Below are 53,795 nucleotides of genomic sequence, written 5' to 3' on the forward strand. Positions count from 1 at the left end.
TGATCCGACCGACGCGTCGCTGTCGCGTGGCAGGCGCGTCATGGGGGCGTTTGCGGTGCATTTCGACCGAATCCGCGCACGACACTGTGAACTTCGTAGGAGATTTGACTGTCGCGTCACCGCCCGTTCCGCAGGGGCAGCAAAGCCGCTTGGCATCGGCCCGCCACTCCTGTAGCCATATACCCACATAGGGCGCCATAGCGCCACATAGTGGACATATTCTGGAGAGGGGGCCGATATGGCGACAGGATGGAACGCACGGATGCGCAGGATGATCGGGCGGGGTGCCGCCGGCCTGGCGCTGGCGCTATTGATCGCCCTGCCCGCCCCCACTTTTGCCCAGCCGACCGGCGCGCAGAATTTCGATGCGGGCTGGCGCTTCCATCAGGGCGATGTCGCGACCGCGGAACAGCCCGGCTTTGCCGATGCAGACTGGCAGCCGGTCGACCTGCCGCATGACTGGGCGATCGCCGGGCCGTTCGACGAACATGCGCCCGCGACCGGATCGGGCGGCTTCCTGCCCACCGGCGTCGCCTGGTATCGCAAGCATTTCACCCTGCCGCCTGCCAGCGCCGGCCAGCGCGTCTTCGTCGAATTCGACGGCGTGATGGAGCGGTCGGGCGTATGGATCAACGGCCAGCATGTCGGTCATCGGCCAAGCGGCTATGCCAGCTTCCGCTACGAGATCACCCAGCATCTCAAACCCGCCGGGCAGGAGAATATACTGGCGGTGCGTGCCGACACCTCCGCCCAGCCCGCGTCGCGCTGGTATGCGGGCGGCGGCATCTATCGCCATGTCCGCATCCTCACGCTGGGCGATGTCCATGCCGAAACATGGGGCAGCACCGTGCGGGTCGCAAAGCTGGACGCGAAGAGCGCGGACCTGACCATCGGCAGCAGCGTGATGAACCAGGGCAGTGCCCCGGTCGAGGCGCGGCTGGAGGCGGTGATCGAGGGGCCGGACGGCCGCAGCATCGCGACCTTCACCGGCCAGAGCATCAGCCTGCCCGCCGGCCGCGCGACGCAAATGGATGTCAGCGGCACGATCGCCGATCCACGCCGCTGGGACATTGGCGATCCGGCGATGCACCAGGCGCTGCTGCGTGTCCGCGCGACCGACGGACGCCTGCTCTATGAGGAGCGCGTCCCCTTCGGCATTCGCGATGCCCGGTTCGAGGCGGCGAGCGGCTTCTGGCTGAATGGCCGCAACATCAAGCTGAAGGGCGTGGCGATCCATGCCGATGGCGGGCCGTTCGGCATGGCGGTGCCACTCGCCGTCTATGAACGGCGGCTCAAGGGGCTGATGGCGCTGGGCGTCAATGCGGTGCGCACCGCCCATCACCCCTTCTCGCCCGAATTTCTCGACCTGTGCGACCGGCTTGGCCTGATCGTCATGAACGAGGGCTTCGACATGTGGACGGTGGCGAAGAATCCGCAGGATTATCATCTCTATTTCACCGACTGGTCGTCGATCGACGCGCGCGATTTCGTGCGGCGCGATCGTAATCATCCCAGCATCGTCATCTGGTCGATCGGCAACGAGATTCACGACACGCCCTATCCGCTGGTGGCGCAGTCGATCATCACCCGCCTGCAGGACATCTTCCATGCCGAGGATCCGACCCGGCCGGTGACGATGGCGTTGTTCCGCCCCAACACCACCCATGATTATGACAATGGCACCGCCGACCTGCTGGACGTGGTGGGCCAGAATTATCGCGAGAATGAACTGGCCAAGGCGCATGCCGACAAGCCCAGCCGCAAGATCATCGGCACGGAGAACAGCAAGAACCGGTCCAGCTGGCTCGTGGTGCGCGACGACCCGGCCTATGCCGGCATGTTCCTGTGGACCGGTGTCGATTATCTGGGCGAGGCGGACCGGGCCGGCTGGCCGGCGATCAGCAACCCGTCCGGCCTGGTCGACCGGGTCGACGGGGTGAAGCCGATCGGCTGGGAACGGGCGAGCTGGTGGTCGGAAAAACCGGTCGTGAAGCTGGCCCGGCGCGTGACCGAGGTGATCGACATCAGCGAAATGCCAACCATGGTCGGCATCGCCCTGCCCCAGCCCAAGGGGCCGGGCGCGCTGGCCGACTGGTCGCCCGACAATCGCGCCGCGCACAAGGAAAAGGTCGAGGTCTACAGCAACAGCGACGCGGTCGAGCTGTTCCTCAACGGCAAGTCACTGGGGCGCAAGCCGCGCAACGCGGACGACAGCGCGATCACATGGGATGTCGACTATGCGCCGGGCGAACTGCGCGCGGTTGGCTATCGCGGCGGCGCAAAGGTGGCGGAGGATATTCTGCGCAGCGCCGGCGCACCCGCCGCAATTCGGCTGGTGCCGGAGGCCAAGGCAGTCGGCGGCGGCTTCGACAATGTCGTCGCGGTGCGGGTCGAGGTGGTGGACGCCAGAGGCGTGCTGGTGCCCGGCGCGACGCCGCTGCTCAGCGCGACAGTGTCGGGGCCGGGCCGCGTCGTCGCCTTCGACAATGGCAGCGTCACCGATCACACCGCCTTTGCCTCGCCGCAGCGGGCGGCGGTGGGCGGCAAGGCGGTCGCCTTCCTGCGCGGCACCGGCAAGCCGGGCGCAATCACGCTACAGGTCAGCGCGCCGGGGCTGAAACCCGGCCGTATCAGCCTGCAGGGCGAACAGGATTAGGCCGATCGTCGCCCGGTCGCGTCGATGCAGGGAACCGCGCCGCTGGACAGCGACAGGGCGCGGACCTTGTAGCGCAGCGCCAGTTCATTGTGCGCAGCAATCACGCACACCGCGTCGCCGCGCGCACGGGCTTCGTCGGCTTTGCGCGTCTCGTCGCGCGACCGGCGAAACAGATAGGCAGCATCCGTGATCACGTCCATCGAACCGACTCCGCTTGATTGCCATGCAACCTATCAGCCGCCGGAAGCGCCGTCCTAGACATGGATCAATTTTCGCGGTCGTCGGCGCCCGTTCATCCCCCGAAGCGGAAGCGCAGGCGCGCGCCGTACATTTGCGGTTCGCCCAGCGTCGCCGTCTCGAAATTGACGCTGGGCGATCCCAGCCCGGCGATGAAGCTGTAATATTTCTCTTTGGTCACATTGGTCATGAACAGGCTGAGGTCGATGGGCGCGCCGGCGATATTGGTCCAGCTGGCGTTGAGGTTCAGCAGATCGAGCGGCGCCAGCGTGCTGAGCGCGGCGATCGACGGATCGGGATTGGTGCGGTCGGTATAGTTGACCAGCATCGAGGAACGATGGGTGAAGGTCGCGCCGAAGGAGATGCGGCCGATCTTCTCCTCGTCCAGCGGCAGGGTGTAGGTGCCGCTGACCGTGACCTTGTGGCGCGGCGACAGCACTTCGGGATCGCCCGGCTGGAACGGCGCGGCCAGGATATAATTGGGGTCGTTGAAGCTGGAGAAATCGGGCACCGATTTGATCTTGGTGCGCAGATAGCTGTAGCCGCCGGTCAGCACCAGTCCCTGGAACGGGGTGAGCGAGGCATCGGCCTCCAGCCCCCATATCTCCGACTTGCCGGCATTGACCGGCGCGGCTGTGGACGCCTGCCCCGACAGCGGCCGCGCATTGAAGCCGACCTGCAATTGCTGGTTGGAAAAATCATTGTAGAAGCCGGCCAGGTTGAAGGTGCCGCGCAGCGCGCCGCCAAAGCTGGTCTTGAGGCCCAGCTCATAGCTGTCCACCTTCTCCGGCTCGACGATGTTGAGCGGCGCGGTGATATTGGGGACGATCGTGCCCGCGCGATAGCCGCGCGCATATTTGGCGTAGAGCAATATGTCCTGGGTCGGGTTGTAATCCAGGTCGACCAGCCAGGTCGGCTTTTCCGATGATTGATAATAATGCGACACGCAATTGGTCGCCGCCGCCTGCGGATTGGTGCAGCGATAGGGTGCGACCGGATTGAAGGCGCCATATTGCGGCGGATAGGCGACGATATAGGTGCGCTGGTCGCTGACATTGCGCGAATGGTCCCAGGTGTAGCGGAAGCCGCCGGTCAGTTTCAATTGCTCGGTCAGTGCATAGGTCGCCTGCGCATAAAGGCCGACATTGTGGAAATTGGTGCGCCCCGCCGTATAATTGACGGTGCCGGCATGGATCGGCTTGGCGATATCCGGGATGGTCGGATCGAGATTGGACAGGAAGCCCATCGGATCACTGCATTGCAGCGTGGCGGAATCGGTGCAGGACGCGAGGAAGGGCGACTGGCTGCCGCTCATGCCCAGCGGTTCGCTGACCTCCAGATAGGCCCCTGCCTGCCAGTTGAGCCGGCCATCGCCCGAGCGCCCCTGCAATTGCAGTTCCTCGGTAAAGGTCGACTGGTTGGCGGTATAGCCGCCCGGAATCGACGTCACCGTGGTGAAGGGCAGATGATAGCTGCCCAGCGCGGCGAGGAAGGGATTGATCGCGGCGAAATCGACGACGAAATCGGTGCCGAACAGCGGCGCGTTCATGCGCTGCTTCAACTGCGCATAGCTGACGATATTCTTGACCGTCAGCGTGTCGCTCGCCTGCCAGCTGGTGGTGTTGATCAGCTGCCATTGCTCGGTCCTGGAATAGGGATCCTCCAGTGACTGCATGACGTCATAGAAACCGCTACCCTGGCGCAGCAACTGGCCATAGGCGAGCTGACCCAGCCCCTCCGGCGTGGCCGCGACCAGCTTCTGGATCGGGCCATTATTGCTGGAATCGCTGTAGGAGAGGATGGTGTAGTTTTCGAGATCGGGGGTCAGATCGACGACCAGGCTGGCGCGCAGCGCGATATAATCGACATCGCCGAACCAGTCGGGGCCGATGCCGCTGCCGTTGCGCATATAGCCGTCGCGCTTTTGCCGATCGACGCCGATGCGCATCCGCGCCCGGTCGCCGAGCGGCGCGTTGACCACCGCCTGACCGCGCCACATGTCATAATTGCCGACCGATCCTTCGACATAGCCGGAAAATTCGTCGGTCGGTTTCTGCGGCACCAGCAGGATCGCGCCGCCGGTGGTGTTGCGGCCGAACAGGGTGCCCTGTGGCCCCTTCAATATCTGGACGTTCTGAAGGTCGAAAAAAGCGCCCGGCCCGGCGCCATCGCCCGAGGGCAGGCCGTTGGAGGCGCCGCGCGGCGCGACCACATCAGCGAAATAGATGCCGACCGATGGCGCGGTGCCGATATCCTGGGCAAAGCCTCGGATGGCGAAACTGCTATTTTCGCTGCCGAAATTGCCGTTGGCGGACAGTGAGGGGGTATAGGCGGCCAGATCCTGAGCATTGACGACATTGCGGTTGGCCAGTTCTTCCTGGTTGAACACGGTGATCGAGATCGGCACGTCCTGCAGCCGTTCCTCGGTCCGGCGGGCAGTGACGATGATGTCCTGGGTCACGCTGGCCCTGTCCTGCGCCTTATCCTGCGCCTGGGCCTCGATCGGCAGGGCGGGCAGAGTCGCGCAGGCGCAGAAAAGCAACGTCCGGAAACGGCGTGTCATGGCATCCTCCCATCCAGACCGCGCGGCCCTTATATGCTGGGTCGACCGTCACGGCGTCGAGCGCCGCACAGACGGCGCCCATCCCTTCATCATCGTCGCACCTGTTGCCCCGGACACAATGATGGCAGGCGCACAGACTTTTGATCGACGAAGATGTGATACAGATTATTTCATAAATCCGGAGGAAGGGGCCTGTCAATCGGCGCCGATCGCGCCGCGCAACAGTCCGGAAATGCAACGGGACTGGACCCTGATCACCCCTGAAGTTAAGAATGGTCCGCATTATCCTTAAGGAACGGACCGGTCTCTCTTGCTTGGCGGCGTGCATTTCGATCTCAACAGCCTGGTGATACTGGGCCTGTTGCTGCGCACGAAAAGCGTCACCCGCACGGCGCAGCAACTGGGCGTCAGCCAACCGTCGGTCAGCCGGTCGCTGGCGCAGTTGCGCAGCCTGCTGGGCGATCCGCTGCTGGTGCGGACCGCCGGCGGCATGGAACTGACCCGGCGGGCGGAGGAACTGGCGCCCTCGCTCCAGGACTGGCTGGCGACGACCGCCGGCCTGCTGGAACCGCCCTGTTTCGATCCGGCGACGCTCGATCGCCGATTCCGCGTCGCATCGACCGATTTCGGCGTCGCCGCCGTGGTCGCGCCGACCCTGCCGCATATCGGCCGCGCGGCGCCGCTGGCGGCGATCGACATCGTGCCTTTGACCGGCGACATGGTGGCGCGGCTGACCGCAGGCGAGATCGACCTCATCATCAGCGGGCTCGATCCCGATCCGGCCCAGACCTATGAGCGGTTCCTGTTCACCGAGACGTTCAGCTGCGTCGTCGATCGCCATCACAAGCTGGCGGCGCATCCGACCGACCGGCCCCTGTCGGTCGAGGACTTCCTGTCCTGCCCGCATATCAGCTTCGTCGTCAGCGACAGCGGCTTCGACCGGATCGAACTGCGCCTGGGCGCACTGGCGTCGCGCCGGCGGGTGATCGCCCGCCTGCCCTATTTCCAGGCGGCGCCGCACATGATCCGGGGATCGGACGCGCTGATGACGCTGCCGACCCGCGCGGCCGAGGCGATCGCCCGGACCCATGACCTGGCCTGCCTGCCCGCGCCGAACCTGGTCGGCACCTTCGGCTATCGGCTGCTGTGGAACGAGCGGTCGCATCGCGACCCGGCCATCGCCTGGCTGTGCGACATGTTCGCCGACCATTGCGGCAGCGACGCAGCCCTGCCCCATAGCAAGGCCGCATAAGCCTTATCCGATATCGATATTTGGCGCCGCCCCGCGCTTCTGGCAACGGCCACTTGCAATTGACAATCGATCGCAAATGAACCCGCCATGATATTCGTTCCACCGATCGGGCCCGGCCCGCACCACTGATTTCCGGCACCCGTCCGGCCGGGTGGCTGGCGGGTGCCCGTCTATCCAGAACAGGGGATTTCCATGCCATCCATCCATCTGCTGCGGGCGACCGCGGCCCTTGTCGCGCTGACCAGCGCACAGCAGGCGCTGGCCGCCGAGGCCGACCAGGATTCCAACCAGATCGTCGTCACCGCCGCCGGCCGTGAACAGGAGGTGCGCGACGCGCCCGCCTCGATCAGCGTCATCACCCGCGAGACGCTGGACGCCATGCCCTATCGCGAAGTGACCGATGCGCTGATGGAAATCCCCGGCGTCACCGTCACGCCGGGCGAAGGCAATAGCCGCGACATCTCGATCCGCGGCATGGCGCCGCAATATACGCTGATCCTGGTCGACGGTAAGCGGCTGTCGTCGCGTGAATCCCGCACCAATGGCGGCAATGTCAGCGAAGGTGGCCTGCTGCCGCCGCTCGAAGCGATCGAACGGATCGAGGTGGTGCGTGGCCCCATGTCCTCGCTCTACGGATCGGACGCGATGGGCGGCGTCGTCAACATCATCACCCGCCGGATCAGCGACCATTGGCGCGGCAGCGCACGCGTCAACGGCACGATGCAGCTGGCGGACAATTTCGGCAATTATACCGACGGCAATTTCTATCTGTCCGGCCCGGTCACTGACGGCATCGGCCTGCAATTGCAGGGATCGATGAACCGGCGCGAGGGCGACACGGAAATCGGCGGCACGCCCGAGCGGCATGATGACAGCCTGGCCGGCAAGCTGGGCTTCAACCTCAGCGCCAACCACCAGATCCTGCTGGAGGGCGGCTATTATCGGCAGAAGGTGATCGAGGTTGCCGGCGAGACGACCGAGACGTCGGCGACCGCGCCGCTCGGCACCGAAACCACCCAGACCCAGAAGCGCAAGGTCGCATCGATCAGCCATAGCGGCCAGTGGGGCTTCGCCAGTTCCGAATCCTATCTGCAATATGAGGATGCCGAACATGTCGAGGCGCAGAAGCGGATCAAGAACACCGTCGGCCAGAGCCTGTGGGTGATCCCGCTGCCGTCCAACACACTGACTGTGGGCGGCTTCTATCGCTATGAGGATCTGTCGGACCTGACCGGCAACCTCTTGTCGGGATCGACCACCACCGGCACCACCCGCACCAGCTGGGCGCTGTTCGCCGAAAATGAGCTGAAGCTGCTCGACGGGCTGGCGCTGACCGGCGGCATCCGCATGGACCATGACGAACAATATGGTGTCCACTGGACCCCGCGCGTCTATGCGGTGTGGAACATCACCCCGTCCCTGACGCTGAAGGGCGGCTATTCGCAGGGCTTCCGCGCGCCGAGCCTGCGCCAGACGATTCCCGACTGGGGCCAGACCAGCCGTGGCGGCACCATCTATGGCAATCCCGACCTGGAAGCCGAAACCTCCCGCACGATCGAGGCTGCCCTGCTCTTCTCGCGGAATGGCTTCAACGCCAGCGTCACTGCCTATGACACCCGCTTCAACGACAAGATCACCCGTGTGACCTGCGAAGTGGCGGGGGCCTGGTGCGTCGATGAACCGCTCAGCTCGATCGGCCGTCCGCCCACGACCTATGTCAATGTCGACAAAGCGCGGGTGCGCGGCGTCGAAGTCTCGGTCGACGTGCCGCTGACCCACACGCTGCGGCTCAACGCCACCGGCACGCTGACGGATTCGGAACAGCTGAGCGGCGCCAATATCGGCGCGGCACTTAACGACACGCCCAAGCAGCAGGCCAGCGCCTCGCTCAACTGGCGCCCGGACAAGCGCTTCTCCGCCTTCGTGCGCGCCGTCTATCGCGGCGAGGAAGCCGTGACCGAGGCGCAGATCAGCGGCAATAATATCGTGTCGCCCGACTATACGGTGGTGGACATGGGCGCATCCTACAAGATCACGCCCGCCTTCACCGTCCATGCCGGGGTGCAGAACCTGCTCGACAAGCGGCTCAACTATGACATGGCGGGCTATCTGATCGATCCGGCCCGTGTCTGGATGGGCGTGGGCGTGCGCTTCTGATCCGACGTGCGATCGCCGGCCCGGCGAAGGCAGGGCCGGCGATCAGACCGCGACGCTGAAGCGCGTTTCGGCCGGGCGCAGATAGGTGTCGAAACAGGCGGCGATCGACCGGGCATAGGGCGCCGCGCCGGGTTGCAGCAGCAACTCGTCCCCCTCCCGCCGGAGCAGGCCGATCCGCTCAAACCGGTCGAGCAGCCCCGGTTCGGCAAGGTCGCCACAGGCCGCCCGGCCATCGCACAGCAGCCGTTCGATCAACGCGCCCCGCCGCTGATCGTCGGCACTGCGCCGCACCCCACGGGCCGCGGGCAGCCGATGGTCCGACAGCGCTTCACGATAGGCGCCGGCATTCTTCTCATTCTGGACGATCAGGTCGGGAAACTGGCTGATCGCGCTCGCGCCCATGCCGATCAGCGCATCGCTGTTATCCTCGGTAAAGCCCTGGAAATTGCGGCGCAGCCTTCCGGCAGCGGCGGCCACCGCCAGCGGATCGTCGGGCAGCGCGAAATGATCAAAGCCGATCGCCTGATATCCGGCCGCCGTCAGCATCGCATGGCCAAGCTTCGCCATCGCAAAGCGCTGTTCGACGCCCGGCAATTCGGTCGTATCGATCCGCCGCTGGCGCGGCAGCAGGCGCGGCATATGGGCATAGCCGAACAGCGCAATGCGCGAGGGGGACAGGCGAATGCTGTCCTCCAGGGTCTGCGCCAGATCCGCCTCGCTCTGTCCCGGCAAGCCATACATCAGGTCGAACCCCACCTGGATGCGCGCACGGGCCAGCGCGCCCACCGCCATCGCCACAGTCTCGGCCGGCTGCACCCGGCCGATCCGCTGCTGCACATGGGTGGCAAAGGTCTGCACCCCCAGATTGACGCGCGTCACCCCGACCTTGGCCATGGCGTCGATCCAGGCCCGGTCGATCCGGCGCGGGTCCAGTTCCACCGCCATCGCCGCCGCGCTGGCGTCGAAGCAGAGCAACAACTGATGATTGAGCCGGACCCAGTCGATCAGCGGCAGAGAATTGGGACTGCCGCCGCCAAAGGCGACATGGGTGACGCGGCCCCGTCCACCGAGCCGCGCCGAGACCAGCGCCATTTCCCGCTCCAGCGCATCGACATAGGCGGACAGGCGCCGGGGCCGCGTTGCCGCACCGGTGTTGCACCCGCAATACCAGCAAATGTCATGGCAATAGGGGATATGGACATAGAGCGACAGGCGCGCGTCCGCCGGCATTGCGTCCAGCCGCTGCGCCATGTCGGCCGCGCCCACATCCTCGCCGAACTGGGCGGCAGTGGGATAGCTGGTGTAGCGCGGCACCGGCGCGGCGAGCAGGTCGGGATGATAGCGGAACATGGCGTCCCGCCTGCCATGGCGCCCGATGCCGAACATTGCGCAGGATCAAATCGCCGATTGCGCCGCATCAAGGAAGGCCGCCCCGATCGGGAGCAGAGCGCCATCACTGACCCACGATCAGGGATGGAGAAAAGACATGCACTTGAAAAAGATGATGATTGTCGCCGCGATGGGCGCCATGGGCACGGCGCTGGCCGCTGCCCCGGCCCAGGCCAAGCAGGGCGACGTGCTGGTGCGCGTGCGCGGCATCATGGTCGCCCCCACCGAAAAGAGCGGCAGCATCCTGCCCGGCTTCCCCGGCGAGAAGGTGTCGGTGAACAACGGCATCGCGCCCGAAGTCGACGTCACCTACATGGCGACCGACCATATCGGCTTCGAACTGATCGCCGCGACCACCAAGCATAGCGCCAGTGGCCGCAGCGGCACCACCGGCGGGATCGGCAAGCTGGCCTCCACCTGGGTGCTGCCGCCGACGCTGACGATGCAATATCACCCGATCGTCGAGGGCCATGTCCGCCCCTATATCGGCGCCGGCGTCAATTATACGCTGTTCTACAACGAGGATGCGTCGGGCGGGCTGGAGGATGCGGTCGGCAAGACCAAGGTCCATATGTCCGACAGCTTCGGCTGGGCCGGCCAGGTCGGCGTCGACATCGACCTCAACGACAAGATCTTCCTCAACCTCGACGTCAAATATATCGACATCGACACCAAGGTGCGGCTGACCACGGCCGCGGCCGGCACCCAGAACGTCAAGGTATCGCTCGATCCCTTCGTGTTCGGCGTGGGCGTCGGCATGCGCTTCTGATCCTCCGGGGGGTGGACCAGAAGGAAGGGGCCGGAGCGGATCGCCGCTCCGGCCCCTTCATCATTTCACCAGCGATGCGATCAGAAACGCTTTTCCAGGATCAGCAGCGACGGCTCGTCATCGACGCTGCGGGCGACAAAGCCCTGTTCGCGCTCCAGTTCGATCGCGGCATGATTGGCGCGGCTCTCGATCGCCTGGAGCAGACCGACGCCCATTTCCTGCGCCCGGTCGGTGGCGTGGCGCAGCATGCTCCAGCCCACGCCCTTGCCGCGATGGTCGGCGCGCACCGAAATCGCGACTTCGGCGCGGGTCCGGTCGGGATCGGCGGCCAGGGTCGCGGCGGCCAGGATGGCGCCCTTCTCGTCGGTCGCCAGGAAGGTCTCGCAATTGTCGGGGTCGCCATGGATCAGATCATGAATCTGCCCGGCGCTGACGCCCGGCGCGCTGCTGAGGAAGCGGAAGCGGCGATCATCATCGGACACGGCCGAAAAGAAATGGGCCAGCGCCTTGGCATCGCCATCCTGCGCGGGGCGCACCTGGACACGAATGCCGGTGCGGGTTTCCAGAATATCCTTGTCGGTCATGAAGAAGGCATCCCTTGCTATGATCGTTGCCCCCCGAATGTGCCATCGGATCGGCGATCGAAATAGGGAAATTTGCGGATAGAGACGAGCCGACCGGGCTACTAGTCAGGATGACGATCTTGCGGCGCTGCATCGGCGCCCTCTTGTCGGGACATGTTCGATGAAGACCATCTTGCTGCACATCCGCGCGGACAACGGCATGGAAAGCCGGCTGCAGGCCGCGTTCGACCTGTCGCGCGCGACCGGCGCCCATATCAGTTGCCTGCAGATCGCGCCGCTGCCCGAACTGGTCGCCGCCGATCTTTATGGCAGCGGCTATCTGGTGCCCGAGGCGATCGATGCGGTGCGCCGCCAGGACGAGGAAATGCGGCACGCCCTGGAGGAGAGGCTGCGGCGCGAGGGCATGGCGTGGGACTGGCATTATCGCAGCGGCGACCTGGTTCAGGGCCTGCTGGAAACCGGTCGCCTGGCCGACGCGATGCTCGTTTCCCTGCCGCCGCCGGGCCGCCGGCAGGCCGATGATCCGGCGCCGATCGTCGCCGACCTAGCGGTCAACAGCCGCGCCCCGGTGCTGGCGATCCCGAGCATGGCCAAGGGCTTTCGCTGCACCGGCCGGGCCATGGTCGCCTGGGACGGATCGCATGAGGCGGCGTCGGCGCTGACCGCGAGCCGTACCCTGTTGCGGGTGGCGAGCGAGGTCCATGTCGTCACCGTGGACGAGCGGTCGAAGCGCGACTTCCCGCCGACCGACGCGGCCGAATATCTCTCGCGCCACGGCATCGCGGTCGAGATTCACGAATGGCCGCGCAAGGATCGCAGCGTGGAAGAAGCGCTGTCCCATGCCTGCCAGGAACTGTCGATCGACTGGATGGTGATGGGTGCCTTTGGCCACAGCCGGCTGCGGGAAACCATTTTTGGCGGCGTAACCCGCTATATTCTGGCCGAAACACGGGTTCCGCTCTTGCTGGCGCACTGATTTACGGTCAGTGATCGGACATGGCGTTCAACGATGGCGATCCGCAGGATAATGCGACCAGCCGGGAACAGGCTCTGCTGGGATCGATCCTGGCAACGGTGCCCGATGCGCTGATCGTGATCGACGCGACCGGGCATATCGTCTCGTTCAGCCCGGCCGCTCAGCGCATGTTCCAATATGCCGAGGCTGATGTGCTGGGCCGCAATGTCGCGATGCTGATGCCCTCGCCCGATCGCGAGCGCCACGATTCCTACCTGCAACATTATCATGACACCGGCGAAAAGCGGATCATCGGCATCGGCCGACTGACCACCGCACGCCGGCGCGATGGCTCCACCTTTCCGATCGAGCTGGCGGTCGGCGAAGTGCAGGACCATGGCGAAAAGCTGTTCACCGGCTTCGTGCGCGACCTGACCGATCGGCAGAAGGCCGAGCGCCGCCTGCAGGACCTGCAGGCTGAACTCAGCCATGCCGCCCGCGTCACGGCGATGGGCACGCTGGCTGCGGCGCTGGCACATGAACTGAACCAGCCGCTGACCGCGATCGCCAATTATATGGAGGCGGGCCGCGACCTGCTGCGCACCAATGCACCGGTCGACCGCGACTTGCTGGGCGAGGCGATGGACGAAGCCGCGCGCCAGGCGATGCGCGCAGGCCAGATCATCCGGTCGCTGCGGGAGTTCATCCGCCGGGGCGAGGCCGATCGCCAGGCCGAACCGGCGGCGACGCTGCTGGCCGAGGGGGTCGCGCTGGCCTTCATCGGCATCGACAGCCGGGGCATCGACATGGACATCGTCGTCGACCCGCGCGTCGGCCGGGTGATCGCCAATCGCGTGCAGGTGCAGCAGGTCATCATCAACCTGGTGCGCAACGCGGTCGAGGCGATGGACGGCCGCAATCGCCGCATCCTGCGCCTGTCGGCGGTGCCGGCCGAGGACGGACAGGTCGAACTCATCATCGCCGACAGTGGCCCCGGCCTCGATCCGGCGGTCGCGCGATCGCTCTTCACCCCGTTCAGCACCACCAAACCCGCCGGCATGGGCGTGGGCCTGTCGATCAGCCGCACCATCGTCGAGGGGCATGGCGGACGGATCTGGGCCGACGCCTCGCACTGGGGCGGCGTCGCCTTCCACTTCACTCTCGATTCTGCGGACCACCTGCCATGAGCCTGCCCACCGACCAGCCCATCCATGTCGTCGATGATGACGAGGCGATCCGCCGGTCGCTCTCCTTCATGCTCAAGACCAGCGGCTTTTCGGTGCGGCTCTTCTCGGGCGGCACCGAATTCCTCAAGGAAGTCGGGACGCTGGAGGGCGGCTGCGTGCTGCTGGACGTGCGCATGCCCGACATTGATGGACTGGAAGTGCAGCGCGAACTGCGCGCGCGCGGCATGATGCTGCCGGTCATCATCATGACCGGCCATGGCGATGTCGGCATGGCGGTCGCCGCGATGAAGGCCGGGGCCACCGATTTCATCGAAAAGCCGTTCGAGAAGGCGGCATTGCTCGCCGCGATCGAAGCCGCCTGCGCGCAGGCAAGCGCCGACCAGGGCCGCAACAGCCAGCGCGAGACCGCCCGCGCCCGGCTCAACATCCTGACCGATCGGGAACGCGAAGTGCTCAAGGGGCTGGTCGACGGCCTGCCTAACAAGACGATCGCCTATGACCTGGGCATCAGCCCGCGCACGGTGGAGATTCATCGCGCCAACCTGATGCAGAAGCTGCAGGTCCACAGCCTGTCGGAAACGCTGCGCATCGCCTTCCAGGCTGAGCTTGAATAGGACAGAAAGTCCCATAGGGGATTTACGGATAGTGCCCGCCCCGCCGCCGCGCCAAGCAGCGGTCATGAACATGCATTTTGATCTCGCGCAAACCCTGCCCGGCGGCATGCCCGTTCCTGCCCCCTGCTCCGACGCCAGCTTCTGCCAGCGCTGCGACGTGCGCGACCGCGCCATCTGCGCCACGCTGGAAGAGGATGAGCGCGGCGCGCTCAATCGCCTTGGCCGGCGCGTCACGATCGCGGCGGGGCAGACGGTGATGTGGGAAGGCGACGACGCCACCATCGTCGCCAATGTGATCGACGGCACGCTCAAATTGTCGGCCTCGACCGGCGACGGGCGCGAGCAGATTGTCGGCGTGGTCTATCCGTCCGACTTCATCGGCCGCCCCTTCGGCCGCAGCACGCCGCACAGCGTCACGGCACTCACCGACGCGCGCCTGTGCCTCTTCACCCGCGGCGCCTTTGACGGCTTTGCCCGCGAGCATCCCGAGCTGGAGCATCGGCTGCTGCAACGCACGCTCGACGATCTCGATCGGGCGCGAAGCTGGATGCTGCTGCTCGGCCGCAAGAATGCACGCGAGAAGATCGCGACCTTCCTGCTCGACATGTCGCGCCGTCTGGCCCGCGAAGGCCAGCCCCCGCTCGACCGGTTCGACCTGCCGCTGTCGCGCCAGCAGATCGCCGACGTGCTGGGCCTCACGATCGAGACGGTGAGCCGGCAACTGACCGACCTCAAGCGCATCGGCATCATCGCCCTGCCCGGCCGGCGCATGGTGGAAATCCGGGATCGCGCGGCGCTGCTGGACTGTAGCGAAGCGGCCTGAGCCCGCCGCGCCGGGCATGCCCGGCCTATTTGCCCCGATCATCCTGCAATCGGGATCGCCCCTCTTCATCTTGCCGGCCGCTTGTTCTATGGCCGCAGGCCTGATTGCCGAGGGAATGCCATTTTGATCCTGGACCTTGTCGCCGCCGCTTCGAGCGCCATCCGCTTCGACCAGCTGGGGCTCAGCCCCGTCGCCCTGGACCTGGGCTTCTTCACGCTCAAATGGTATAGCCTGGCCTATCTGGCCGGCATCCTGATCGGCTACTGGTATCTGTTGAAGCTCATTGCCCAGCCCGGTTCGCCGATGGCGCGGCGCCATGCCGACGACATGATCTTCTATGCGACGCTGGGCATCATCATCGGCGGCCGGCTCGCCTATGTCTTCTTCTACCAGCCCGAAATCCTCCAGCATCCGCTGGACATCTTCAAGCTGTGGAATGGCGGCATGTCCTTCCATGGCGGCGCGGCGGGCGTATCGCTCGGCATCCTCTACATGGCGCGCAAGGAGAAGCTGAGCTGGCTGCGCATCCATGACTATGTCGCCTGCGTCGTGCCCTTCGGCCTGTTCTTCGGCCGCCTCGCCAATTTCGTGAATGGCGAACTGTGGGGCAAGGAAACCGACGTGCCCTGGGCGATGATCTTCCCGACCGGCGGCCCCTTCGCCCGTCATCCAAGCCAGCTTTACGAAGCCTTTTTCGAAGGCATCATCCTGTTCTGCATCCTTGCCTTCGCCTTCTGGAAGACCAAGGCGCGCTACAAGCCGGGCATGCTCGTCGGCCTGTTCGTCTTCTTCTATGGCGTGTTCCGCTTCGGCGTCGAATATTTCCGCGAGGCCGATGCCCAGCTGATGGAATTTGCCGCTCGCACCGGCCTGCACATGGGCCAGTGGCTGTGCGTGCCGATGATCCTGGGCGGCCTCTACCTGATCGTCACCGCCAAGGGTCGGCGCGTGCGCGTGGAACCGATCGCGGGCAGCGCCAGTGTCAGCTGACGCCCTGCCCGGCGCGATGGGCCTGCCCGAGCGCCTGGCCCGCCAGATCGATGCCGGCGGGCCGATCTCCGTCGCTCATTATATGGGCGAGGCGAACCAGCATTATTATGGCACGCGCGATCCGCTGGGGCTGGAGGGGGACTTCACCACCGCCCCGGAAATCAGCCAGATGTTCGGCGAACTGATCGGCCTGTGCCTGGCCGATGTCTGGCTGCGATCGGGCCGGCGCGCCGACCCGCTCTATGTCGAACTGGGGCCAGGTCGCGGCACGCTGGCGGGCGATGCGCTGCGCGCGATGGAGGGGGCCGACGTCACCTCGCGCATCCATTTCGTCGAAACCAGCCCGACCCTGCGCGAACGGCAGCGCGCCCAGATTCCCCATGTCGTCCATCATGACAGCGTCGAAAGCCTGCCCGACCAGTCGCCGCTGCTGGTGGTCGCGAATGAATTTTTCGATGCCCTGCCCGTGCGGCAGATGATCCGCGTCGGCGACGAATGGCGCGAACGGGTGGTGATCCGTCGCGAGGAAGAGGGCCGCTTCATGGCGGTGCCGGGCTATCGCCGGATCGAATCGGGGCTGCCGCCGATCGCCGCGCAAGCGCCTGAAGGCGCGATCATCGAAGTGGCGCAGGCCGGTGCGACAGCGGGCTATGCCCTGGCCAGCCGGATCGCGCGGCAGGGCGGCGTCGCGATCATCATCGACTATGGCTATGAAGGCCCGGCCCTGGGCGACACGCTGCAGGCGGTGAAGAACCACCAGTTCACCGATCCCTTCACCGATCCGGGCGAGAGCGACCTCACCACCCATGTCGATTTCACGATGCTGGCCAATGTCGCACGCCAGGCCGGGCTGCGCGTCCATGGCGCGGTGACGCAGGGTCATTTCCTCCAGCATCTGGGCATCGACGTGCGCGCGTCCGTGCTGGCCAAGGGCAGCCCGCAGCGCGCCGCCGAACTGGAGGCGCAGCGCCATCGCCTCACCGACGACGCGGAGATGGGGACATTGTTCAAGGTGATGGCCTGGGTCCACCCCGACTGGGCCGACCCGGCAGGCTTCGAGAAATAGCGGCCCCGTGGCCGCTAGACCTCAATCTTCCTGATGATAGCGGCTGAGACGGCGGATGAAGCCAATGAGGCCGGTCTGGCGGCTGCGCTTCATCCGTTCGGCGTGCAGGATGGTGCGCACGCGCTCGAAACATTCCTCGACGTCGACATTGCACAGCACATAGTCATAGCCGTCCCAGTGGGCGATCTCGCCCGCGGCACGCGCCATGCGGCCCTCGATCACTTCGTTGCTGTCGGTCGCGCGGCCACGCAGACGCTTTTCCAGTTCCTCCATCGAGGGCGGCAGGATGAAGATGCGGACCACGTCGCCGCCGGCAATCTGGTGTAGCTGCTGCGCGCCCTGCCAGTCGATGTCGAACAGCACATCCTTGCCGCTCTTGAGCATCGCCTCGACCGGCGCGCGCGGCGTGCCATAGCGCTGGCCGAAGACATGCGCCCATTCCAGGAATTCATGGTCGTTCGCCATGCGGCGAAACTCTTCCAGGTCGACGAAATGATAATCCTTGCCATCGACTTCGCCCGGCCGGATCGTCCGCGTCGTCGCCGACACCGACATCGACAGGTCCGGTTCGCAGGCCAGCAATTTGCGTGCAATCGTCGACTTGCCGGCGCCCGAGGGCGAGGACAGGACAAAGAGAACGCCGCGGCGCTTGAAATCGGGGGTGTCGGTGGGAATGTTGTCGGCCATGGCCGCTAGTGGCGTCGTGGACGGCATTTTGCAAGAGGTTGGGGGAGAAGAGGCTTGGCGCGATCGCGTAAAGGAATGAAACAGCGGGGCTTTATCCTCGCCCTGCTGATCGCGCTGGGGGCTGCGGCGATCCTCTACCTGATGGGGCGCCCGCCGATCTGCACCTGCGGCACGATCGCGCTATGGCATGGGCCGATCGACAGCGGCAACAGCCAGCATCTGTCCGACTGGTACAGTCTCAGCCACATCATCCACGGCTTCCTCTTCTATGGCGCGACCCATTTGCTGATGCGCCGCAGGCCGCTCGGCATCCGCCTGTCGGTGGCGGTAGCGATCGAGGCAGCGTGGGAGATCCTCGAAAATTCACCGATCATCATCGACCGTTACCGCACGGCGACGATCGCGCTCGGCTATTCGGGCGATTCCATCCTCAATTCGATGAGCGACATCGGCATGATGGCCCTGGGATTCCTGTTCGCGTCGCGCGCGCCCGTCTGGCTGACGGTTATCGTCGCGATCGGCTTTGAATTGCTCGCACTAGCGGTGATCCGCGACAATCTGATACTCAATGTCCTGATGCTCGCCTGGCCGATCGACGCGATCAAGGCCTGGCAGGGCGCGCTTTAGCCCGCCTTCTTGCGGGCGGCCCGTGCCTCGTCGATCAGGATCGGCTTGGCGCTGGCGTCGGTCAGCAGCTTGGTCGCCATCTTGCGGTCCGCCTCGCGCTTGGCCTCATAGAGCTTGCCCGCCAGATAGGCGCCGGTGAGGACCATGGCGCCGACCGGATAGCGCATGATGAGGCGCTTGGCCCCGGCCCCGGCGATCAGGCCGATCACGCCCTTCTTGCCCGTGTCGGCGGCGACCCGTGCGGCCACCACCGTCGCGCCGAGCCGTGCCGCCTTGCGAAACAGGCTCGACTTGCGAACGCGCGTCGCGGTGGACGGAAGCTTTGCGGCGGTCGGGGCGGGCGTTTTCTTCATAGGGGATTAATGTATCGCACCCGCCCCGGTTCCGCCAGTTGATCTGGATCAGACCATATTTTCCGGCCGCACCAGCCGGTCGAAGGTCGGCTCATCGACCAGCCCCAGTTCGAGGCCGGCCTGCTTGAGCGTCAGCCCCTTCTTGTGCGCATGCTTGGCGATGGTCGCGGCATTGTCATAGCCGATCTCCGGCGCCAGCGCGGTCACCAGCATCAGCGAGCGCTCGACCAGCTCGGCGATCCGGCCCTCATTGGCCTGCATCCCTTCGACGCAGCGTTCGGCGAAGCTTTCCATGCCGACGCTGAGCAGATGGATCGAGCGCAGCACATTGGCGCCGATCAGCGGCATGAAGACATTGAGTTCGAAATGGCCCTGCATGCCGCCGACGGTCACCGCCTGATGATTGCCGATCACCTGCGCTGCCACCATGGTCAGCGATTCGCACTGGGTCGGGTTGACCTTGCCCGGCATGATCGAGCTACCCGGTTCGTTGGCGGGCAGGTCCAGCTCGCCCAGGCCCGAGCGCGGGCCGGAGCCCAAGAAGCGGATGTCGTTGGCGATCTTGGTCAGCGCCACCGCCAGCGTGTTGAGCGCGCCGGAGAAGAAGACCAGGCCATCCTTGGCGGCCAGCTGCTCGAACTTGTTGGGCGCGCTTTCGAACGGCGTGCCGGCAATGTCGCTGATCGCCGCCGTCATGTCGTCTGCCCAGCCATCGGGCGCGTTGAGACCGGTGCCGACCGCCGTGCCGCCGATCGCCAGCTTGCGGATATTGCCGTTCAATGCGCCTTCGATCCGCGCCTTGCTGCTGACCAGCTGTGCGGCATAGCCGGAAAATTCCTGGCCCAAGGTCAGCGGCGTCGCATCCTGCGTATGGGTGCGGCCGATCTTGACGATATGACCCCAGCCTTCTGCCTTGGCGGTCAGTGCGCCGGTCAGCTTCTCCAGCGCCGGGATCAGCTTGTCGCGGGTCGCCAGCACGGTCGCGACATGCAGCGCGGTCGGGAAGCTGTCGTTCGACGACTGGCTCATGTTCACATGGTCGTTGGGATGGACCGGGCTCTTGCCGCCGCGTGTGCCGGCCAGCTGCTCATTGGCATAGCCGGCGATCACCTCATTGACGTTCATGTTGGTCTGGGTGCCGCTGCCGGTCTGCCAGATGACGAGCGGAAACTGGTCATCGAGCGCGCCGGAGACGATCTGCTGCGCGGCATTCTCGATGCCCGCGACGATCGTCGCGTCGAGGCCATGTTTCGCATTCACCCGCGCCGCCGCCTGCTTCACGATCGCCTGCGCATGGACGATGCCGATCGGCATCCGCTCGGTCGCGCCGAAGGGAAAATTCTCGATGCTGCGCTGGGTCTGGGCGCCCCAATAGGCGTCGGCGGGCACCTCGATGGCGCCAATGCTGTCGGTTTCGGTGCGGGTAGCGGACATTCAGAACTCCCAGTTAAGAATCAATCGCAAAACTGGGTTCGATGTAGGGCCGGGGCAGGAAATTCCAAGACGAAACTTGCGAATATCGCATATCCCTATGGCCCATCCGCACGGCGCGCCACAGGCCGCCCTGCAGCGGCAGGATCTGCGCCTTTACCGGGGTTTACCGCAATTGATCGGCGCACACGGCCCGATATCCTGCCCGGCGTCCAGGAGGAAAGCCGCATGTTCGATCGTCCCGTCCTTGCCCTCCTCCTCTGCCTTGCCGCCACGACGGCTCCGGTCCACGCAGCAGAAGAAGGAAAATCATCCGACGATCCCACCAAGATCGCGACCAAGGTCGGTATCACCCGCGCCTCCGACGAATTTTCGCTGTCCGGATCGGTCGCGGTCGGTCCCAAGCTGAAATTCAATGCCCGCGTGTCGGAATCGGGCCTCTGGTCGGTCGGCGCATCCTATCTGCTCCCGGTCGCGATCCTGACCTTCTCGGCCGGCAAGAGTCATTTCGATTCGGGGGTGGAACAGACGCGCTATTCGCTCGGCGGCTTCGTGCCGCTGTCGCAAATCGGCCTGAAGACCGGGAAACTGCAGATGTTCGTGCCGTTCGGCTATACCTATACCAATGGGCATGGCCCGGTCAGCGATATCGACCAGAGCGATGGCCTGCCGATCGCGCTCAGCAGCAACAGCGGCTATGTCGGCTTGTTCCTGTTGCGGCCGCTGGGACCGAAGCTGACCGCGATGGCGGGCGGCAATGTGACCAGGGGCACCCATGATTTTTCGGGCGTGGCGCTGGGTGGTGGCCTGTCCTACCATCTTACGCGTCGCGACACGGTCGGCGCCAATATCAGCTATGTCGACAATAGTTTCGGGACGAGCCAGAAGCTGCGCTTCTCCTATCGCCACGAATTTTGAGCCTGCGGCCGATCCCGGCCGCCGGGCTCACTTCTTCTTGCCGAAATCCACCGTGACGACGTTGGAACCATCCTCGGTCGTGACCAGCGGCGCGTCATTTTCGGCCACGTCATGGGGTTCGGGCTCTTCGTCGGCCTGAACCTGGAACTGCAGCGCGAAATTGACGGCGGGATCGACGAAGGCGGTGATCGCGCTGAAGGGAATGACCACATGCGCCGCGACCTGGTTGAAGGTCAGGCTGACCTCAAAATGGCGGTCGCTGACCTTGAGATCCCAGAACTTGTTCTGGAGGACGATGGTCATCTCGTCCGGAAAACGTTCCGACAGATGCTTGGGGATATCCACCCCGGCGGCATGGGTCTTGAACGTGATGTAGAAATGATGCGCGCCCGGCAGGCCACCGGTCTGCTGCACTTCGCCCAGCACGCGGCCGACGACCGCGCGCAGGGCCTCCTGCACGATTTCGTCATAGGGAATCAGGCTGTCGGGCAGGTCTTCACTCATGGGGCATATGTCCTAACGACGCGAAAGCGGCGGTCAACCCCCGCCCGAGAGGTACATCATCAGATTGCATGGCGCGCGCGACGCGCTATAGGGCGCGCATGCGCACGGCCGAGATTCACCGCAACACTGCGGAAACGCAGATCGACGTGACCGTCAACCTCGACGGCACCGGTCTTTACACCGTCTCCACCGGGATCGGTTTCCTCGACCATATGATCGAGCAGCTGTCGCGTCACTCGCTGATCGACATGACCGTCAAGACCGTCGGCGACCTGCATGTCGACCAGCATCACACCACCGAGGATACGGCGATCGCGATCGGCGAGGCGCTGGCCAAGGCGCTGGGCGACAAGCGCGGCATCAGCCGGTACGGCAGCGTCTATTCGCCGATGGACGAAACGCTGAGCCGCGTCGCGCTCGACATTTCGGGCCGCCCCTGGCTGGTGTGCAAGCTGCCCTTCACCGTCACCAAGATCGGCGAATGGGACACGGAAATGGTGGAGCATTTCTTCCACAGCCTGGCCCAGGCCGCCGGCATCACGCTGCACATCGAACTGCTCTATGGCAGCAACAATCATCATATCGTCGAAAGCGCATTCAAGGGCCTGGCCCGCGCGCTGCGCCAGGCGGTGGAGATCGACCCGCGCAAGGCCGACGCCATCCCCTCGACCAAGGGCATGCTCTAAGCATCATTTCCATAGAAAGGCCGACCCCATGTTCATCATTTCGCTGACCTATACGGCGCCGATCGATGTGCTGGACGGCCATCTGGCCGATCATCGCGCCTGGCTGGATCAGGGCATTGCCGATGGCTGGCTGCTGCTCGCCGGCCGGCGCGAACCGCGCACCGGCGGCATCCTGCTGGCGCGCGGCGAGCGTGACGAGATCGCGGCAAAGGCCGCGACCGATCCCTTCGTCGTCAACGGCGCGGCATCGTTCGACCTGATCGAGTTCCTCCCGGCGCGCGCCGCCAGCGTCAATCTGGACACGCTGCTGCCATGACCATTGCCCTGATCGACTATGGCGCGGGCAATCTCCATTCGGTCCACAATGCCCTGCGCAAGGCGGGTGCCGACGATGTGACCATCACCGCCGATGCCGATGTCGTGGCCAAGGCCGACCGCATCGTCCTGCCCGGCGTCGGCGCCTTCCGCGCCTGCCGCGATGCCTTGGTCGCGATCCCCGGCATGGTCGACGCCATGAACGAGGCCGTGAACCAGCGCGGCATTCCCTTTCTGGGCGTATGCGTCGGCATGCAGTTGCTCGCCGATGCCGGTGAAGAGTTCGGCCGGCATGAGGGGCTGGGCTGGATTTCCGGCACGGTGCGGCTGATCGAACCCACCGATGCCGCGATCAAGGTGCCGCATATGGGCTGGAACGATGTGGTGCTGAACGGCCAGCCGCCCCTGATCGAGGCCGGCGAGGCCTATTTCCTGCACAGCTATCATTTTGAGGCCGCCGACCCGGCCCATGTCGCCGCCGTCACCGTCCATGGCGGGCCGCTGGTTGCCGCCGTCGCGCGCGACACCATCATCGGCTGCCAGTTCCACCCGGAAAAGAGCCAGCGCTACGGCCTGTCCTTCCTGTCCCGTTTTCTCGACTGGCGGCCTTGAGGCCCCGTTCGCGCAAAGGTTGATCCCATGTCCCTGATCGTCTTCCCCGCCATCGACCTCAAAGGCGGCCAGGTCGTCCGCCTGGCCGAGGGCGACATGGACCGCGCCACCGTCTATGGCGATGATCCCGCTGCGCAGGCGCTGATCTTTGCCGCAGCGGGTGCCCAGCATATCCATGTCGTCGATCTCGACGGCAGCTTTGCCGGCCATGCGGTCAATGCCGAGGCGGTCGAACGCATCGTCGAGGCCTTTCCCGGCCATGTTCAGCTCGGCGGCGGCATCCGCAACCGGGAATCGGTCGAACGCTGGTTCGACCTGGGCGTATCGCGCATCGTGATCGGCACCGCTGCGCTGAAAGACCCCGCCTTCGTCAAGGCGGCGGCGCGCGACTTCCCCGGCGGCATCGTCGTCGCGGTCGATGCGCGCGACGGCTTCGTCGCCACCGACGGCTGGGCGGAAAAGAGCGACATGCCGGTGATCGACCTCGCCCGCCGGTTCGAGGATGCGGGCGTCGCCAGCCTGCTCTTCACCGATGTCGGCCGCGACGGCCTGCTCAAGGGCGTGAATATCGATGCGACCGTCGATCTCGCGCGCGCCACCGACATGCCGGTGATCGCCAGCGGCGGCGTGGCGGGGATCGCGGATATCCGCGTCCTCAGCCTCCATGCCGATGACGGGATCGAAGGCGTCATCACCGGCCGCGCCATCTATGACGGCCGCCTCGACCTCAAGACCGCGCTTGCGGTCGCGCAGGCGGCGGCTTGAACATATTACCGTTCGGGCTGAGCGAAGTCGAAGCCCAGGCCTGAGCGGAGCGAAGGCCCTCACTATGTTCGGGCGAGCCCTTCGACTTCGCTCAGGGCGAACGGAAAAAGGAAAATTGTCATGACCGTCCGCACCCGCGTCATTCCCTGCCTCGACGTTGCCAATGGGCGCGTGGTGAAGGGCGTCAATTTCGTCGACCTGAAGGATGCCGGCGATCCGGTGGAGCAGGCCAAGCTCTACGACGCGGCCGGCGCCGACGAGCTCTGCTTCCTCGACATCACCGCCACCCATGAGGCGCGCGGCACCATATTGGACGTGGTGCGCCGCACCGCCGAAGTCTGCTTCATGCCCGTCACCGTCGGCGGCGGCGTGCGCAGCGCGGAGGACGCCCGCGCCCTGCTGCTGGCGGGCGCGGACAAGGTGGCGGTCAACAGCGCCGCCGTCGCCCGCCCCGAACTGGTGGCCGACATCGCCGATCGCTTCGGCGCGCAGTGCATCGTCGGATCGGTCGATGCGCGCAAGGTGGGCGAAGGCAAGTGGGAAATCTTCACCCATGGCGGCCGCAAGCCGACCGGCATCGACGCGCTGGAACATGCGCTGCGTCTGGCTGAACTCGGTGCAGGCGAACTGCTCGTCACCTCGATGGACGGCGACGGCACCAAGCAGGGCTATGACCTGGCGCTGACCCGTATGATCGCCGATGCCGTGTCGATCCCGGTGATCGCCAGCGGCGGCGTCGGCACGCTCGACCATCTGGTCGCGGGCGTGGTCGAGGGCCATGCCAGCGCGGTGCTGGCGGCCTCGATATTTCACTTCGGTCAACATAATATTGCTGAAGCGCATCAGGCGCTGGCCCGCGCCGGCATCCCCGTTCGGGGCCATTAAGGCGCGGAAAAGCGCCAAAATGTCGGGTTAATTGACATTAACCATATAAGGCTTTTGGCGGCCATCGGTCGCCAACCGCAGAAAAACGTCACTTGGCAAAATTGGCACGGTTACTGCGTAGACAGGGCGCAGGGTCGTTTCGAAGCGATTTGTCCATTTTGAAACAGGGTGACTTTTATGCAGATCAGCAAACTTCTTCTCGTAGCGGGTTCGGCCAGCCTGATGGGCCTCGCCATCCCTTCCCCGGCCAACGCCACCTGGTGCTGGTTCAAGTGCGGCGGCTCCAGCGGCGGCGGCACCTCGTCGGGTGGCAGCAGCGGCGGCACGCCGACCCCGGTGCCTGAGCCCGAACAGATGGCGCTGTTCGGCATGGGCGCCGCCGTCCTGGCCGGTCGCGTCTTCTTCGCGCGCCGCAAGCAGAAGTAAAATTCATTTGACGGGTCGCGCGCGGGACGCTTGATGCAGCCCATGCGCGCGACCCTTCAAACCCTCGAACAGACCATCGCCGAGCGACGGAAAGCCGATCCATCGGCATCCTATGTGGCGAAGCTGACCGCCCGCGGCCGGGGCAAGATCGCCCAGAAGGTCGGCGAGGAAGCGGTCGAGGCGGTGATCGCCGCCATGGCCGACAATCGGGCCGAACTGGTCGGCGAAAGCGCGGACCTCCTCTTCCACCTGCTGGTGCTGCTGGCCGATTGCGGCATTCCCTTTGACGATGTGCTGAACGAACTGGACCGGCGCGAAGGCCTGTCGGGCCTGGTCGAAAAGGCCGCCCGTCCAAAGGATTGATCCGCTCCACGGAAAGACATTGCCTTCCCGGCGTTTGTAGATCAGCCTCCACTGTCGGAGCGCGTTGGAACGGGGAGTGAAGGCATGATGCTGCGGACCATCCTGGGCGGACTGCTTGGCGGTTTCGCCATGTTCATCATCGGCTTCCTTTTCTGGGGCACGCCCCTGAGCGCGCTGGCGCTCAGTCGTGCCGATCCGCAGGCGAGCGCCAATCTGCAGGCCGCGATGGCGCAGGCGCTGGCCCGCAGCGGCACCGGCGTCTATGTCATCCCCGATCCCGCCACGGCGCAGGGCACCATCCTCTATGGCAAGGGGCCGGTGGCGATGCTCTTTTACAATAATGGCGGCTTCCCGGTGATGGACGGCTCCAGCCTGATCGGCGGGCTGCTGCTGGCGCTGGCCACCGGCGTGCTGATCGCGCTGGCGCTGCGCTTCGTCACCGGCGATTTCAACAGCAGGGCGCGGGTGTCGATCCTGTTCGCGCTCGCCACCGTGCTGTGGCTGCATATCGGCCAGGCCGTGTTCAACCATGCGCCCTGGGGCTACAGCCTCTATCTGGCGCTGAGCGATCTGGTCGCGCTGAGCGTGGCCGGGCTGATCGCCGCGAAGCTGATGGAAGGGCGCGCCGCGAAGCCCAGCGCCTCAGACAGCACGCTCCACTGACGCCATCCGCAGCATGCAGGCGGCGTGGCGCCGCGCGACCGCCATCCGGTCCGCGCCATAGCCGCCACCCATGCAACTGGCGACCGGAATGGCGCGCGCCAGCGCCTGACGCATCACCAGCCCGTCGCGCGCGGCCAGCCCCTCGTCGCTGAGCGCCAGCCGGCCCAGCCGATCATCCACATGACCGTCCACCCCGGCCTGATAGAGGATCAGGTCCGGCGCGAAATCATTCAGCACGCGCGGCAGCATCTCGCCCAGCGCCGCCAGATATTCCGCGTCGCCGGTATCGTCGGCCAGGCCCAGATCCAGGCTCGAGCGCGCCTTGCGCACCGGGAAATTCTTCTCCGCATGGATCGACATGGTGAAGACATCGCCCCGCCCCGCCATCAGCGACGCCGTGCCATCGCCCTGATGCACGTCGAGGTCGAGGATCAGGATGCGATGCGCATCCCCCTCCGCGATCAACCGGTTGGCCGCGATCGCCAGATCGTTGAACACGCAATAACCCGCGCCGCTGTCGGCCAGCGCATGATGGCTGCCCCCGGCGGCATTGGCGGCATAGCCATGGACCAGCGCCAGCTTCGCCGCCAGCCAGGTGCCGCCGGGCGACAGCAGCGCCCGGCGCATCACCCGCTCGGTTACCGGAAAGCCGATCCGCCGTTCCTTTTCGGGCGGCACGGCGAGCGCCAGCACCTCTTCGACATAGGCGGGATCATGCACCGCCGCGATCCAGGACGCGGGCATCGGATCGGGCGCATGAACGGTCATCGCCGCGCCACTGTCGGCCAGCACGTCCATCACCAGGCCATATTTGTCGAAGCGCGCCTGCTGGCCGTCTGTGGCCGGGGAGACATAGGCGGGATGGTGAACGACGTGCAGCATGATCTTTTCCCGCTATCGCGATTTGATAGATGGCCGCTTTGCGCTATCTGGTCCAGCATGAACCGTCCCGATTTGATCCGTTTCCTCGCCCTGCCCCTGCTGGCCGCCGCCGCCATCCCGGCCGTCGCGCAGCCGCCGGCAGTGACACCGACCCAGAGCGCGCCGCCGGCTGGCCAGGTTGTGCTGCCTCCGCCGATGGCAGTGATGCCCCCGCCCGTGCCGCTACCGGCCCTGTCGCAGGCGCAGGACAGCTGGGCGAATGAATGGCTGAAGAGCGGCATGGCCGAAGGGCTGATGGCGCGCAGTAAGCCGACCGCACCGATGCACGGCCAGCAATTGCTGAACGCATTGCTGGATCGCGGCCGCGCGCTCAGCACCGGCCGGGTCGATACCGCCGACTTCCTGGAGGTCTGGGCGCTGCGCCCCGCCGCCTTCGATCCGCGCCCCTCGCTCGCCAAGGCGATTGCCGAGGATCGGCTGCCGCAATGGGCCGCCAGCCTGACCCCGCCCTATTCGGGCTATGACGGGCTGCGCAAGGGCCTCGCCACCTATGAGAAGATCCGCGACACCGGCGGCTGGCCCAGCCTGTCGGCCGGCGCCTCGGCCGATGTCGTGCGCGCCCGCCTGGCGCTGGAGGACAAGAGCGTCACCGGCACCGAGCCGTTGACCGCCGCGCTGCAACGCGCGCAGCGCCGCTATGGCCTCAACCCCACCGGCCTGCTCGACGCGCGCACCCTGACCGCGCTCAACGTGTCGGTGGATGATCGCATCGCCGCGATCATGGCCAATATGGAACGCTGGCGCTGGATGCCGCGCGAATTGCCGGTCAATCGCGTCCAGGTGAACATCGCCGCCGCCGTGCTGACCGTGTTCCAGGGCGACGAACCCGTCACATCGATGCGCGCCGTCACCGGCAGCCCGACCAACCAGACGCCGATGCTGTCGTCGAACATCCATTCCATCGTGGTCAATCCGCCCTGGAACGTGCCGATGTCGATCGCCAGGAAGGAGCTGTTCCCCAAGGGCCGCGCGACCCTGGCCAAGCAGGGCTACAAGATCGTGAAGACGCCCGAGGGCGGCGAGCGCATCGTCCAGCCCGCCGGTCCCAACAGCGCGCTCGGCCGGCTGAAGTTCGATTTCAACAATCCCTTCGCCGTCTATCTGCACGACACGCCTTCGCGCGGGAAATTCTCCAGCTATGACCGGCTTGCCAGCCATGGCTGCATCCGCCTGGAAAAGCCGGTATCGCTGGCCGAACTGATGGTGGCGAGCGATCCCAGTCTGTCGGGCCAGATCCAGAACCTGATCGACACCAACAAGACCCAGCGCGTGTCGCTGCCCTCGCAGGTCGCGGTCTATCTGCTTTACTGGACCGCCTTTGCCAGCAGCAACGGCACCATGAACTTCCGCGCCGATCCCTATGACTGGGACAAGCTGCTGGCCCAGAAGATCGAGGCCTCCAGCCGCCGCGTCGACCCCACTGCGGTCAATTCGACCGCCCCCGCAGCCAAGGACTGATCCCCATGCGCCATTTTGCCCGCCCCCTGACCTTCGCCGCCCTGTCGGGCGCGCTGCTGCTTGCCGCCTGCGGCAAGAAGGAAGAGGAAGCCCCGGCGACCAATAATCTAGTCGAACCGCCGGTCGAGAATGTCATCGTGAACGAGCCGGAAGCGCTGCCGCCCGAGCCGGAAAATGTAGTCACCCCGACTCCGGCACCGCCACCGTCCGTGTCGGAACAGCAGCAGATTCTGGATGATGCCGAAGCCAGCGGCATGACCTCGCGCCTGCGCGAAAACGGCGAGGGGAGCCAGGGAGCGGACGAAGCGGGCAATAGCAGCCTGTGACGAAGGGCGCCCCCGTCTTGGAGCGGGGGCGTTGATTTGTTATAGACGGCACATGGATCGCCGCAAATTCACGAAGTTCGCTTTAAGCGGACTCGCCCTTTCGTTTTTGACCGATAGTGTTGGCAAGGCCGCACTTCCGGTAGCGCCTGAACCCGCGAACCGCCCTCCGGTTCCCGCGACTCCATCGGCCGCACCGATTTTTTCGCGCAAGCCTTATGCGCTGCTGCTGGAGGAGGCCAAGGCCGCACTCGACCAGCATGCGCGCGACTTCACTTTGCGCGACCGCATCGCCATCGCCGACTTCAACGCTCCGTCGAAGGAATTTCGGTTCCATATCGTCGACCTGATCGGTGGCCAGGCCAACAGCTATCTGGTGTCGCACGGTCGCGGGTCCGATCCGGGCCATTCGGGCTGGCTGCAGAGCTTTTCCAACGAGCCCAATTCGCTCGCCAGCTCGTCGGGCGCCTACAAGACGCTGACCGTTTATGATGGCCAGCATGGCCGATCGATGCGGCTGGCGGGGCTCGATCCGCAAAACAACAATGCCGAAATGCGCGCCATCGTCATCCATGGCGCCGACTATGTCAGCGAGGACCATGTCGCTGCCTGGGGCAAGTGCGGCCGCAGCGAGGGCTGTTTCGCGCTCGCCCGCCACATGGTGCCGCAGGTATTGGGCATGCTCGGGCCGGGCCGCATGGTCTATGCCAACAAGATTACCGGCATGGTCGAAGCCTGACCGGCAAAGGCCCCGCCCGGATCACCGGGCGAGGCCTCTTCATGCTCAGCCGGCCTTGACGCCGCTCAGCGCCTGGGCGGCAGGCTTGTTCGACGCATCGACCGAACCGTCGGCCAGCATCGCCTTGCTCATCGTCGCCGCTTCGGTCTTGAGCGCGGCATCGTCGGTCGCCTGGCTGGCGCCGATCAGCGCCGACAGCAGGATATTCTTCGTCACCGGATCGGCCGCATTGGCCGCCGCCGACTTGCGGGCCAGGCCCAGCGCTTCCTGATAGAGCGGCGCGGAGCCGGCCTTGTCCTGCGCGCCCAGCTTCTGGTTGCCGAGCTGGATCAGGATACCGGCCAGGATGTTGCGGCTGGTGGCATCGGCGGGCTTGGCCTCCACCACCTTGCGCCAGTGCGGCAGGGATTCGCCATAAAGCGCGATCACCTTGTCCATCTTGCCGAGCGCGCCCTGGGCAGCGGCATCGGCATAAAGCGCGTTGGCGAGGAAATTGACATTGTCGATCTTGGTCGGGTCGACCTCCACCGCGGTGCGGATGGCGGGCATCGCCGCCTCATATTTGGTTGCGGCGGTGGCATTGTCGCCCGCCTGCAGCGCGGTCTGGCCGGCGGTGAAATCGGTCACCGCCTGGTTGAAGGCGTTGATCTGTTCGGGGGTCATCTGGCCGGCGGCGGGGGCAGCGGTGGCTGCCGGGGCATCCTGTGCCAGGGCCGGTGCGGCGAGGGTGGAAAGGGCAAGAAAGGCAGGAACCAAAAGGCGGGACTGCAAGGTCAGGGTCTCCCTGGTCGTTGATCCAATGTGGCGGATGCAGTCAGGGCATCCGCCAACACAAGAATGAACGAACGAGCGGTCCCGTTCCCAGCCCCCTAGGCTCGTGCCATCCCGCAAAAGGCTCGACCCACGGCAAACTCGCCCGCACGGCGCGCCGAACGGGCCAGCGCTTCGGCATCCTCGCCCCATTGTTCGGCCTGCCAGCGCTCGTCGATCTCGGCCGCTTCCCATACGGAATCTGCGTCGAACGCCTCTTCCAGCACCGCCAGGCCGCAGACCAGCGAGCCGCTCAAGGTCACCAGCCGCGACAGGCCGGCCAGGGTGAAGGGATCCAGTCCGTCCACCGCCGCCGCCAGCCGTTCCAGCGTCGCGTCGGGCTGGGCGACATGGATGATGCCCTGGGTGGTGACGAAGGCAACGTCGTAGCGGGCGCGCGCCCAGTCGAGCAGCGGATCCCAGGCGGCGGCCTGACGCGCGACGAACGCCTCAGGCCCCTCGGCCCGATAGCAGAGCATGTCGGTGCCGCCATATTCGGCAATGTCGGCCGCGAACTTGGCGCGGTTGCCGGCGATATGATCGATCGCCGCATTGGCAAGGCCGGTGAAGGCCATCGTCGCCGGATCGACCGTCTCGCCCTGATCGCGCCATTCCTGCGCCACCGCCTCAGCCAGCACCGCATTGGGCAGCGCCAGTTCAGCGCGGGCGGGCGTGCGCACCGGGCGGCCATCCAGCCGGATCGCGAAACCGGCTTCGACCGGCTCGACCGTCACATCCTTGTAGAAACGCTTCACGGGCGGCTCCGCTTGAACAGGGCCAGCATCAGGCGCGGCACGATGATGAACTGGAACAGGCCGGCAACGACCATGATCAGGCCGAATGCCTTGGCCTTGTCACCCTGTACCCAAGAAAAGCGCTGCATGATGGCGAGGAAGCCGAACATGACGAGGAAGGCGCCCGACAGGCGGAACAGGCCAAGCGCGAAATGGCGCTGGCGCGCAATCTTCTCCGGGTCGACCGGCGGGATGGGGGGCATGTCGTTCATGGCGCGTCGATATGGCGGCGCAATTCGTCGCTGTCCATCGCCACCGCATGGGCGCCGGCCTGCACCAGTTCGGCCGGCGCATGATAGCCCCAGCCGACGCCGATCGCGCGGGTACCAGCGGCCAGCCCCATGTCGATGTCGAAATGGGTATCGCCGATCATCACCGTGGTTTCGGGCACCGCGCCCGCCTCCGCCATCGCCTGCAACAGCATCGAAGGGTGCGGCTTGGACGGGTGGCGGTCAGCAGTCTGCAGGGTCACGAAATGATGGGCCAGATCATGATGGGCGAGGCACAGGTTGAGCCCGCGATCGGACTTGCCGGTGGCGACGCCCAACAGCCAGCCATCGCCGTCCAGTGCCCGCACCAGATCGGCCATGCCGGGATAGAGCGGTTCGGACACGGCATTGGCGCTGCGCAGGGCGTGGAAGGCCGCCTTGTAGCGATCGGTCAGCAACTGGTGATAGTCCGGCTCAGCATCGGGCAGCAGCCGGGCCATCGCATGGGGCAGCGACAGGCCGACGATCGACAGGATCGCCAGCCGGTCGGGCGGTGCCAGCTTCTCGCCCTCGAAGGCATGGGCCATCGCGGTGCAGATGCTGTGCTGGCTATCGACCAGCGTGCCGTCGCAATCGAAGACGGCAAGGCGGTTGCTCATGCCCCGCCCCTTATTTCTCGCCGCGACCGCGCCGCTCGCCGCGCCTGCCCTTGCGGATCTGCTTGGCATGGGCGCGGGCCGCCTTCTTCTCATCCTCGCGGGTCGGCGTCCGGTCGATCTCGTCATCCAGCGGCATGTCGCCCAGCGACAGGTCGAAGCCCAGCGCAATCAGGCTGTTGAGGAAATGTTCGGGCAGTTCCGCCTTCATGTCGATGCGGCCGCCATCGGGATGATCGACGCGGATGCGGCGGGCATGGAGGTGCATCTTGCGGCTGATCGATCCGGACAGGAAACTGTCCTTGCCGCCATATTTGCCGTCGCCGACCAGCGGATGGCCGATCGCCGCCATATGGACGCGCAACTGGTGGGTGCGGCCGGTATAGGGCTGCAACTCGACCCAGGCGGCGCGATTGCCGGCGCGCTCGATCACGCGATAGCGGGTGCGGGCGGGCAGGCCCTCTTCCTCGTCCACATGCATCTTCTCGCCACCGGTGCCCGGCTGCTTGGTGATCGGCAGTTCGATCATGCCATCGTCGATGCTGGGCACGCCGATGACGATCGCCCAATAGACTTTCCGCGCGGTGCGGCTGGAAAAGGCCTTGGCGAAATGCGCGGCCGAACGGCTGGAGCGGGCGAGCAGCAGCGCGCCCGACGTATCCTTGTCGAGGCGATGGACCAGCTTGGGCCGGGATTCCGCGTCGAAGATCAGCCCGTCGAGCAGCCGGTCGACATGCTCGTCGGTCTTGGTCCCGCTCTGGGTGGCGAGGCCCGGCGGCTTGTTGATGACGATCGCCTGCTTGTCGCGGTGGATCACCATGTCCTGGACATAGGCGATCTCGTCCTCGGTCAGGTCGATGACGCGGACGCGCTTGGGCTTGTCGGCCGCCGCCACCTTGGGCTCGGCCGGCGGCACGCGGATCATCTGGCCTTCGGCAATGCGGTCGCCCGGCGCGGCGCGGGCGCCATCGACGCGCAACTGGCCGGTGCGCGACCAGCGCGACACGATGTTGAAGCCGACATCGGGCAGATGCCGCTGGAACCAGCGGTCGAGGCGGATGCCATCGTCATCGGCCTGCACCCGATATTGCCGCACGTCCAGGCTGACGCCCTTGGCCGGATTGGGCTTGGCCGCGACCACCGGGGCCGGGGCCGCCGCCCTGGCGGCGGGTGCCTTGGTCCGGGGCTTACCCACTGACTTGGTGCCGGGCTTGAATGGCCGGTCGCCGTCCTGCTTGCGCGCGCTTGCCGCCTTGGCGCCGCCACGGGCGCGACCGGGCGCGCCGCTGCGCCCTGCTGGCTTGCTACCGCCGGGCTTGCCGCCCCGTGCCGGACCGCCGGATTTGCCGGGAGGACGCCCCTTCATGCCGCAACACTCCGCATAACCGTAAGACCCAGCGCCAGCGCGGCCACCGCGCCGACCAGCGAGAAGAGCGCATAGCCGAGCGCCAGGCCGATCTGGCCGCGCTCGATCATCAGCATCGTCTCCAGGCTGAAGGAGGAAAAGGTGGTGAAACCGCCCAGCACGCCGACGCCGAGCAGCAGCCGCACCGGTTCGCCCGACGCCGTGCTGCCACGCGCCAGCCATCCGGCGAGCAGGCCCATGGCGAAACCGCCGATCAGATTGGCGGCAAAAGTGCCCCAGGGCCAGGCCGCGCCGGGCGCCATCTGCCCGGCGAACCGCCCCAGCAGATAGCGCAGCGCCGCGCCAACCGCGCCGCCGCCCATAACAAGGAAGATATTGGTCATGATTGTCGCCCTATCGCGATTCCGCCAAAGGGGAAAGGACGCATTCAGGCGGCGATGCTGGCCTCCGCCGGGATCGGACGGCGATGGGCGGCGATGCAACTCAGCACCGAGAGGATCACCAGCACGAATGCCGTGCCCTCCAAGGGCGTCGGCAGCCGCGCTTCCCAAATGAAACCATAGAGCAGGGCAAAGCCGGTTTCGAACAGGATCATCTGTCCCACCATGGTCAGCGGCAGCAGCCGGGTCATGCGATTCCACAGCGCATTGCCGACGATCGAAGCGAACAGGGCGACAGCGATCACGACAGCCGCAAAGCGGGTCCAGTCGGCCGCATCATGCGTGCCACTGCCCAGCCACGGCACCAGCGGCAGGAACAGCAGCGCCTGCGCGCCAGTCGCGAGGCCGATCAGGAAATTCCAGTCCTGCGACGTAATCCCGTCCATCCGTCGCAGCCAATGGGCATTGCCGATCGCAAAGCCGGTCCAGGAAATCAGCGCCCCGACCGCGCAGGCAAAGCCGATGATACGCGTCGCCACCGCGCCCCCGCCCGGCATGACGATCGCCTGCCAGCCAATGCACAGCGCACCCGCGACACAGAGCAGCAGCGAAGGCGCCAGGTGCCGCAGCGGCACCGCGCCCGCCTGTCGGCTGCCGACGATGGTCACCGCGACCGGCAGGAAGCCGACCACCAGCGAGGTCATGGCAATGCCCCCCATCTGCACCGCGCTCACCAGCAGCACATAATAAAAGAGGTTCCCCGCCAGTGCGAGCCAGGCCAGCGCCCACAATATGCGCGGCGTCAGCAGCGGCCGGATCGCCCGCCAGCGCGGCGCAACCAGCAGCACGGACATCAGCCCATAGGCCAGATAACGGCCGATCGCCTGTTCAAGCGGACTGAAGCCCGGCACGATCTCGGGCGCCAGGAAGACGAGGCCCCAGAGCGCCCCGGCCCCCATACCGCAAAAGATGCCGGCCAGGATCGCGCCGGATGCTCGTGACTGGTTCATGCTCGCATTCCGCCTGTCGAAAATTCAGGTGACGGGAAATATCATCATCGACATGAGAAAGGCGCTCTTGATTGGCCAGTCAAATGCAACAATTACTCATTTCATGAGCCAGACCACCAAGATCGACCATTTCGACCGGGCGATTCTGCGCCTGATCCAGCGCGACACCCGCATGCCGCAGCGCGCGATTGCCGAGGCGGTCAACCTGTCGACCGCCGCCGTGCAGCGCCGCATCGCCGCGATGGAGCGCAGCGGCGTGATTGTGCGCAATGTCGCGATCGTCGATCCCGATCAGGTGGGCCTGGGCGTCACATCGATCGTCGAGGTCAATCTGGTCGATGAAAAGGCGGCGCGCGTCGACAAGGCCAAGCAATTGTTCCGCGACGCACCCGAAGTGCAGCAATGCTATTATGTCACCGGCGGCCGCAGCTTCATCATGCTGATCGTCGCGCCCGACATGCGCAGTTACGAAGCGATCACCCGCCGCCTGTTCGCGGAAAATGAATCGGTCGCCAGCTATCACAGCTATCTGGCGCTCAACCGGGTGAAGGCGAGCATGGAACTGGTCATTCCCTGATCCGTGCGCCGCTTCGGGTTACGGATTCGCCTCGACCGGAACCTGCTGCCGATCGGGACCACTGACCGCGGGCGGCGGCATCAGTTCGCGTATCACCCCCCAATAGCCCTGCGTGACATGCGCATCGCGCGCATAGCGCGGATCGGACGCCATCAGATGCCGGTGCAAGCGGCGCAGATTATGCCAGGGCACCGACGGGAACAGATGATGTTCCAGATGATAGCTGACATTGAGCGGCCCGATCAGGATCCGGTCGATCAGGGTCGGGATAACGGTGCGCGTGCCGCGTATTTCCGTCTCGTCCGTGACGCCATTATGCTCCGCCATCGCCCGCAACCGGTTGAACACATTGGCCCAGATGAACTGGGGAATCATGAACAGCCCCAATATCTGCCAGCGCCAGGGCGACCACAGGATCGCGCCATAGACCAGCACCGCCCAGACGATGTAGCGGACGCGCAGCGCCAGCCGGAAATCGAAGCCGAAGCGCATCGGATTGTGGAAATTGGACAAGGGCGACCAGATTCGCGCCGCCCGCGCCGCCCGATAATAGTTGAGGCCAGACAGGCTACGCAGCAGCAGCACGACCATGGCGCGCCCGCTTTTCGGGAAATGCTGGTCGACATCCTTGCGCTGCACCCGATAATCATAGTCGCGCATCGTGTTGGTATGGCGATGATGCACCATATGGGCGACACGGTAGAGATCGATGCTCAGCGCCAGCGGATAGGCCACGAACAGGTCGCCGATCAGGTCGTTGACGCGCCGGTTGCTGAACAGCATGCCGTGACAGGCCTCATGCATCATCACCGCCAGGACCTGGATACGCGTGCCGATGACGATGCCGGCGATCAGATAGGCCGGCCATCGGTCTATCCTGATCGCGATCGTGCATGCGGCGATCATCGCCGCCCATTGCAGCGCCAGCAGCAGCGCGTTGCGCCAGTTGGGGACCACCGACAATTGCCGGATCAGCGGCAGGGTAGCACGGCGCGAGTAACGATAGCCGGGGCCACGTTCCTGGGCGATATCCTCCATGGAAACTGCCTCCCGACACCATGCCTGCCTGGGACGGAATGCTATGGTCGGCGCAGAACAGCGTCAAGCGCGCCCCTTCTTTCCCATCAGCATTAATGGCTTGTTAGGCGCATGGCCGCAGAAGGATCGCTTCCAATCGGTGGGGATCGATGATGGTTGATATTGTTTTCGAATTTTCGGCGCACATGCTGGCGCTCGGGTTGGTCGTCGGCGGGCTGTACAGCCTGACCAAGGAAGCGGGCTTGCGCTGACGGCCGTTCAGGCCAGCGGGCCGCCCGTCAGCGATGGAAAGCTTTCCGCGACATAGTCGATGAACGCGCGCAAGGTCGGCGACATGCCGGTGCGCGCGGTGAAGAGGACATGGACGATGCCCTCGCTGGTCCGCCAGTCGGGCAGGACATGCACCAGCCGCCCCTGTTGCAGCTCGACCGAACAGGCCGCTGACGACAGCAGCGCCACGCCCAGTCCGGCCACCGCCGCATCGCGCACCGTCGCCGAATCATTGCTGCAGAATCGGGGATGATGGGCCACGACATGCTGTCGCCCCTGCCCGTTCATCAGCAGCCATTCATCATGTTCGACATGCTCGCCCACGCTCAACGTCGGCAGGCCGGCAAGGCTGGCGATGGTCGTTGCCGCACCCTGCGCCGCCACCGCCGGCGCGGCCACCAGGATGCGGTCCAGCCGCCCAAGCTGATGCATCGTCAGCGCCTGATCATGCACGGTGTCGATATCCACGCGAAAGGCGGCATCGAACCGTTCCTGGATCAGGTCGATCCGCTGGCTGCTGATATGCATTTCCAGATGCACATCGGGATAGAGCAGCAGGAACCGGGCGAAGACATCGGTGCGCAGATAGCGGGCCAGCCCCGGCGGGCAGGCGATGCGCAAATTGCCGCTGATCTGCGACCGCGCGCGCGCGGCAATCGCCTGGGTGGCGTCGATCCCCTCGGCGATCGTCTCGCACTGGCGATAGATTTCGCGGCCGACATCGGTCACGCGCAGATTGCGGGTCGATCGCTCGATCAGGCGAACGCCCAACACCTGTTCCAGCCGCGCGACCCGGCGACTGAGCTTCGCCTTGCGTTCGCCGGTGGCACGCTCCGCCGCGCTGAAGCCGCCATGGCGCACGACCTGGGCAAAGCTGCGCAAATCATCCAGATCCATGGCGCCGTCCCGTCCGCTCTCCTGCCGCGTCGGACCGGTGCTACACGCTCCGCCCGGCTGGCGCCAGCCGGGCGCGGCATCCACGATCACCGCGCCTGGCCGCTGACCATCATCGGCAGGAACAAGAGCGACGCCGCCACCGTCGCCACGAAGGATACCAGCAGATCATCGACCATGCCGTTGATACCGCTGAACAGGACGATTTCCACGAACAGGATCAGGAAGAACAGCGCCAGCCGCGTGACGACGCGCGGATGCGCCAGATGGAATGCGCGCAGCATCTCCAGCGCCTGCATCGGCTGCTGGCGCAACGCGCTGCCGGAAGGATCAGGCCGCACGGACCACCGCCCGCCGGGCATCCCCGGTCATGTAGAGCACGCGCAGCAGGTCGAGCTGCTCGCGCGAGAAACCCGCCGCATCGAACGCCTCCAGCTCCTCGCCGGTCAGCGACCGGCCAGTGCGCAGGATGATCGCGCTCTGGCGCAGCGTTTCCAGCCGCGGATTGGCCAGGGTGTAGGTCGGCTCCGGGCCGCGCAGGAAGCTGCGCAACCGGCCGAGCGGCGCACGGACCGAAGGCACGGAACTGGCCGGATCGCTATCGGCCAGCCAGAGCACCTGGCGCTCCTGCGCGTCAAAGGGTTCGCCGACATTGTCATTGGCCGTATCGGCCCGGTTGAAGACGGAGTGTTGCATCGCCTTGATCCCACCTGTTGTTGCAGGGGATGTAGCGATGCACGGGTCGGGCTTGTAGCCGGCAAAAGGACGACAGATCGTTTCCGTTTTGGAAACAAAGCGCTCCAGTTCAACAAAGGGGGACGATGCCCTCTCCCCCTTATGACCCCCTTTTATCGACCGTGATCGGCGATGATGTCGACGCCGGTCTTGCCGCCCGGCGCATTGGTGAAGACGATGAAATAGGCGCTGCCATCGGCCTTGCGCGTGCCGCCCAGCACATTGTCGCCCTCGACGATGCGATGTTCCGCATCGAAGCCGGCGCGGCGGGCCTGGGTATAATAATAATCGATCACGCCCTGCTTGGGCACCGGCGTCACGAAGCTCGCCGCGCGCAGGGTGCAGCCATCCTTTTCCGCACCCGCCGCCTCGGTCAGTTGCGCGCCGGGATAGAGGGTGAAGGGATCGGGCATGCGGCTGGCCCATTGCATGCCATAGACCAGCTTCTTGGCGCAGCCGGCATTGCCGCCGCCGCCCAGTTGCGCCTGTTCGCGCGCCAGCCCGCCCAGCGTCATCGGACTGTTCTTGATCGGACCGCTGACCGGTGCCGGAGCGGACAGCAGCTTGCCGCCGACCAGCTTGGCCGCTTCCGCCTGCGCCTTGCCGGCGTCGCCGCTCAGCACCGGCAGGGCGCCATTGGCGGCACGATCGGCGCTGCGCACGGCATTGCGGTTCGACTGGCCGACCAGATTGGGATCGACGACGATATCATCGGCCAGCGCGCCCTTGACCGCCGGGTCCGCGGCATCGTTGGTCAACTGGTCGTCCAGCGCGGCAAGATTGCCGTCCTTGCCGCCCTTGCCACAGGCCGCGAGCGCCAGCAGCAACGCCATCACACCAACTTGTCGGGAAATCGCCATCCGCCTCGCTCCTTCATAACCCGGCACATAGAACGGATAGCGGGACTTTCCGTTCGCATTCAGGGTGCATAGACGCCCCTACCCCATCGCAGGGCCAGTTTCTGCCGGGTGGCATGGTCGCTTGTCTTGTTCCGGGACAGCAAAGCCGCCATCAGTCGGACTATGCTCAACCTTCTGTCAGCCCTGATCGGTCTTGTCACCCTTGTCCTGATGATCCCGGCGGTGTTTCCGCTGCTCGGCGCGCTCAACTGGCTGCTGGTGCCGATGGCGCTGTTCGGCGCCTTCATCGGCCTGATGTCGTCGAAAAAGGGCGGGCAGAATTTCTGCCTGATCGTCGCCGCCTTCGGCGCGCTGCGCCTGTTCCTGGGCGGCGGAATCCTGTGACCATAGCGGAAAGCGAAACCCGCAAGGGCGTCATCGCCGCGATCGGCACCTACAGCATCTGGGGGATGCTGCCGCTCTTCTTCCGCCTGCTGCATCATGTCGACCCGATCGAGATCGTGACCCAGCGGGTGATCTGGTCGGTCATCCTGATCCTGGTGCTGCTGGCCGCGCGCAAGGGGCTCGCCGCCTTCGTCGCGGCATTGCGGACGCCCCGGCTGGTCCTGCCGCTGATGGCATCGGCGGTGATGATCGCGATCAACTGGCTGGTCTATGTCTGGGCGGTCAATGACGGCCATGTCGTCGCCTGCAGCCTGGGCTATTTCCTCAACCCGCTGGTCAGCGTGGGCCTCGGCGTCGTCATACTCAAGGAAAGGCTGCGGCGCGGACAGATGCTGGCGATCGCGATCGCCGCGATCGGCGTCGCCATCCTGGCTGCGGCCGCGCTCACCACCCTGTGGATCAGCCTGGCGCTGGCGATCAGCTTCGCCCTCTATGGCCTGATCCGCAAGCTCACCCCGATTGCGCCGATGACCGGCCTGGGCGTCGAAACGCTGCTGCTGGTCGCGCCGGCGATCGGCTACCTGATCTGGCTGTCGGGCCATGGCGGCATCAGCTTTGGCCAGGACGTGTCGACCACCGGCCTGCTGATCCTGGCCGGCGGCGTCACCACCGTGCCGCTGGTGCTGTTCGCCACCGCCGCCCAGCGCCTGCCGCTGGCGACGCTGGGGCTGCTGCAATATCTGGCGCCGACGCTGCAATTTCTGTGCGGCGTGGTGCTGCTGGGCGAGACGCTGAGCCAGGGCCAGATGCTGAGCTTCGGCCTGATCTGGCTCGGCCTCATCCTCTTCGCCAGCGACAGCTATGCCGCCGCCCGCCGCAACCGGCTGGCGACGGCCTGATCCCGATCAGTTGAACTCGGTCGCCTCGAACCGGACCGGCTCGCCGACTGCCTGATTGGCCAGGCTGTCTTCCCACATCACGCGGTTGCCGCGGATGATGGTGCCGATCGCCTTGCCGGTCAGGTCCATGCCGTCGAACGGCGACCAGTCGCAGCGCGAGGCGAGCCACTCCTTGCCGACGGTCCATTTCTTCTTGAGGTCGACCACGGTGAAGTCGGCATCATAGCCGAGCGCGATCCGGCCCTTGCAGGTGAGGCCGAACACGCGCTGCGGCCCCGACGAGGTCAGTTCGATGAAGCGGCGCAGCGTCAGCCGCCCTTCGGCGACATGGTTGAGCAGCAGCGGCACCAGCGTCTGCACGCCCGGCATGCCGCTGGGCGAGGCGGGGTAGACCTTCGCCTTTTCCTCGATCGTGTGCGGCGCATGATCGCTGCCCAGCACGTCGGGCACGCCCTGATTGAGCCAGAACCACAGGCCGTCGCGATGCGCCGCGCTGCGGATCGGCGGGTTCATCTGGGCATAGGTGCCCAGCCGCGGATAGGCGTCCTCGCCGGCCAGCGTCAGATGCTGCGGCGTGACTTCGCAGGTCGCGACATCCTTGTTCTGGCCGATATATTCCAGCTCCGCCGGGGTGGTGACGTGCAGGATGTGGATGCGGCGACGCGCCTTGCGGGCGAGCGCGATGATCCGCTTGGTCGCGATCATCGCGCTTTCATCGTCGCGCCAGACGGGGTGCGAGGACGGATCGCCCTCGACCCGATAATCCTTGCGCGCGTTCATGCGCGTCTCGTCCTCGGCATGGATGGCGACGCGGCGGGTGCCCGACGCCAGCACGCGGGCCAACGCATTGTCATCATCCACCAGCAGGCTGCCGGTCGACGCGCCCATGAAGATCTTGACGCCCGACGTGCCGGGAATCCGCTCCAGCTCTTTCAACTGCTCGGCATTTTCCGCCGTCGCGCCGACATAGAAGGCATGGTCGCACCACATGCGGTGATGGGCGCGCTTCAGCTTGTCATGCACCCGCTCGGCGGTGTCGGTATTGGGATTGGTGTTGGGCATTTCGAACACGGCGGTGACGCCGCCCAGCACCGCGGCGCGGCTGCCCGATTCCAGATCCTCCTTATATTCCAGCCCCGGTTCGCGGAAATGCACCTGGCTGTCGATGCAGCCGGGCAGCACGTCGAGGCCGGTGCAGTCGACCACTTCGCCCGCATCGCCCAGGCTGGTGCCGATGGCGACGATCTTGCCGCCGCGCACGCCCACATCCACCTGCTCCGCGCCGCCCGGCGTATGGACGGTGCCGTTCTTGAGGATCATGTCGAAGGTCTGGGTCATGGCGTGGTTTCCGCTTTATAATTCCGTTCGCCCTGAGCGAAGTCGAAGGGCACTGCCGAACGCAGTGAGGCCTTCGCTCCGCTCAGGCAAGGGCTTCGACTTCACCTTTGGTGAAGTTTATCCTGAGCGCCTGCTGCAAGCAGGCAGTCGAAGGACTCAGCCCGAACGGGTTGGTAATCAGGCATAACTGTCCTACCTAAAGCCGATGACCGATACCACCCTTACCGACCGCGCGGTGCTGCGCATTTCCGGCGAAGAGGCGCGTCCCTTCCTGCAGGGGCTGCTGACCCGCGACGTGCTGACGCTGAAAGACGGCGAAGCGCGCTGGACCGCGCTGCTGACGCCGCAGGGCAAGGCGCTGTTCGACTTCATCCTGTGGGGCGACGACGGCGATATATTGATCGACTGCGAGGGGGCGCAGGCCGACGCACTGGCGAAGCGGCTGACCATATACCGGCTGCGGCGCAAGGTGGTGATCGCGCGCGACGAGACGCTGGCGGTGCATTGGGCGATCGATGCGGCCGACAAGCCCCGCGACCCGCGCCTGCCAGAATTGGGCGCGCGCTGGCTGGCGCCGGCGAGCGATGGCGACGCCTCCGCCGCGTTCCGCGCCCATCGGCTGTCGCTTGGGGTGTTCGAAGGCGCGGCGGAACTGGGGCAGGACCAGACGTTGTGGCTGGAAACCAATGCCGAGGAACTGCACGGCGTCGATTATGACAAGGGCTGCTATGTCGGGCAGGAAAACACCGCGCGCATGCATTATCGCAACAAGGTGAACCGGCGACTGGTTGCCGTACCGCTGGAGCAGGCCGACGAGAAGCGCCAGCGCACCGCCCTGCCCGACCTTGGCCTCTCGATCGAGCTGCAACGGGTCGAAGCGATCGATCCCGCCACCCTGCCCGCCTGGCTTGCCACCGCGATCGCCGCGCAGGCCGCCGAATGAAGCCTTGTTCCTGGCACCAACAGCCGTTCGGTTCGAGCCTGTCAAGAACCGCTGCACGCAGGCTTCTCGACTTCGCTCGAAGCGAACGGATATTATTGGCGGTGCTGTGCGCCCTCACCCTGACCATGCCGGCGCGGGCGGAAACGCCCTGGACCTTGGTCAAGGCCTATCCGCATGATCCGGCAGCCTTCACCGAGGGTCTCTTCTACCTCGACGGCGCGCTTTATGAGAGCACCGGCCTCGAAGGCCAGTCGGAGATTCGCAAGGTCGCGCTCAAGACCGGCAAGGTCGAGCAGCGCCGTGTCGTCGAGCAGCCCTATTTCGGCGAAGGCATCGTCAACTGGGGCGGCAAGCTGGTCAGCCTGACCTGGCGCCATCGCCAGGGCTTTGTGTGGAAGCTGGACGATTTCTCGCCCCTCTCCACCTTCCGCTATGAAGGCGAAGGCTGGGGCCTGACCCAGGATGGCCGGTCGATCATCATGAGCGACGGCAGCGCTCAACTGCGCTTCCTCGATCCCGAAACGCTGGGCGAACAGCGCCGCATCACCGTCACCTGGAACGGCCGCGCGGTCGATCGGCTGAACGAGCTGGAATGGGTGAAGGGCGAGATCTGGGCCAATGTCTGGTATGACACGAAGATCGCCCGGATCGACCCGCGCAGCGGCGGCGTGATCGACTGGATCGACGTCGCCCCGCTGCGCAAGCAGGCCGGCGTCACCGACAGCGAAGCCGTCGCCAACGGCATCGCCTATGACGCCAAGAGCGACCGCGTCTTCATCACCGGCAAGAACTGGCCCAAGCTGTTCGAAATCAAGGTCGGGAAGTAAGGCGACGCGCGTAATAGCCCTCTCCCGCCTGCGGGAGAGGGTTGGGTGAGGGTCTTCTTGCTTACGTCTCTCGAACGGCAAGCAGCTCCAGCCTGATCCGCTCCACCACGCCGTCGAAATTCTCGACCACATCATGATTCCAGAACCGGTGGATCACATAGCCCGCCGATTGCAGTTGCGCCGTGCGCGACGCATCCGTCCGTTCATCATGCTGCCCGCCATCGATTTCGACGATGAAGCGACATTCGGCGCAGAGGAAATCGACCACGAACAGCCCGACCGTCGCCTGGCGCCGGAACTTGAAGCCTTCAAGCTGGCGATTGCGCAGGACGGCCCATAGCCGTTGCTCACATTCGGTTGCGTTGCGCCGCAGACGTGCGGCGTTGGGACTGGTCGGGCCGATGCTGGGCATCGGCAGAGCCTATCATGAGGGTCGTCTTAGAAAAGCCCCCACCCAACCCTCTCCCGCAGGCGGGAGAGGACTTTCAGGCGTCGCCCTTCCGTTTACCGCTTCCAGCGCGCCCAGATGGCGGTGGGGAGCAGCAGGCCGCGGGCTTCCTCGCGCACGGTCAGTTCGCCCGCTTCCACCTCGCCGGGCAGGTCGGCAAAGGCCTGGCGCAGCAATTCGCCGATCGCCAACGCCGACATGCGCACCGCATAGACGGTGAGGAACAGGAAGCGGCTGTCCGCGTCCAGCAACTGGCGGCAATTGGCGATAAGGCCCGGCAGATCCTCTTCCAGCCGCCAGACTTCGCCGTCGGGGCCGCGCCCATATTTGGGCGGGTCGAGCAATATGCCGTCATAGCGGCGGCCGCGCCGCACTTCGCGCGCGACGAACTTGGCCGCATCCTCGACGATCCAGCGGATCGGCCGGTCGCCCATGCCCGACAGGTCAGCGTTCGCCCGCGCCTGCGCCACCGATTTCTTCGACGCATCGACATGGACCATCCGCGCGCCCGCCGCCGACATGCCCAGCGTGCCGACGCCGGTATAGCCGAACAGGTTCATCACCTCGGCCTCGGGCTTGTCGGCCGTGCTGGCGCGCATAAAGTCCCACACCGGCGCCATGTCGGGGAAGAAGCCCAGATGCCGGAAGGGGGTACAGCTCGACTGGAAGGTCACTTCCTTCCAGTGCAGCGGCCATCCCTCGGCCGGGACCGGCTTGTCATAATACCAGCGGCCGCCGCCATCCTCGTCAGAGCCGGGGATGAATTCGCCGTCGGCGCGCCAGTCTTCGGTCGCCGGCGCCCACATCGCCTGCGGTTCGGGGCGGATGAAGCGGAAACGGCCATAGCGTTCGAGCTTGCGGCCGTTGCCCGAGTCGATCAGGCCATAGTCGGACCAGGGTTCGCCGATGAGAGTCTTGAGTTCCATGGGGGCCTCATCGTCTCTTGCGCCGCTCCTGTCGAGAGGGGATCAACCCGCGATCAGCCGCGCGGCGTCGCCCGCTCCGCGACATAGGCGGTCACCGCCTCGAACGTGCCGGGCAGCTTGGCATAGCTTTCCTCGCGCGCGAACAGGTCGCCGACCCGTGCAGGCAGCGGTGGCCGCGTGCCGGTCGCCCGTTCCACCGCATCGCGGAACTTGGCGGCATGGGCGGTCGCCAGCGTCACCACGGGGATCGACGGGTCGATGTCCGCCTCGCGCGCGGCGGCGAGGCCGATGGCGCTGTGCGGGTCGATCACCTGGCCGGCGGCGTCGAACGCCCAGCGCATCGCCATGGTCATGCCGTCGGCATCGATCCGGGCGGAGGTGAACAGGTTGGCCGCGCCCTCGCGCTGGGCATTGGTGAGGCGCATCGCCTTGCTCGCCTCGAAACCCTGCATCTGCTGGGCGAGCGCGAGGCCGTCACGGCCGCCGGCATCGAACAGCAGCCGCTCGAAATTGGAGCTGACCTGAATGTCCATGCTGGGCGTCGCGGTCGGCACGACCTGGCCCTGGCTATAGTCGCCCTCCGACAAAGCGCGGTGCAATATGTCGTTGACGTTGGTGGCGACCACCAGCTTGGCGACCGGCAGGCCCATTTTCGACGCGACATAGCCGGCGAAGACATCGCCGAAATTGCCGGTCGGCACCGAGAAGGCAATCGGGCGATCGGGCGCGCCCAGCCGCACGGCGGCGTAGAAATAATAGACGACCTGCGCCATCAGCCGCGCCCAGTTGATGCTGTTCACCGCCGACAGGTTGAAGCGCGCCTTGAAGTCCGCGTCGTTGAACATGCGCTTCACCAGCGCCTGCGCATCGTCGAAGCTGCCATCGATCGCGATGTTATACACGTTCGGCGCCAGCACCGTGGTCATCTGGCGGCGCTGCACGTCGGACACGCGGCCCTCGGGATGCAGCATGAAGATGTCGACCTTCTCGCGGCCGGCGACCGCGTCGATCGCGGCCGAACCAGTGTCGCCCGATGTGGCGCCGACGATGGTCAGATGGTCGTCGCGGCGCGACAGGAACCGCTCGAACAACTGGCCGAGCAGCTGGAGCGCGACATCCTTGAACGCCAGGGTCGGACCATGGAACAGCTCCAGCATCCAGTGGCGATTGTCGAGCTGGACCAGCGGCGTCACCGCGTCATGGCTGAACCGGCCATAGGCAGCGGTGCAGAGGTCACGCAGTTCCTCCTCGCTCAGCGATCCGGCGACGAACGGCGCCATGACGCGCACGGCGGTTTCGACATAGGAGAGGCCAGCGAGGGCGCGAATGTCGGCAGCGGAAAATTGCGGCCAGCTCTCTGGCACGTACAGCCCACCGTCGGACGCCAGGCCCGCCAGCGTGACATCTTCAAAACCGAGCGCCGGTGCGCTGCCCCTGGTGCTGACATATTGCATAATGGGAAAGCGCGGTAGCGACGCACGCGCGCCGGGGCAAGCCTTTACGACGGCCTTGGTGGCTCCGCATTGCGCCGGCGCAGGACAAGCAGATAGATTATTGCCGCCAGCGCGGCAAAAATGAACCATTGCACCGCATAGGCGAGATGATTGTTGGGCACGTCGGCGGTGCTGGGCGGCGCCATGGGTTTCAGGCCCGGCGGTGCTGCGCGCGCGACCAGCATCGGCCGCAGCGGCATGGTCTTGCCCCCTGCCCGCGCGATCAGCGAACGATGGTCTGGTTCCTGAGAAATCCAGCCTTCGACTTGCCCGCCGGTCCAGGCCGGCTTGTCATCCGGCTTCTGACCGACGCCGACCGCGACCAGCGCGCCCGGCCCTTCGGCGCCGGTCGTGCATTGGGCGATATGGCGATAGCCGGTCGATCCATCGGCGGCGCGCCCCGCCTCCACCTGCCAGCCGACGACGCGCAGGCAATGGACCGAGGATGGGCGGAACAGAAGTTCGTCGGGCACCGGCGGCATTTTGGGGAAGGCGACGGCCGGGCGCGATACATTGCTGGCGGCCAGCGCCAGCATGGTTTCCTTCTCGCCCCGGCGCTGCAACTGCCAGATGCCGAGCGCGATCATGACAGCGATCGCGACACAGACCAGCAGGGTCGGAACAATCGGGATGCGCCGCCCGCTCATGCGTCCTTTTTCTCCACCACCCGCCCCTCGCGGGCATCCTTGCGATATTCGACCGTCAGCAGCGCGCCCTTGGCGACGCGCAGGCTGCCGACCACGGCGCCGGCGGTCAGCGGCGCCCAGAGCAGCAGGTGCAGCCATAGCGGCGGATGGAGGGTCAGTTCCAGGGTCAGCGCCAGCGCGACCATGACCGCGCCGATGATCAGCGTCAGGAAAGCCGCCGGCCCGTCGCCGACATTATATTGGCCATAATCGAGCCCGCACTGGCGGCAACCCGACGCAAAACGCACCGGCCCTTCGAACAGGGTCGGTGCGCTGCAACGGGGGCAAAGGCCGCGGGCGGAGGCCGCAAGCAGGTCCATGCCTGTCGCCTTCGCCGTCATCCCTGAACCATCAGCCGCCGTGGATCGGCGCGCCCCAGCCGCCCCAGACATAGATGGCAGCGAACAGGAACAGCCACACCACGTCGACGAAATGCCAGTACCAGGCGGCCGCTTCGAAGCCGAAATGCTGGCGCGGGGTGAAGTCGCCCTTATAGGCGCGGATCAGGTTCACCACCAGGAAGATGGTGCCGACCAGCACGTGGAAGCCATGGAAGCCGGTCGCCATGTAGAAGGCCGAGCTATAGGGCGAACCGCCGAACGGGAACGGCGCGTGCATATATTCATAGGCCTGGATGCAGCTGAACAGCGCGCCCAGGATCACCGTGCACCACAGGCCCTTCTTCAGCCCTTCGCGATCGCCGTGGATCAGCGCATGATGCGCCCAGGTGACGGTGGTGCCCGAGCAGAGCAGGATCAGCGTGTTGAGCAAGGGCAGCTCGAACGCGTTCATCACCTCGATGCCCTTGGAGGGGAACATCCCCTCGATCGGCGCCAGTTCGCTGGGGAAGAGGGAGAAATCGAAAAAGGCCCAGAACCAGCCGACGAAGAACATCACTTCCGACGCGATGAACAGGATCATGCCATAGCGCAGATGCAGCTGGACCACCGGCGTATGATCGCCGGCATGCGCCTCGGCAATCACATTGCTCCACCAGCTGAACATGGTGAAGAGGACACCGGCCACACCGATCAGGAAGATCCAGCCACCGCCGGCAGGCATCGCGTCGGGATGCATCCACATGATCGCGCCCATCGCCATCACCAGCGCCGACATCGAGCCGAACAGCGGCCAGATGCTGGGCGGAAGGATATGATAATCGTGGTTCTTGGCGCCTGCCATGACGGTTTCTACCTCTTCCCTGTTTTTCGGTTATTCTCGTCAGCTTAGCTTGGCTGCTTCCCCTGCTCAACAGGATAGAAGGTGTAGCTGAGCGTTATCTGCTGCGTGTCCTTGTTGTCGGGATCCTGCAATATCTTGGGATCGACATAATAGATCACCGGCATGCGCACTTCCTCACCGGGCTGCAGCGTCTGCTGGGTGAAGCAGAAACACTGGATCTTGGTGAAATAGGCGCCGGCCTGGGTCGGTGTGACGTTGAAACTGGCGGTGCCGGTCACCGGCTTGTCGGACAGGTTCTTCGCAATGAAAATCGCCATGTCGCGGGCGCCGACGGTCACCGTGTCGGTGCGATGTTCGGGGCGAAATTCCCAGGGCATGCCGGGCTGGACATTGGAATCGAAGCGGATCGACATGGTCCGCCCGGCCACCGGGGTCAGCTTCACATCGGCCGCCGCGCGCTGGGTCGTGCCGCCAAAGCCGGTCGTCTGGCAGAAGATGCGATAGAGCGGGACCGAGGCGAAGCCGAGGGCAAGCATCGCCAGGCCGATGCCCGCCATCGCCACCAGCGTCCGCCGGTTGCGGCGGTCGCGGTCAAAGGGCGAGGGCGGGAGCGAGGCCATCAGATATTATGGCTCGCGCCGATCTTCGCCAAAGTGATGGCGAAGAAGAGGATGGCGAGGAAGCCGAGCAGCAGCCCGGTCACCAGCGCACGGGACTTTTGCCGTGCGCGCACCTGATCCTGATCTTCCGGACTCATGCCAGCAGCCAGCGGTCGACGACCACTGCCCCGAACAGCAGGAAGAGATAGAGGATCGAATATTTGAACAGCCGCTTTTCCGGCGCCATGCGCGCGGGCTCGGTTTCGCGGCGCAGATAGACCTGGAAGGCCATGGCCGCGAAGATCGCGGTGCCGACCAGCGCCGCCGTGCCATAGATCGCGCCGGTCAGGTGCAGCGCGACCGGGGCCAGCGCGGCAACCGCCATGATGAAGGTGTAGAAGAGGATCTGGCGCCGGGTCACGACCTCGCCCGAAACGACCGGCAGCATCGGAATGCCGGCGGCGGCATAATCGGTCTTCACGAACAGCGCGAGCGCCCAGAAATGGGGCGGCGTCCAGAAGAAGATCAGCATGAACAGCGCAATCGGCAGCGCGGTGATGTCGCCCGTCACCGCCGCCCAGCCGATCACCGGCGGGAAGGCGCCGGCCGCGCCGCCGATGACGATATTCTGCGCCGTCCGGGGCTTCAGCCAGATGGTATAGATGAAGACATAGAAGAGGATCGAGACGGTCAGGACCGCGGCAGCCAGCCAGTTGGTCGCCATCCCCATCAGGATCACCGAGAAGAAGGACAGGCCGACGCCGAAATGCAGCGCGGTCTGCCGCTCCATCCGCCCGGCGGGCAGCGGCCGGCTGGCGGTGCGCTTCATCTTCGCGTCGATATCGGCTTCCCACCACTGGTTGAGCGCGGCAGCCGCGCCGGCGCCCAGCGCGATGCACAATATCGCGGTAAAGCCCAGCACCGGATGGATATGGCCGGGCGCGGCGAGCAGCCCGCACAGGCCCGTGAACACCACAAGCGTCATCACGCGCGGCTTGGTCAGCGCGACGAAATCGCGCCAATGAGCGGGCAGGACGGGGGCATTAGCCCCGGACGAAAGCGGCGAACTGGCCATAAACTCCTCTTCGATCAGCCGGCGCCCCATACAGGCCCTGACCGATTCCGGCAAATGGACAGACGGTCCTACCCATCTGCCCCGCCGCAGGGGGATGGAGTGCCCGGTCCAGGCCGGGCACCCGCATGGCGATCAGTCGATGACCGGCAGGGTCTCGAACTGGTGATAGGGCGGCGGGCTGGTCAGCGTCCATTCCAGCGTCGTCGCGCCCTCGCCCCAGGGATTGCCCTCAGCCTTTTTGCCGGCGAACAGCGACCAGAAGACGTTGACCAGGAAGATCAGCACGCCGACCGCCATGATCTCATAGCCACGGGTGGCAATGCCGTTCCAATAGGCGAACGCCTCGGGATAGTCGGGATAACGGCGCGGCATGCCGCTCAGGCCGAGGAAGTGCATCGGGAAGAACAGCAGGTTCACGCCGATGAAGAAGACCCAGAAATGGAGCTGGCCCAGCACTTCATTATACATGCGCCCCGTCATTTTCGGGAACCAGTAATAGAAGCCCGCGAACAGCGAGAAGACCGCGCCCAGCGACAGCACATAGTGGAAGTGCGCGACCACATAATAGGTGTCGTGCAGCACGTCGTCGACGCCGCCATTGGCCAGCACCACGCCGGTCACGCCGCCCACGGTGAACAGGAAGATGAAGCCCAGCGCCCACACCATCGGCGTCTTGAAGCTGATCGACCCGCCCCAGATGGTGGCGATCCACGAAAAGATCTTGATGCCGGTCGGCACCGCGATGACCATGGTGGCAGCGGTGAAATACATCTTCACATTCACCGACATGCCGGTGGTGAACATGTGGTGCGCCCAGACGACGAAGCCGACCACGCCGATCGCGACCATGGCATAGGCCATGCCGAGATAGCCGAACACCGGCTTGCGGCTGAAGGTCGAGACGATCTGGCTGACGATGCCGAAGCCCGGCAGGATCATGATATAGACTTCGGGGTGGCCGAAGAACCAGAAAAGATGCTGGTAGAGTTCGGGATCGCCGCCGCCGGCCGCATCATAGAAGGTGGTGCCGAAATTGCGGTCGGTCAGCAGCATGGTGATGGCTGCGGCCAGGACCGGCAGCGCCAGCAGCAGCAGGAAGGCGGTGACCAGCACCGACCAGACGAACAGCGGCATCTTGTGCAGGGTCATGCCCGGCGCACGCATGTTGAGGATGGTGGTGATGAAGTTGATCGCGCCCAGGATCGAGCTGGCGCCGGCGATGTGCAGCGACAGGATCGCCATGTCGACGGCCGGGCCGGCCGACCCGCTGGTCGACAGCGGCGCATAGACGGTCCAGCCGGTGCCCGCGCCATTGCCGGTGCCGCCGGGCACGAAGGTGGAGCCGAGCAGCAGTAGGAAGGCGGGGATAAGCAGCCAGAAGCTGATATTGTTCATCCGCGGGAAGGCCATGTCCGGCGCGCCGATCATGATCGGCACGAACCAGTTGCCAAAGCCGCCGATGATCGCGGGCATCACCATGAAGAAGACCATGATCAGGCCATGGGCAGTGATCAGCACGTTCCACAGATGATAGGCCTGGTCCAGCGTCGCGGCGGGACCGTCGCTCCACTGCACCCAGATATGCAGGAACTGGATGCCCGGCTCGCGCAATTCCATGCGCATCAGGCCGGAAATGGCGCCACCGATCAGGCCGGCCATGATCGCGAAGATCAGATAGAGGGTGCCGATGTCCTTGTGGTTGGTGGACATGAACCAGCGCTGGAAGAAGGCCGGCTTGTGGTCGGCATCATGATGATCATGGGCATGGTCGCCATGATGATCGCCATGATGGTCGGCGGTGATGGTGGTCATGACGTTCCTACCCCTCAGATCTTCTTTTCAGCAGTAGCGGCAGCGGCTTCAGCCGTCTTCTCCGCCGCTGCGCCCTTCAGCGTGCCGCCCTGCGACTGGACCCACTGGTCGAACTGGGCCGGGGGCAGCGCCTCGATCGCGATCGGCATGAAGCCGTGGCGCGCACCGCACAGTTCCGAACATTGGCCATAATAGACACCCGGCTTCTCGATGGTGAAGCTCTTCTCGTTCAGGCGTCCGGGCACGGCGTCCATCTTCACCCACAGCGAAGGCACGGCAAAGCTGTGGATCACGTCGGCGCCGGTGATGATCAGCTTGACCGGACGACCGACCGGCAGGACCAGGCGATTGTCGGGCGCGAGCAGATAGGGCTCGCCATTTTCCTTCGCCTTGTCCTCGGGCAGCATGTTCGACACGAATTCGGGGATGCCGTTGTCGGGATATTCATAGCCCCAATACCATTGATAGCCGGTGACCTTCACGGTCAGCGCATCCTTGGGCGCGGGCTTATACTGGTCGGCCAGCAGGCCGATCGAGGGAATCGCGATCACCAGCAGGATGAGGACCGGGACCAGCGTCCACACCACTTCGATGACGGTGTTGTGGGAGGTCTTGGACGGCACCGGATTGGCGGAGCGGCGATAGCGCACCATCACATAGAGCATCAGCAGCAGCACGAAGACCGAGATGATGGTGATGAGCGGCAGCAGCATCTTGTCGTGCAGCCAGCGCGCGGTGTGGCCGGTGGAGGTGAACTGCTCCTGCAGCGTGATCTCGCCGGGCTTGGGCATGCCGATGCCTTCGGTCGGCTTCATTCGCGGCGGCGCGGCGACCTTGGCGGCGGGCGCGGCTTCGGCCGCAGGGGCCGTCGCATTGTCGGGTGATTCGGTCGATATAGCTGCATTGTCAGCAGCGGGGGCGGCAGCGGCGGCATTCTCCTGCGCCAATGCCATCGGGCTCATCACCGTTGCCGGCGACATTGCCAGCAAGCCGGCCAGAATGAGCGATCTCACCTTTTTCATAGCCTCATCTACCCCTAACCCCTTGTTGCCGCTGCAACGGGAACGTCCACTTTCGCGTCGTGCCCGCCCGTTCGGTCTATGTGGCGGCTTATAGGCAACGAATTTTTCTGCCTCAAGTCAGTGTGGACCAGATTTTCTTCGCTGTTGCAACGCCTCCCGCTCCCGCCTATCTCGCACCTCGCGCACAGGTGCGCGATCATGGGCATGTCATGCCCGTGCGATATGGGCGGGCCGGGCGCCGTTTTTGCGCGACCTCCCGCAACGGAATAGTGGAACAGGGCGGAATGACCGACGAAGAAGTATTGGCAGAATTCCGGGCAGCAGGTGCGCTGCTCGAAGGACATTTCATCCTGTCGTCGGGCCGCCGCAGCGCCAATTACCTGCAGTGCGCCCGCGTGCTGATGAATGCCGAACGCGCCGGCAAGCTGGCCCGCGCCACCGTGCAGCAGCTGCCGCGCGAGCTGCGCCAGGAGATCGACCTGGTCGTGTCGCCCGCCATGGGCGGCCTGATCATCGGCCATGAAGTCGGCCGCGCGCTCGACAAGGATGCGGTGTTCCTGGAACGGCCCGAGGGCGTGTTCGAACTGCGCCGCGGCTTTGCCATATCGCCGGGGCAGAAAGTG

The 53,795-nt window shown here is 65.4% G+C and carries 62 protein-coding genes (1 of these 62 cut by a window edge); 29 read left to right on the forward strand and 33 right to left on the reverse strand.

Annotated features, from left to right (window positions below):
* Positions 1–262: 262 nt before the first annotated feature.
* Positions 263–2,656, forward strand: a complete 2,394-nt coding sequence (locus E5554_RS22515) for a glycoside hydrolase family 2 TIM barrel-domain containing protein (RefSeq protein ID WP_247594337.1) — start codon at positions 263–265, stop codon at positions 2,654–2,656.
* Here the strand turns inward: E5554_RS22515 and E5554_RS22520 are convergent.
* Both E5554_RS22520 and E5554_RS22525 read right to left on the reverse strand, forming a co-directional pair.
* A complete protein-coding gene (locus E5554_RS22520) occupies positions 2,653–2,856 on the reverse strand; it encodes a hypothetical protein (protein ID WP_010339662.1) in 204 nt (67 codons plus the stop codon). The genes E5554_RS22515 and E5554_RS22520 overlap by 4 nt on opposite strands.
* A 92-nt stretch (positions 2,857–2,948) precedes the next feature.
* Positions 2,949–5,456, reverse strand: coding sequence for a TonB-dependent receptor (locus tag E5554_RS22525; RefSeq protein ID WP_136188164.1), 2,508 nt, complete (start codon positions 5,454–5,456; stop codon positions 2,949–2,951).
* A 322-nt stretch (positions 5,457–5,778) separates the two neighbouring features.
* Here E5554_RS22525 and E5554_RS22530 point away from each other — a divergent pair, with 322 nt between their 5' ends.
* Entirely contained in the window at positions 5,779–6,708 is a 930-nt protein-coding gene (locus E5554_RS22530; RefSeq protein ID WP_247594338.1) for a LysR family transcriptional regulator, read from the forward strand.
* Between the two features lie 192 nt (positions 6,709–6,900).
* Positions 6,901–8,865 (forward strand): TonB-dependent receptor, encoded by a 1,965-nt coding sequence (locus tag E5554_RS22535; RefSeq protein ID WP_136188166.1) that lies wholly within the window; start codon positions 6,901–6,903, stop codon positions 8,863–8,865.
* 42 nt (positions 8,866–8,907) lie between these two features.
* Here the strand turns inward: E5554_RS22535 and hemN are convergent, their stop codons facing one another.
* Entirely contained in the window at positions 8,908–10,215 is a 1,308-nt protein-coding gene (hemN, locus tag E5554_RS22540; RefSeq protein ID WP_210729784.1) for an oxygen-independent coproporphyrinogen III oxidase, read from the reverse strand.
* Positions 10,216–10,351: 136 nt separating this feature from the next.
* Between hemN and E5554_RS22545 the strand changes: the two genes are divergently transcribed.
* Positions 10,352–11,023 carry an OmpW family outer membrane protein gene (locus E5554_RS22545; protein ID WP_125997366.1) on the forward strand — a complete coding sequence of 224 codons (672 nt, stop codon included), beginning with the start codon at positions 10,352–10,354 and terminating at the stop codon, positions 11,021–11,023.
* 80 nt (positions 11,024–11,103) lie between these two features.
* On the opposite strand, the gene E5554_RS22550 is transcribed toward E5554_RS22545, so the two are convergent.
* Positions 11,104–11,607 carry a GNAT family N-acetyltransferase gene (locus E5554_RS22550; RefSeq protein ID WP_010339656.1) on the reverse strand — a complete coding sequence of 168 codons (504 nt, stop codon included), beginning with the start codon at positions 11,605–11,607 and terminating at the stop codon, positions 11,104–11,106.
* A gap of 160 nt (positions 11,608–11,767) precedes the next feature.
* On the opposite strand from E5554_RS22550, the gene E5554_RS22555 reads away from it, so the two are divergent.
* The 6 genes from E5554_RS22555 to E5554_RS22580 all read left to right on the forward strand — a co-directional run bounded on the left by E5554_RS22555 (position 11,768) and on the right by E5554_RS22580 (position 17,242).
* A complete protein-coding gene (locus E5554_RS22555; protein ID WP_136188168.1) occupies positions 11,768–12,583 on the forward strand; it encodes a universal stress protein in 816 nt (271 codons plus the stop codon).
* A gap of 20 nt (positions 12,584–12,603) precedes the next feature.
* Positions 12,604–13,749, forward strand: coding sequence for a PAS domain-containing sensor histidine kinase (locus E5554_RS22560; protein WP_136188169.1), 1,146 nt, complete (start codon positions 12,604–12,606; stop codon positions 13,747–13,749).
* Entirely contained in the window at positions 13,746–14,363 is a 618-nt protein-coding gene (gene fixJ, locus E5554_RS22565; protein WP_136188170.1) for a response regulator FixJ, read from the forward strand. The genes E5554_RS22560 and fixJ overlap by 4 nt, the downstream gene beginning before the upstream one ends.
* Positions 14,364–14,427: 64 nt before the next feature.
* A complete protein-coding gene (locus E5554_RS22570) occupies positions 14,428–15,186 on the forward strand; it encodes a Crp/Fnr family transcriptional regulator (protein ID WP_136188171.1) in 759 nt (252 codons plus the stop codon).
* A gap of 123 nt (positions 15,187–15,309) precedes the next feature.
* Positions 15,310–16,176 (forward strand): prolipoprotein diacylglyceryl transferase, encoded by an 867-nt coding sequence (lgt, locus tag E5554_RS22575; protein ID WP_004208558.1) that lies wholly within the window; start codon positions 15,310–15,312, stop codon positions 16,174–16,176.
* 16 nt (positions 16,177–16,192) lie between these two features.
* Entirely contained in the window at positions 16,193–17,242 is a 1,050-nt protein-coding gene (locus tag E5554_RS22580) for an SAM-dependent methyltransferase (RefSeq protein ID WP_206435022.1), read from the forward strand.
* A gap of 21 nt (positions 17,243–17,263) precedes the next feature.
* On the opposite strand, the gene gmk is transcribed toward E5554_RS22580, so the two are convergent.
* Positions 17,264–17,929, reverse strand: coding sequence for a guanylate kinase (gene gmk / locus E5554_RS22585; protein ID WP_004208560.1), 666 nt, complete (start codon positions 17,927–17,929; stop codon positions 17,264–17,266).
* 75 nt (positions 17,930–18,004) lie between these two features.
* Here gmk and E5554_RS22590 point away from each other — a divergent pair, with 75 nt between their 5' ends.
* Complete coding sequence (locus E5554_RS22590) at positions 18,005–18,556, forward strand: DUF2585 domain-containing protein (protein ID WP_210729785.1); 552 nt, start codon at positions 18,005–18,007, stop codon at positions 18,554–18,556.
* On the opposite strand, the gene E5554_RS22595 is transcribed toward E5554_RS22590, so the two are convergent.
* Positions 18,553–18,909: a hypothetical protein gene (locus E5554_RS22595; RefSeq protein WP_004208562.1), complete on the reverse strand. Its 357-nt coding sequence runs from the start codon at positions 18,907–18,909 to the stop codon at positions 18,553–18,555. The two genes, E5554_RS22590 and E5554_RS22595, sit on opposite strands and share 4 nt — an antisense overlap.
* 48 nt (positions 18,910–18,957) lie before the next feature.
* Positions 18,958–20,343 carry a class II fumarate hydratase gene (gene fumC, locus E5554_RS22600; RefSeq protein ID WP_037521156.1) on the reverse strand — a complete coding sequence of 462 codons (1,386 nt, stop codon included), beginning with the start codon at positions 20,341–20,343 and terminating at the stop codon, positions 18,958–18,960.
* A 225-nt stretch (positions 20,344–20,568) separates the two neighbouring features.
* On the opposite strand from fumC, the gene E5554_RS22605 reads away from it, so the two are divergent.
* Complete coding sequence (locus E5554_RS22605; protein ID WP_136188173.1) at positions 20,569–21,258, forward strand: hypothetical protein; 690 nt, start codon at positions 20,569–20,571, stop codon at positions 21,256–21,258.
* Positions 21,259–21,285: 27 nt separating this feature from the next.
* Here E5554_RS22605 and E5554_RS22610 read toward each other — a convergent pair whose 3' ends face one another.
* Positions 21,286–21,762, reverse strand: coding sequence for a ClpXP protease specificity-enhancing factor SspB (locus E5554_RS22610; protein ID WP_136188174.1), 477 nt, complete (start codon positions 21,760–21,762; stop codon positions 21,286–21,288).
* 98 nt (positions 21,763–21,860) lie between these two features.
* On the opposite strand from E5554_RS22610, the gene hisB reads away from it, so the two are divergent.
* The 8 genes from hisB (at position 21,861) to E5554_RS22650 (ending at position 26,477) form a co-directional block, all read left to right on the forward strand.
* A complete protein-coding gene (gene hisB, locus E5554_RS22615; RefSeq protein ID WP_004208567.1) occupies positions 21,861–22,448 on the forward strand; it encodes an imidazoleglycerol-phosphate dehydratase HisB in 588 nt (195 codons plus the stop codon).
* Between the two features lie 28 nt (positions 22,449–22,476).
* Positions 22,477–22,764, forward strand: coding sequence for a YciI family protein (locus E5554_RS22620; RefSeq protein WP_004208568.1), 288 nt, complete (start codon positions 22,477–22,479; stop codon positions 22,762–22,764).
* Entirely contained in the window at positions 22,761–23,375 is a 615-nt protein-coding gene (hisH, locus tag E5554_RS22625; protein WP_136188175.1) for an imidazole glycerol phosphate synthase subunit HisH, read from the forward strand. The genes E5554_RS22620 and hisH overlap by 4 nt, the downstream gene beginning before the upstream one ends.
* A 27-nt stretch (positions 23,376–23,402) precedes the next feature.
* Positions 23,403–24,140 (forward strand): 1-(5-phosphoribosyl)-5-[(5-phosphoribosylamino)methylideneamino]imidazole-4-carboxamide isomerase, encoded by a 738-nt coding sequence (hisA, locus tag E5554_RS22630; protein ID WP_004208570.1) that lies wholly within the window; start codon positions 23,403–23,405, stop codon positions 24,138–24,140.
* A gap of 120 nt (positions 24,141–24,260) precedes the next feature.
* The gene (gene hisF, locus E5554_RS22635; protein ID WP_037508353.1) at positions 24,261–25,025 is read left to right on the forward strand and encodes an imidazole glycerol phosphate synthase subunit HisF; all 765 of its coding nucleotides are present in this window, start codon (positions 24,261–24,263) and stop codon (positions 25,023–25,025) included.
* Between the two features lie 177 nt (positions 25,026–25,202).
* A complete protein-coding gene (locus E5554_RS22640; RefSeq protein ID WP_136188176.1) occupies positions 25,203–25,451 on the forward strand; it encodes a PEP-CTERM sorting domain-containing protein in 249 nt (82 codons plus the stop codon).
* Positions 25,452–25,493: 42 nt separating this feature from the next.
* On the forward strand, positions 25,494–25,814 hold the full coding sequence (locus E5554_RS22645) for a phosphoribosyl-ATP diphosphatase (protein WP_069338017.1): 321 nt from the start codon (positions 25,494–25,496) through the stop codon (positions 25,812–25,814).
* Positions 25,815–25,898: 84 nt separating this feature from the next.
* Positions 25,899–26,477 (forward strand): hypothetical protein, encoded by a 579-nt coding sequence (locus E5554_RS22650; RefSeq protein WP_004208574.1) that lies wholly within the window; start codon positions 25,899–25,901, stop codon positions 26,475–26,477.
* On the opposite strand, the gene E5554_RS22655 is transcribed toward E5554_RS22650, so the two are convergent.
* Positions 26,457–27,359 carry a histone deacetylase gene (locus E5554_RS22655; protein ID WP_136188177.1) on the reverse strand — a complete coding sequence of 301 codons (903 nt, stop codon included), beginning with the start codon at positions 27,357–27,359 and terminating at the stop codon, positions 26,457–26,459. The genes E5554_RS22650 and E5554_RS22655 overlap by 21 nt on opposite strands.
* A 57-nt stretch (positions 27,360–27,416) precedes the next feature.
* On the opposite strand from E5554_RS22655, the gene E5554_RS22660 reads away from it, so the two are divergent.
* The 3 genes from E5554_RS22660 to E5554_RS22670 are packed head-to-tail and all read left to right on the forward strand — an operon-like array spanning position 27,417 to position 29,939.
* Entirely contained in the window at positions 27,417–28,877 is a 1,461-nt protein-coding gene (locus E5554_RS22660) for a L,D-transpeptidase family protein (RefSeq protein WP_136188178.1), read from the forward strand.
* Positions 28,878–28,882: 5 nt separating this feature from the next.
* On the forward strand, positions 28,883–29,203 hold the full coding sequence (locus E5554_RS22665) for a hypothetical protein (RefSeq protein WP_004208577.1): 321 nt from the start codon (positions 28,883–28,885) through the stop codon (positions 29,201–29,203).
* Positions 29,204–29,255: 52 nt separating this feature from the next.
* Complete coding sequence (locus tag E5554_RS22670) at positions 29,256–29,939, forward strand: murein L,D-transpeptidase catalytic domain family protein (RefSeq protein WP_037521167.1); 684 nt, start codon at positions 29,256–29,258, stop codon at positions 29,937–29,939.
* 45 nt (positions 29,940–29,984) lie between these two features.
* Here the strand turns inward: E5554_RS22670 and E5554_RS22675 are convergent, their stop codons facing one another.
* The 7 genes from E5554_RS22675 to E5554_RS22705 all read right to left on the reverse strand — a co-directional run bounded on the left by E5554_RS22675 (position 29,985) and on the right by E5554_RS22705 (position 35,164).
* On the reverse strand, positions 29,985–30,710 hold the full coding sequence (locus E5554_RS22675) for a hypothetical protein (protein WP_004208579.1): 726 nt from the start codon (positions 30,708–30,710) through the stop codon (positions 29,985–29,987).
* A 98-nt stretch (positions 30,711–30,808) separates the two neighbouring features.
* Positions 30,809–31,504 (reverse strand): ATP12 family protein, encoded by a 696-nt coding sequence (locus E5554_RS22680; RefSeq protein ID WP_004208581.1) that lies wholly within the window; start codon positions 31,502–31,504, stop codon positions 30,809–30,811.
* Positions 31,501–31,755, reverse strand: coding sequence for a hypothetical protein (locus E5554_RS22685; RefSeq protein WP_004208582.1), 255 nt, complete (start codon positions 31,753–31,755; stop codon positions 31,501–31,503). Before E5554_RS22685 ends, E5554_RS22680 begins: the two co-directional genes overlap by 4 nt.
* Positions 31,752–32,411, reverse strand: coding sequence for an HAD-IA family hydrolase (locus E5554_RS22690; RefSeq protein ID WP_017500101.1), 660 nt, complete (start codon positions 32,409–32,411; stop codon positions 31,752–31,754). Before E5554_RS22690 ends, E5554_RS22685 begins: the two co-directional genes overlap by 4 nt.
* A gap of 10 nt (positions 32,412–32,421) precedes the next feature.
* Positions 32,422–33,774: an RluA family pseudouridine synthase gene (locus E5554_RS22695; RefSeq protein ID WP_136188179.1), complete on the reverse strand. Its 1,353-nt coding sequence runs from the start codon at positions 33,772–33,774 to the stop codon at positions 32,422–32,424.
* Positions 33,771–34,157: a fluoride efflux transporter CrcB gene (gene crcB, locus E5554_RS22700; protein WP_136188180.1), complete on the reverse strand. Its 387-nt coding sequence runs from the start codon at positions 34,155–34,157 to the stop codon at positions 33,771–33,773. Before crcB ends, E5554_RS22695 begins: the two co-directional genes overlap by 4 nt.
* A gap of 44 nt (positions 34,158–34,201) precedes the next feature.
* On the reverse strand, positions 34,202–35,164 hold the full coding sequence (locus E5554_RS22705) for a DMT family transporter (RefSeq protein WP_136188181.1): 963 nt from the start codon (positions 35,162–35,164) through the stop codon (positions 34,202–34,204).
* Here E5554_RS22705 and E5554_RS22710 point away from each other — a divergent pair.
* Positions 35,163–35,741 carry an Lrp/AsnC family transcriptional regulator gene (locus E5554_RS22710; protein ID WP_136188182.1) on the forward strand — a complete coding sequence of 193 codons (579 nt, stop codon included), beginning with the start codon at positions 35,163–35,165 and terminating at the stop codon, positions 35,739–35,741. The two genes, E5554_RS22705 and E5554_RS22710, sit on opposite strands and share 2 nt — an antisense overlap.
* A gap of 18 nt (positions 35,742–35,759) precedes the next feature.
* Here E5554_RS22710 and E5554_RS22715 read toward each other — a convergent pair whose 3' ends face one another.
* From E5554_RS22715 to E5554_RS22735, 5 genes are all read right to left on the reverse strand, one after another.
* Positions 35,760–36,779 (reverse strand): fatty acid desaturase family protein, encoded by a 1,020-nt coding sequence (locus E5554_RS22715; protein WP_136188183.1) that lies wholly within the window; start codon positions 36,777–36,779, stop codon positions 35,760–35,762.
* A gap of 258 nt (positions 36,780–37,037) precedes the next feature.
* Positions 37,038–37,946 carry a LysR substrate-binding domain-containing protein gene (locus E5554_RS22720; RefSeq protein WP_136188184.1) on the reverse strand — a complete coding sequence of 303 codons (909 nt, stop codon included), beginning with the start codon at positions 37,944–37,946 and terminating at the stop codon, positions 37,038–37,040.
* 86 nt (positions 37,947–38,032) lie between these two features.
* Complete coding sequence (locus E5554_RS22725) at positions 38,033–38,284, reverse strand: hypothetical protein (protein ID WP_247594339.1); 252 nt, start codon at positions 38,282–38,284, stop codon at positions 38,033–38,035.
* Complete coding sequence (locus tag E5554_RS22730; protein ID WP_010339630.1) at positions 38,274–38,639, reverse strand: hypothetical protein; 366 nt, start codon at positions 38,637–38,639, stop codon at positions 38,274–38,276. The genes E5554_RS22725 and E5554_RS22730 overlap by 11 nt, the downstream gene beginning before the upstream one ends.
* 152 nt (positions 38,640–38,791) lie before the next feature.
* Positions 38,792–39,538, reverse strand: a complete 747-nt coding sequence (locus E5554_RS22735) for a hypothetical protein (RefSeq protein ID WP_210729786.1) — start codon at positions 39,536–39,538, stop codon at positions 38,792–38,794.
* A gap of 162 nt (positions 39,539–39,700) precedes the next feature.
* Here E5554_RS22735 and E5554_RS22740 point away from each other — a divergent pair, with 162 nt between their 5' ends.
* Together E5554_RS22740 and rarD are read left to right on the forward strand one after the other, a co-directional pair.
* Positions 39,701–39,922 (forward strand): hypothetical protein, encoded by a 222-nt coding sequence (locus E5554_RS22740; protein ID WP_004208594.1) that lies wholly within the window; start codon positions 39,701–39,703, stop codon positions 39,920–39,922.
* Between the two features lie 41 nt (positions 39,923–39,963).
* Positions 39,964–40,821, forward strand: a complete 858-nt coding sequence (rarD, locus tag E5554_RS22745) for an EamA family transporter RarD (RefSeq protein ID WP_247594459.1) — start codon at positions 39,964–39,966, stop codon at positions 40,819–40,821.
* A 6-nt stretch (positions 40,822–40,827) separates the two neighbouring features.
* On the opposite strand, the gene E5554_RS22750 is transcribed toward rarD, so the two are convergent.
* Positions 40,828–42,159 (reverse strand): dihydroorotase, encoded by a 1,332-nt coding sequence (locus E5554_RS22750; protein ID WP_136188186.1) that lies wholly within the window; start codon positions 42,157–42,159, stop codon positions 40,828–40,830.
* Positions 42,160–42,364: 205 nt separating this feature from the next.
* Here E5554_RS22750 and E5554_RS22755 point away from each other — a divergent pair, with 205 nt between their 5' ends.
* The gene (locus tag E5554_RS22755) at positions 42,365–43,102 is read left to right on the forward strand and encodes a folate-binding protein YgfZ (RefSeq protein ID WP_136188187.1); all 738 of its coding nucleotides are present in this window, start codon (positions 42,365–42,367) and stop codon (positions 43,100–43,102) included.
* A 125-nt stretch (positions 43,103–43,227) separates the two neighbouring features.
* Entirely contained in the window at positions 43,228–43,929 is a 702-nt protein-coding gene (locus E5554_RS22760; RefSeq protein WP_051886861.1) for a glutaminyl-peptide cyclotransferase, read from the forward strand.
* A 61-nt stretch (positions 43,930–43,990) separates the two neighbouring features.
* On the opposite strand, the gene E5554_RS22765 is transcribed toward E5554_RS22760, so the two are convergent.
* From E5554_RS22765 to coxB, 11 genes are all read right to left on the reverse strand, one after another.
* A complete protein-coding gene (locus E5554_RS22765) occupies positions 43,991–44,341 on the reverse strand; it encodes an endonuclease domain-containing protein (protein WP_136188188.1) in 351 nt (116 codons plus the stop codon).
* A gap of 92 nt (positions 44,342–44,433) precedes the next feature.
* Positions 44,434–45,303, reverse strand: coding sequence for a class I SAM-dependent methyltransferase (locus E5554_RS22770; RefSeq protein WP_017500086.1), 870 nt, complete (start codon positions 45,301–45,303; stop codon positions 44,434–44,436).
* Between the two features lie 53 nt (positions 45,304–45,356).
* Entirely contained in the window at positions 45,357–46,757 is a 1,401-nt protein-coding gene (gene thrC, locus E5554_RS22775) for a threonine synthase (RefSeq protein WP_136188189.1), read from the reverse strand.
* Positions 46,758–46,801: 44 nt separating this feature from the next.
* The gene (locus E5554_RS22780) at positions 46,802–47,443 is read right to left on the reverse strand and encodes an SURF1 family protein (RefSeq protein ID WP_136188190.1); all 642 of its coding nucleotides are present in this window, start codon (positions 47,441–47,443) and stop codon (positions 46,802–46,804) included.
* A complete protein-coding gene (locus E5554_RS22785; RefSeq protein WP_136188191.1) occupies positions 47,440–47,823 on the reverse strand; it encodes a DUF983 domain-containing protein in 384 nt (127 codons plus the stop codon). Before E5554_RS22785 ends, E5554_RS22780 begins: the two co-directional genes overlap by 4 nt.
* 10 nt (positions 47,824–47,833) lie before the next feature.
* Entirely contained in the window at positions 47,834–48,664 is an 831-nt protein-coding gene (locus E5554_RS22790) for a cytochrome c oxidase subunit 3 (RefSeq protein WP_004208605.1), read from the reverse strand.
* Between the two features lie 44 nt (positions 48,665–48,708).
* Positions 48,709–49,284, reverse strand: a complete 576-nt coding sequence (locus E5554_RS22795) for a cytochrome c oxidase assembly protein (RefSeq protein ID WP_004208606.1) — start codon at positions 49,282–49,284, stop codon at positions 48,709–48,711.
* Positions 49,284–49,421 (reverse strand): hypothetical protein, encoded by a 138-nt coding sequence (locus tag E5554_RS23155; RefSeq protein WP_010339616.1) that lies wholly within the window; start codon positions 49,419–49,421, stop codon positions 49,284–49,286. Before E5554_RS23155 ends, E5554_RS22795 begins: the two co-directional genes overlap by 1 nt.
* The gene (locus E5554_RS22800) at positions 49,418–50,338 is read right to left on the reverse strand and encodes a heme o synthase (RefSeq protein WP_136188192.1); all 921 of its coding nucleotides are present in this window, start codon (positions 50,336–50,338) and stop codon (positions 49,418–49,420) included. The genes E5554_RS23155 and E5554_RS22800 overlap by 4 nt, the downstream gene beginning before the upstream one ends.
* 132 nt (positions 50,339–50,470) lie before the next feature.
* Entirely contained in the window at positions 50,471–52,150 is a 1,680-nt protein-coding gene (ctaD, locus tag E5554_RS22805) for a cytochrome c oxidase subunit I (protein ID WP_136188193.1), read from the reverse strand.
* Positions 52,151–52,164: 14 nt separating this feature from the next.
* Positions 52,165–53,172, reverse strand: coding sequence for a cytochrome c oxidase subunit II (gene coxB, locus E5554_RS22810; protein ID WP_136188194.1), 1,008 nt, complete (start codon positions 53,170–53,172; stop codon positions 52,165–52,167).
* A gap of 284 nt (positions 53,173–53,456) precedes the next feature.
* Between coxB and pyrE the strand changes: the two genes are divergently transcribed.
* Positions 53,457–53,795, forward strand: the 5' portion of a protein-coding gene (gene pyrE, locus E5554_RS22815) for an orotate phosphoribosyltransferase (RefSeq protein WP_004208611.1). 243 nt of this gene lie beyond the right edge of the window; only the first 339 of its 582 coding nucleotides appear in the window; its start codon is at positions 53,457–53,459; its stop codon lies beyond the right edge, outside the window.

The organism is Sphingobium sp. PAMC28499 (assembly GCF_004795815.1).
Taxonomy (GTDB): domain Bacteria; phylum Pseudomonadota; class Alphaproteobacteria; order Sphingomonadales; family Sphingomonadaceae; genus Sphingobium; species Sphingobium yanoikuyae.

What these genes read in the sequence shown, in the direction of transcription:
- E5554_RS22690 (WP_017500101.1), bottom strand. Translation starts at nt 32,411, where the DNA reads ATGAGCAACCGCCTTGCCGTCTTCGATTGCGACGGCACGCTGGTCGAT.
- E5554_RS22755 (WP_136188187.1), top strand. Translation starts at nt 42,365, where the DNA reads ATGACCGATACCACCCTTACCGACCGCGCGGTGCTGCGCATTTCCGGC.
- E5554_RS22785 (WP_136188191.1), bottom strand. Translation starts at nt 47,823, where the DNA reads ATGACGGCGAAGGCGACAGGCATGGACCTGCTTGCGGCCTCCGCCCGC.
- E5554_RS22525 (WP_136188164.1), bottom strand. Translation starts at nt 5,456, where the DNA reads ATGACACGCCGTTTCCGGACGTTGCTTTTCTGCGCCTGCGCGACTCTG.
- E5554_RS22730 (WP_010339630.1), bottom strand. Translation starts at nt 38,639, where the DNA reads ATGCAACACTCCGTCTTCAACCGGGCCGATACGGCCAATGACAATGTC.
- E5554_RS22735 (WP_210729786.1), bottom strand. Translation starts at nt 39,538, where the DNA reads ATGGCGATTTCCCGACAAGTTGGTGTGATGGCGTTGCTGCTGGCGCTC.
- E5554_RS22695 (WP_136188179.1), bottom strand. Translation starts at nt 33,774, where the DNA reads ATGAAGGGGCGTCCTCCCGGCAAATCCGGCGGTCCGGCACGGGGCGGC.
- E5554_RS22720 (WP_136188184.1), bottom strand. Translation starts at nt 37,946, where the DNA reads ATGGATCTGGATGATTTGCGCAGCTTTGCCCAGGTCGTGCGCCATGGC.
- E5554_RS22740 (WP_004208594.1), top strand. Translation starts at nt 39,701, where the DNA reads ATGCTCAACCTTCTGTCAGCCCTGATCGGTCTTGTCACCCTTGTCCTG.
- E5554_RS22760 (WP_051886861.1), top strand. Translation starts at nt 43,228, where the DNA reads ATGCCGGCGCGGGCGGAAACGCCCTGGACCTTGGTCAAGGCCTATCCG.
- E5554_RS22790 (WP_004208605.1), bottom strand. Translation starts at nt 48,664, where the DNA reads ATGGCAGGCGCCAAGAACCACGATTATCATATCCTTCCGCCCAGCATC.
- E5554_RS22780 (WP_136188190.1), bottom strand. Translation starts at nt 47,443, where the DNA reads ATGAGCGGGCGGCGCATCCCGATTGTTCCGACCCTGCTGGTCTGTGTC.
- E5554_RS22520 (WP_010339662.1), bottom strand. Translation starts at nt 2,856, where the DNA reads ATGGACGTGATCACGGATGCTGCCTATCTGTTTCGCCGGTCGCGCGAC.
- hisH (WP_136188175.1), top strand. Translation starts at nt 22,761, where the DNA reads ATGACCATTGCCCTGATCGACTATGGCGCGGGCAATCTCCATTCGGTC.
- E5554_RS22645 (WP_069338017.1), top strand. Translation starts at nt 25,494, where the DNA reads ATGCGCGCGACCCTTCAAACCCTCGAACAGACCATCGCCGAGCGACGG.
- E5554_RS22770 (WP_017500086.1), bottom strand. Translation starts at nt 45,303, where the DNA reads ATGGAACTCAAGACTCTCATCGGCGAACCCTGGTCCGACTATGGCCTG.
- E5554_RS22650 (WP_004208574.1), top strand. Translation starts at nt 25,899, where the DNA reads ATGATGCTGCGGACCATCCTGGGCGGACTGCTTGGCGGTTTCGCCATG.
- hisA (WP_004208570.1), top strand. Translation starts at nt 23,403, where the DNA reads ATGTCCCTGATCGTCTTCCCCGCCATCGACCTCAAAGGCGGCCAGGTC.
- hisF (WP_037508353.1), top strand. Translation starts at nt 24,261, where the DNA reads ATGACCGTCCGCACCCGCGTCATTCCCTGCCTCGACGTTGCCAATGGG.
- E5554_RS22800 (WP_136188192.1), bottom strand. Translation starts at nt 50,338, where the DNA reads ATGGCCAGTTCGCCGCTTTCGTCCGGGGCTAATGCCCCCGTCCTGCCC.
- E5554_RS22640 (WP_136188176.1), top strand. Translation starts at nt 25,203, where the DNA reads ATGCAGATCAGCAAACTTCTTCTCGTAGCGGGTTCGGCCAGCCTGATG.
- E5554_RS22795 (WP_004208606.1), bottom strand. Translation starts at nt 49,284, where the DNA reads ATGGCCTCGCTCCCGCCCTCGCCCTTTGACCGCGACCGCCGCAACCGG.
- E5554_RS22710 (WP_136188182.1), top strand. Translation starts at nt 35,163, where the DNA reads ATGCTCGCATTCCGCCTGTCGAAAATTCAGGTGACGGGAAATATCATC.
- E5554_RS22765 (WP_136188188.1), bottom strand. Translation starts at nt 44,341, where the DNA reads ATGCCCAGCATCGGCCCGACCAGTCCCAACGCCGCACGTCTGCGGCGC.
- E5554_RS22685 (WP_004208582.1), bottom strand. Translation starts at nt 31,755, where the DNA reads ATGAACGACATGCCCCCCATCCCGCCGGTCGACCCGGAGAAGATTGCG.
- gmk (WP_004208560.1), bottom strand. Translation starts at nt 17,929, where the DNA reads ATGGCCGACAACATTCCCACCGACACCCCCGATTTCAAGCGCCGCGGC.
- ctaD (WP_136188193.1), bottom strand. Translation starts at nt 52,150, where the DNA reads ATGACCACCATCACCGCCGACCATCATGGCGATCATCATGGCGACCAT.
- E5554_RS22535 (WP_136188166.1), top strand. Translation starts at nt 6,901, where the DNA reads ATGCCATCCATCCATCTGCTGCGGGCGACCGCGGCCCTTGTCGCGCTG.
- E5554_RS22620 (WP_004208568.1), top strand. Translation starts at nt 22,477, where the DNA reads ATGTTCATCATTTCGCTGACCTATACGGCGCCGATCGATGTGCTGGAC.
- E5554_RS23155 (WP_010339616.1), bottom strand. Translation starts at nt 49,421, where the DNA reads ATGAGTCCGGAAGATCAGGATCAGGTGCGCGCACGGCAAAAGTCCCGT.
- E5554_RS22660 (WP_136188178.1), top strand. Translation starts at nt 27,417, where the DNA reads ATGAACCGTCCCGATTTGATCCGTTTCCTCGCCCTGCCCCTGCTGGCC.
- E5554_RS22515 (WP_247594337.1), top strand. Translation starts at nt 263, where the DNA reads ATGCGCAGGATGATCGGGCGGGGTGCCGCCGGCCTGGCGCTGGCGCTA.
- fixJ (WP_136188170.1), top strand. Translation starts at nt 13,746, where the DNA reads ATGAGCCTGCCCACCGACCAGCCCATCCATGTCGTCGATGATGACGAG.
- E5554_RS22545 (WP_125997366.1), top strand. Translation starts at nt 10,352, where the DNA reads ATGCACTTGAAAAAGATGATGATTGTCGCCGCGATGGGCGCCATGGGC.
- E5554_RS22590 (WP_210729785.1), top strand. Translation starts at nt 18,005, where the DNA reads ATGAAACAGCGGGGCTTTATCCTCGCCCTGCTGATCGCGCTGGGGGCT.
- E5554_RS22570 (WP_136188171.1), top strand. Translation starts at nt 14,428, where the DNA reads ATGAACATGCATTTTGATCTCGCGCAAACCCTGCCCGGCGGCATGCCC.
- E5554_RS22595 (WP_004208562.1), bottom strand. Translation starts at nt 18,909, where the DNA reads ATGAAGAAAACGCCCGCCCCGACCGCCGCAAAGCTTCCGTCCACCGCG.
- E5554_RS22560 (WP_136188169.1), top strand. Translation starts at nt 12,604, where the DNA reads ATGGCGTTCAACGATGGCGATCCGCAGGATAATGCGACCAGCCGGGAA.
- E5554_RS22750 (WP_136188186.1), bottom strand. Translation starts at nt 42,159, where the DNA reads ATGACCCAGACCTTCGACATGATCCTCAAGAACGGCACCGTCCATACG.
- E5554_RS22705 (WP_136188181.1), bottom strand. Translation starts at nt 35,164, where the DNA reads ATGAACCAGTCACGAGCATCCGGCGCGATCCTGGCCGGCATCTTTTGC.
- E5554_RS22655 (WP_136188177.1), bottom strand. Translation starts at nt 27,359, where the DNA reads ATGCTGCACGTCGTTCACCATCCCGCCTATGTCTCCCCGGCCACAGAC.
- E5554_RS22605 (WP_136188173.1), top strand. Translation starts at nt 20,569, where the DNA reads ATGTTCGATCGTCCCGTCCTTGCCCTCCTCCTCTGCCTTGCCGCCACG.
- E5554_RS22580 (WP_206435022.1), top strand. Translation starts at nt 16,193, where the DNA reads ATGGGCCTGCCCGAGCGCCTGGCCCGCCAGATCGATGCCGGCGGGCCG.
- thrC (WP_136188189.1), bottom strand. Translation starts at nt 46,757, where the DNA reads ATGCAATATGTCAGCACCAGGGGCAGCGCACCGGCGCTCGGTTTTGAA.
- E5554_RS22715 (WP_136188183.1), bottom strand. Translation starts at nt 36,779, where the DNA reads ATGGAGGATATCGCCCAGGAACGTGGCCCCGGCTATCGTTACTCGCGC.
- E5554_RS22550 (WP_010339656.1), bottom strand. Translation starts at nt 11,607, where the DNA reads ATGACCGACAAGGATATTCTGGAAACCCGCACCGGCATTCGTGTCCAG.
- fumC (WP_037521156.1), bottom strand. Translation starts at nt 20,343, where the DNA reads ATGTCCGCTACCCGCACCGAAACCGACAGCATTGGCGCCATCGAGGTG.
- E5554_RS22665 (WP_004208577.1), top strand. Translation starts at nt 28,883, where the DNA reads ATGCGCCATTTTGCCCGCCCCCTGACCTTCGCCGCCCTGTCGGGCGCG.
- E5554_RS22610 (WP_136188174.1), bottom strand. Translation starts at nt 21,762, where the DNA reads ATGAGTGAAGACCTGCCCGACAGCCTGATTCCCTATGACGAAATCGTG.
- hemN (WP_210729784.1), bottom strand. Translation starts at nt 10,215, where the DNA reads ATGTTCCGCTATCATCCCGACCTGCTCGCCGCGCCGGTGCCGCGCTAC.
- crcB (WP_136188180.1), bottom strand. Translation starts at nt 34,157, where the DNA reads ATGACCAATATCTTCCTTGTTATGGGCGGCGGCGCGGTTGGCGCGGCG.
- E5554_RS22555 (WP_136188168.1), top strand. Translation starts at nt 11,768, where the DNA reads ATGAAGACCATCTTGCTGCACATCCGCGCGGACAACGGCATGGAAAGC.
- E5554_RS22670 (WP_037521167.1), top strand. Translation starts at nt 29,256, where the DNA reads ATGGATCGCCGCAAATTCACGAAGTTCGCTTTAAGCGGACTCGCCCTT.
- coxB (WP_136188194.1), bottom strand. Translation starts at nt 53,172, where the DNA reads ATGAAAAAGGTGAGATCGCTCATTCTGGCCGGCTTGCTGGCAATGTCG.
- hisB (WP_004208567.1), top strand. Translation starts at nt 21,861, where the DNA reads ATGCGCACGGCCGAGATTCACCGCAACACTGCGGAAACGCAGATCGAC.